This window comes from Peribacillus sp. NJ11 (assembly GCF_030348405.1).
In the GTDB taxonomy this organism is placed as follows: Bacteria; Bacillota; Bacilli; order Bacillales; family DSM-1321; genus Peribacillus.
The window spans coordinates 1,152,652-1,210,322 of the sequence record NZ_JAUCFO010000001.1; the positions used below are offsets into that span (position 1 = coordinate 1,152,652).

Annotated in this window: 52 protein-coding genes (2 of these 52 only partly in view); 36 read left to right on the forward strand and 16 right to left on the reverse strand. The window is 41.0% G+C overall.

The window, feature by feature from the left end; all coding sequences use genetic code 11:
- Positions 1–60: the 3' portion of a 23S rRNA (pseudouridine(1915)-N(3))-methyltransferase RlmH gene (gene rlmH, locus QUF86_RS05690; protein WP_289333769.1), read on the forward strand. Its footprint begins 420 nt before the window's first position; the window shows 60 of its 480 coding nt (coding positions 421–480); its start codon lies off the left edge, out of view; it ends in the stop codon at positions 58–60.
- A gap of 73 nt (positions 61–133) precedes the next feature.
- A complete protein-coding gene (rlmN, locus tag QUF86_RS05695) occupies positions 134–1,201 on the forward strand; it encodes a dual-specificity RNA methyltransferase RlmN (RefSeq protein ID WP_289314159.1) in 1,068 nt (355 codons plus the stop codon).
- Between the two features lie 78 nt (positions 1,202–1,279).
- Here rlmN and QUF86_RS05700 read toward each other — a convergent pair whose 3' ends face one another.
- On the reverse strand, positions 1,280–1,612 hold the full coding sequence (locus QUF86_RS05700) for a heme oxygenase (protein ID WP_289314160.1): 333 nt from the start codon (positions 1,610–1,612) through the stop codon (positions 1,280–1,282).
- Between the two features lie 286 nt (positions 1,613–1,898).
- Between QUF86_RS05700 and QUF86_RS05705 the strand changes: the two genes are divergently transcribed.
- On the forward strand, positions 1,899–3,347 hold the full coding sequence (locus QUF86_RS05705; RefSeq protein ID WP_289314161.1) for a DEAD/DEAH box helicase: 1,449 nt from the start codon (positions 1,899–1,901) through the stop codon (positions 3,345–3,347).
- A gap of 315 nt (positions 3,348–3,662) precedes the next feature.
- Here QUF86_RS05705 and QUF86_RS05710 read toward each other — a convergent pair whose 3' ends face one another.
- Positions 3,663–3,977 carry a hypothetical protein gene (locus QUF86_RS05710; protein WP_289333770.1) on the reverse strand — a complete coding sequence of 105 codons (315 nt, stop codon included), beginning with the start codon at positions 3,975–3,977 and terminating at the stop codon, positions 3,663–3,665.
- On the opposite strand from QUF86_RS05710, the gene QUF86_RS05715 reads away from it, so the two are divergent.
- Positions 3,972–4,262: a type 1 glutamine amidotransferase family protein gene (locus QUF86_RS05715; RefSeq protein WP_289336189.1), complete on the forward strand. Its 291-nt coding sequence runs from the start codon at positions 3,972–3,974 to the stop codon at positions 4,260–4,262. The genes QUF86_RS05710 and QUF86_RS05715 overlap by 6 nt on opposite strands.
- 65 nt (positions 4,263–4,327) lie before the next feature.
- On the opposite strand, the gene pepT is transcribed toward QUF86_RS05715, so the two are convergent.
- The 5 genes from pepT to QUF86_RS05740 form a co-directional block, all read right to left on the reverse strand.
- Positions 4,328–5,563 (reverse strand): peptidase T, encoded by a 1,236-nt coding sequence (gene pepT / locus QUF86_RS05720; RefSeq protein WP_289314164.1) that lies wholly within the window; start codon positions 5,561–5,563, stop codon positions 4,328–4,330.
- A 151-nt stretch (positions 5,564–5,714) separates the two neighbouring features.
- Positions 5,715–7,196, reverse strand: a complete 1,482-nt coding sequence (locus QUF86_RS05725) for an alpha-amylase (protein ID WP_289314165.1) — start codon at positions 7,194–7,196, stop codon at positions 5,715–5,717.
- A 373-nt stretch (positions 7,197–7,569) separates the two neighbouring features.
- Positions 7,570–9,276, reverse strand: coding sequence for a CotH kinase family protein (locus tag QUF86_RS05730; protein WP_289333772.1), 1,707 nt, complete (start codon positions 9,274–9,276; stop codon positions 7,570–7,572).
- A gap of 66 nt (positions 9,277–9,342) precedes the next feature.
- A complete protein-coding gene (locus QUF86_RS05735; protein WP_289314167.1) occupies positions 9,343–10,035 on the reverse strand; it encodes a DUF4956 domain-containing protein in 693 nt (230 codons plus the stop codon).
- Between the two features lie 37 nt (positions 10,036–10,072).
- Positions 10,073–10,756 (reverse strand): polyphosphate polymerase domain-containing protein, encoded by a 684-nt coding sequence (locus tag QUF86_RS05740; RefSeq protein WP_289314168.1) that lies wholly within the window; start codon positions 10,754–10,756, stop codon positions 10,073–10,075.
- Positions 10,757–11,011: 255 nt separating this feature from the next.
- Here QUF86_RS05740 and QUF86_RS05745 point away from each other — a divergent pair, with 255 nt between their 5' ends.
- From QUF86_RS05745 to rbsB, 12 genes are all read left to right on the forward strand, one after another.
- On the forward strand, positions 11,012–12,364 hold the full coding sequence (locus tag QUF86_RS05745; RefSeq protein ID WP_289314169.1) for an aspartate aminotransferase family protein: 1,353 nt from the start codon (positions 11,012–11,014) through the stop codon (positions 12,362–12,364).
- A gap of 7 nt (positions 12,365–12,371) precedes the next feature.
- A complete protein-coding gene (locus QUF86_RS05750) occupies positions 12,372–13,880 on the forward strand; it encodes a pyridoxal phosphate-dependent decarboxylase family protein (protein ID WP_289333773.1) in 1,509 nt (502 codons plus the stop codon).
- Between the two features lie 2 nt (positions 13,881–13,882).
- Positions 13,883–15,685, forward strand: coding sequence for an IucA/IucC family protein (locus QUF86_RS05755; RefSeq protein ID WP_289333774.1), 1,803 nt, complete (start codon positions 13,883–13,885; stop codon positions 15,683–15,685).
- Positions 15,675–16,259 carry a GNAT family N-acetyltransferase gene (locus QUF86_RS05760; protein WP_289314172.1) on the forward strand — a complete coding sequence of 195 codons (585 nt, stop codon included), beginning with the start codon at positions 15,675–15,677 and terminating at the stop codon, positions 16,257–16,259. Before QUF86_RS05755 ends, QUF86_RS05760 begins: the two co-directional genes overlap by 11 nt.
- Positions 16,234–17,562 (forward strand): lysine N(6)-hydroxylase/L-ornithine N(5)-oxygenase family protein, encoded by a 1,329-nt coding sequence (locus QUF86_RS05765; RefSeq protein WP_289314173.1) that lies wholly within the window; start codon positions 16,234–16,236, stop codon positions 17,560–17,562. The genes QUF86_RS05760 and QUF86_RS05765 overlap by 26 nt, the downstream gene beginning before the upstream one ends.
- Before the next feature lie 22 nt (positions 17,563–17,584).
- On the forward strand, positions 17,585–19,396 hold the full coding sequence (locus QUF86_RS05770; protein ID WP_289333775.1) for an IucA/IucC family protein: 1,812 nt from the start codon (positions 17,585–17,587) through the stop codon (positions 19,394–19,396).
- A 482-nt stretch (positions 19,397–19,878) separates the two neighbouring features.
- On the forward strand, positions 19,879–20,865 hold the full coding sequence (locus QUF86_RS05775) for a LacI family DNA-binding transcriptional regulator (RefSeq protein ID WP_289314175.1): 987 nt from the start codon (positions 19,879–19,881) through the stop codon (positions 20,863–20,865).
- Complete coding sequence (gene rbsK, locus QUF86_RS05780; RefSeq protein WP_289327169.1) at positions 20,862–21,746, forward strand: ribokinase; 885 nt, start codon at positions 20,862–20,864, stop codon at positions 21,744–21,746. Before QUF86_RS05775 ends, rbsK begins: the two co-directional genes overlap by 4 nt.
- Entirely contained in the window at positions 21,743–22,135 is a 393-nt protein-coding gene (gene rbsD / locus QUF86_RS05785) for a D-ribose pyranase (RefSeq protein WP_289314177.1), read from the forward strand. The genes rbsK and rbsD overlap by 4 nt, the downstream gene beginning before the upstream one ends.
- Positions 22,136–22,153: 18 nt before the next feature.
- Positions 22,154–23,635, forward strand: coding sequence for a sugar ABC transporter ATP-binding protein (locus tag QUF86_RS05790; RefSeq protein WP_289333776.1), 1,482 nt, complete (start codon positions 22,154–22,156; stop codon positions 23,633–23,635).
- Position 23,636: 1 nt separating this feature from the next.
- Positions 23,637–24,581, forward strand: a complete 945-nt coding sequence (locus QUF86_RS05795) for an ABC transporter permease (protein WP_289314179.1) — start codon at positions 23,637–23,639, stop codon at positions 24,579–24,581.
- Positions 24,582–24,596: 15 nt separating this feature from the next.
- Positions 24,597–25,517 carry a ribose ABC transporter substrate-binding protein RbsB gene (rbsB, locus tag QUF86_RS05800; RefSeq protein WP_289314180.1) on the forward strand — a complete coding sequence of 307 codons (921 nt, stop codon included), beginning with the start codon at positions 24,597–24,599 and terminating at the stop codon, positions 25,515–25,517.
- 205 nt (positions 25,518–25,722) lie between these two features.
- Here rbsB and gdhA read toward each other — a convergent pair whose 3' ends face one another.
- The gene (gdhA, locus tag QUF86_RS05805) at positions 25,723–27,105 is read right to left on the reverse strand and encodes an NADP-specific glutamate dehydrogenase (protein WP_289333777.1); all 1,383 of its coding nucleotides are present in this window, start codon (positions 27,103–27,105) and stop codon (positions 25,723–25,725) included.
- A gap of 153 nt (positions 27,106–27,258) precedes the next feature.
- On the opposite strand from gdhA, the gene gltC reads away from it, so the two are divergent.
- The 3 genes from gltC (at position 27,259) to QUF86_RS05820 (ending at position 30,860) form a co-directional block, all read left to right on the forward strand.
- Positions 27,259–28,164 (forward strand): glutamate biosynthesis transcriptional regulator GltC, encoded by a 906-nt coding sequence (gene gltC / locus QUF86_RS05810; RefSeq protein WP_289333778.1) that lies wholly within the window; start codon positions 27,259–27,261, stop codon positions 28,162–28,164.
- Between the two features lie 395 nt (positions 28,165–28,559).
- A complete protein-coding gene (locus QUF86_RS05815) occupies positions 28,560–29,552 on the forward strand; it encodes a PTS sugar transporter subunit IIC (RefSeq protein WP_289327418.1) in 993 nt (330 codons plus the stop codon).
- A 108-nt stretch (positions 29,553–29,660) separates the two neighbouring features.
- Entirely contained in the window at positions 29,661–30,860 is a 1,200-nt protein-coding gene (locus tag QUF86_RS05820) for a class I SAM-dependent rRNA methyltransferase (protein ID WP_289333779.1), read from the forward strand.
- 83 nt (positions 30,861–30,943) lie between these two features.
- Here the strand turns inward: QUF86_RS05820 and QUF86_RS05825 are convergent, their stop codons facing one another.
- Positions 30,944–31,615 carry a lysoplasmalogenase gene (locus tag QUF86_RS05825; RefSeq protein WP_289333780.1) on the reverse strand — a complete coding sequence of 224 codons (672 nt, stop codon included), beginning with the start codon at positions 31,613–31,615 and terminating at the stop codon, positions 30,944–30,946.
- A gap of 135 nt (positions 31,616–31,750) precedes the next feature.
- The gene (locus QUF86_RS05830; protein WP_289314186.1) at positions 31,751–33,013 is read right to left on the reverse strand and encodes a dicarboxylate/amino acid:cation symporter; all 1,263 of its coding nucleotides are present in this window, start codon (positions 33,011–33,013) and stop codon (positions 31,751–31,753) included.
- A gap of 166 nt (positions 33,014–33,179) precedes the next feature.
- Here QUF86_RS05830 and QUF86_RS05835 point away from each other — a divergent pair, with 166 nt between their 5' ends.
- The 8 genes from QUF86_RS05835 to QUF86_RS05870 all read left to right on the forward strand — a co-directional run bounded on the left by QUF86_RS05835 (position 33,180) and on the right by QUF86_RS05870 (position 42,996).
- The gene (locus QUF86_RS05835) at positions 33,180–33,989 is read left to right on the forward strand and encodes an alpha/beta fold hydrolase (RefSeq protein ID WP_289333781.1); all 810 of its coding nucleotides are present in this window, start codon (positions 33,180–33,182) and stop codon (positions 33,987–33,989) included.
- A gap of 246 nt (positions 33,990–34,235) precedes the next feature.
- Complete coding sequence (gene uxaC, locus QUF86_RS05840) at positions 34,236–35,648, forward strand: glucuronate isomerase (RefSeq protein ID WP_289333782.1); 1,413 nt, start codon at positions 34,236–34,238, stop codon at positions 35,646–35,648.
- A 120-nt stretch (positions 35,649–35,768) separates the two neighbouring features.
- The gene (locus QUF86_RS05845; RefSeq protein WP_289333783.1) at positions 35,769–37,148 is read left to right on the forward strand and encodes a glycoside-pentoside-hexuronide (GPH):cation symporter; all 1,380 of its coding nucleotides are present in this window, start codon (positions 35,769–35,771) and stop codon (positions 37,146–37,148) included.
- 166 nt (positions 37,149–37,314) lie between these two features.
- On the forward strand, positions 37,315–38,316 hold the full coding sequence (locus QUF86_RS05850; protein WP_289333784.1) for a LacI family DNA-binding transcriptional regulator: 1,002 nt from the start codon (positions 37,315–37,317) through the stop codon (positions 38,314–38,316).
- Between the two features lie 110 nt (positions 38,317–38,426).
- Positions 38,427–39,896 carry a tagaturonate reductase gene (locus QUF86_RS05855; protein WP_289333785.1) on the forward strand — a complete coding sequence of 490 codons (1,470 nt, stop codon included), beginning with the start codon at positions 38,427–38,429 and terminating at the stop codon, positions 39,894–39,896.
- Positions 39,897–39,910: 14 nt separating this feature from the next.
- Positions 39,911–41,404 carry a UxaA family hydrolase gene (locus QUF86_RS05860; protein WP_289333786.1) on the forward strand — a complete coding sequence of 498 codons (1,494 nt, stop codon included), beginning with the start codon at positions 39,911–39,913 and terminating at the stop codon, positions 41,402–41,404.
- A gap of 370 nt (positions 41,405–41,774) precedes the next feature.
- Positions 41,775–42,530: a threonine/serine exporter family protein gene (locus QUF86_RS05865; protein ID WP_289333787.1), complete on the forward strand. Its 756-nt coding sequence runs from the start codon at positions 41,775–41,777 to the stop codon at positions 42,528–42,530.
- Positions 42,531–42,546: 16 nt separating this feature from the next.
- Complete coding sequence (locus QUF86_RS05870) at positions 42,547–42,996, forward strand: threonine/serine exporter family protein (protein WP_289333788.1); 450 nt, start codon at positions 42,547–42,549, stop codon at positions 42,994–42,996.
- A 120-nt stretch (positions 42,997–43,116) separates the two neighbouring features.
- On the opposite strand, the gene QUF86_RS05875 is transcribed toward QUF86_RS05870, so the two are convergent.
- Positions 43,117–44,655, reverse strand: coding sequence for a solute symporter family protein (locus QUF86_RS05875; protein ID WP_289333789.1), 1,539 nt, complete (start codon positions 44,653–44,655; stop codon positions 43,117–43,119).
- Positions 44,656–44,667: 12 nt separating this feature from the next.
- Complete coding sequence (locus tag QUF86_RS05880; RefSeq protein ID WP_370017128.1) at positions 44,668–44,988, reverse strand: DUF485 domain-containing protein; 321 nt, start codon at positions 44,986–44,988, stop codon at positions 44,668–44,670.
- 288 nt (positions 44,989–45,276) lie between these two features.
- Here QUF86_RS05880 and QUF86_RS05885 point away from each other — a divergent pair, with 288 nt between their 5' ends.
- The 9 genes from QUF86_RS05885 (at position 45,277) to QUF86_RS05925 (ending at position 54,137) form a co-directional block, all read left to right on the forward strand.
- Positions 45,277–46,245 carry an efflux RND transporter periplasmic adaptor subunit gene (locus QUF86_RS05885; protein ID WP_289333790.1) on the forward strand — a complete coding sequence of 323 codons (969 nt, stop codon included), beginning with the start codon at positions 45,277–45,279 and terminating at the stop codon, positions 46,243–46,245.
- Between the two features lies 1 nt (position 46,246).
- Entirely contained in the window at positions 46,247–46,987 is a 741-nt protein-coding gene (locus QUF86_RS05890; RefSeq protein WP_289314193.1) for an ABC transporter ATP-binding protein, read from the forward strand.
- Positions 46,914–48,104 (forward strand): ABC transporter permease, encoded by a 1,191-nt coding sequence (locus QUF86_RS05895; protein WP_353957647.1) that lies wholly within the window; start codon positions 46,914–46,916, stop codon positions 48,102–48,104. Before QUF86_RS05890 ends, QUF86_RS05895 begins: the two co-directional genes overlap by 74 nt.
- Positions 48,105–48,212: 108 nt before the next feature.
- Complete coding sequence (locus QUF86_RS05900; protein WP_289327150.1) at positions 48,213–48,884, forward strand: response regulator transcription factor; 672 nt, start codon at positions 48,213–48,215, stop codon at positions 48,882–48,884.
- A 10-nt stretch (positions 48,885–48,894) separates the two neighbouring features.
- On the forward strand, positions 48,895–50,133 hold the full coding sequence (locus tag QUF86_RS05905; RefSeq protein WP_289314195.1) for a sensor histidine kinase: 1,239 nt from the start codon (positions 48,895–48,897) through the stop codon (positions 50,131–50,133).
- 103 nt (positions 50,134–50,236) lie between these two features.
- The gene (locus QUF86_RS05910) at positions 50,237–50,692 is read left to right on the forward strand and encodes a hypothetical protein (protein WP_289333791.1); all 456 of its coding nucleotides are present in this window, start codon (positions 50,237–50,239) and stop codon (positions 50,690–50,692) included.
- Positions 50,693–50,956: 264 nt separating this feature from the next.
- A complete protein-coding gene (locus QUF86_RS05915) occupies positions 50,957–52,141 on the forward strand; it encodes a NupC/NupG family nucleoside CNT transporter (protein WP_289314197.1) in 1,185 nt (394 codons plus the stop codon).
- A gap of 159 nt (positions 52,142–52,300) precedes the next feature.
- Positions 52,301–53,260: a peptide-methionine (R)-S-oxide reductase MsrB gene (gene msrB, locus QUF86_RS05920; RefSeq protein WP_289333792.1), complete on the forward strand. Its 960-nt coding sequence runs from the start codon at positions 52,301–52,303 to the stop codon at positions 53,258–53,260.
- A gap of 19 nt (positions 53,261–53,279) precedes the next feature.
- Positions 53,280–54,137: an STAS domain-containing protein gene (locus QUF86_RS05925; protein ID WP_289333793.1), complete on the forward strand. Its 858-nt coding sequence runs from the start codon at positions 53,280–53,282 to the stop codon at positions 54,135–54,137.
- Positions 54,138–54,200: 63 nt separating this feature from the next.
- Here QUF86_RS05925 and QUF86_RS05930 read toward each other — a convergent pair whose 3' ends face one another.
- The 4 genes from QUF86_RS05930 to QUF86_RS05945 all read right to left on the reverse strand — a co-directional run.
- Positions 54,201–55,853: a glutamine--tRNA ligase/YqeY domain fusion protein gene (locus QUF86_RS05930; protein ID WP_289333794.1), complete on the reverse strand. Its 1,653-nt coding sequence runs from the start codon at positions 55,851–55,853 to the stop codon at positions 54,201–54,203.
- 356 nt (positions 55,854–56,209) lie between these two features.
- Positions 56,210–56,950, reverse strand: a complete 741-nt coding sequence (locus tag QUF86_RS05935) for an amino acid ABC transporter ATP-binding protein (protein ID WP_289314201.1) — start codon at positions 56,948–56,950, stop codon at positions 56,210–56,212.
- A gap of 11 nt (positions 56,951–56,961) precedes the next feature.
- Positions 56,962–57,627 (reverse strand): amino acid ABC transporter permease, encoded by a 666-nt coding sequence (locus QUF86_RS05940; RefSeq protein WP_048685680.1) that lies wholly within the window; start codon positions 57,625–57,627, stop codon positions 56,962–56,964.
- 26 nt (positions 57,628–57,653) lie between these two features.
- On the reverse strand, positions 57,654–57,671 hold the 3' end of the coding sequence (locus QUF86_RS05945) for a transporter substrate-binding domain-containing protein (RefSeq protein WP_289314202.1). 762 nt of this gene lie beyond the right edge of the window; the window shows 18 of its 780 coding nt (coding positions 763–780); its start codon lies off the right edge, out of view; the stop codon is at positions 57,654–57,656.

The window sequence follows — 57,671 nt, forward strand, 5'->3', positions numbered from 1 at the left end:
CTAGTGGAGCAAATATATCGGGCTTTTCGGATAAATAGAAATGAACCATATCATAAATAAAAGAACTGATTCCGGGGAAATTCCCTGTAAGGTTAACATATTAAATCTTAATGTAATGAAAAGAGGGTAACGAATGAGTAAAGAGTCCATTTATGGTTTAACATTCGAACAATTGACAGCATGGCTTTTGGACCATGGCCATAAAAAATTCAGAGCTTCACAAGTCTGGGAGTGGCTGTATAGGACACGTGTGACGAGTTTCTCTGAAATGACGGATGTTAATAAAGAGTGCCTACAACTACTTGAAGATCACTTTGTCATCCAGACTTTGACTGAGCACGTTAAGCAAGAATCGGCTGATGGTACGATTAAGTTCTTGTTTAAATTACAGGATGGAAACCTTATCGAAACGGTTATGATGAGGCATAAATACGGGATTTCGGTTTGTGTCACCACCCAAGTGGGCTGCAATATTGGCTGCAGTTTCTGTGCAAGTGGATTATTGGCCAAAAGCCGTGATTTATCCAGCGGGGAAATAGTGGAACAAATCATGAACGTACAACTGCATCTGGATAAATTGGAACAAGAAGATGCTGTAAGCCATGTTGTTGTAATGGGGATTGGCGAACCGTTCGATAACTTTGAAAATATGATAGACTTTTTGAAGGTGATCATGGACCATAAGGGTCTTGCTATCGCTGCAAGGCGTATTACTGTCTCGACGAGCGGTCTTGCGAATAAGATTTATGAATTCACCGATACTCAATTACAGGTGAATCTGGCAATCTCATTACATGCTCCGAATAATGAGCTCAGGACACGGATCATGAAAATAAACCGAGGTATTCCAATTGAAAAACTTATGAAATCACTCGATTATTATTTAGAGAAAACGAATAGGAGAATTACGATTGAATATATCCTATTGAAAGATGTTAATGATCATCAAGAAGAAGCCGAGCAACTTGCCGAGCTCCTTGATGACAAAAAACATCGCCTCTATGTCAACCTGATTCCATATAATCCTGTAGATGAACATAGTCAGTACCAAAGAAGTGAAAAAGAGTCCGTTCTCTCGTTCTATGATACGCTGAAAAAGAGAGGCGTAAATTGCAAAATCCGCCAAGAACATGGAACGGATATTGATGCTGCTTGCGGCCAGCTTAGAAGCAAACAAATCAAGAAAGCTGAAGCCCAATAATTTACTAAGAGAGACCCAAGCCATAAACCCCATCAAAAAGAGGCCGCATATTTTGCGGCCTCTTTTGGTGTGATTTTATTATTTAGCTATTTCTTTTACTGAGGCGACTTCATACGTAGTAAGCTCGCTGCCTAGAATTGGAGATTCTTTTTTAGCTTCACCGGAACTAGGTTCAGGCCGTTTATGTGCAGCTTTGAATGCATCGCTATTTCTCCAAGCAGTAAAGTTATCAAGGTTTTCCCAATACATATTAACGCTCAATTCATCGTGATCCGATAAGTTCTGCGTTAATAATACTTCAACTTTTACGAAGCCTTCCGTTGTATCAAGTGGACCTGGTGCAGTAAATCCTGGGGCCATGACTGCCCCCATCCCTTTTTTGACTCTGATTCTATTCGTTACGATTATCATAAATCAGCACTCCTTTTGGACATCGGTTTTTAATCTACACCCTGTTTCCCGCTTTAATCTCATACATATTTTAGCATATTGAAAGAAGCATGGTCCATTTTGATTAATCAAGATCATTAGCATCCTTTTTAATGATAATGAAGTTTCATTATATTGAAATAAGGCAATTGAATTTGGTTATTACAAGGTTTATCGATGTATATCGCGTATAATAGAACCTTGTATAAGGAAATTACGATTATGGAAACAATAAAGCAACATACTAAACAACAAAAGAGGCTGTTATATGAATGAATTAAGTTTTACTGATTATACATTAAGCGATGAAATTGTAAGGGCATTAGAAAGCTTGGGATATCAACATCCAACCGAAGTACAGCGTGAAGTGATTCCAGTGGCGCTGAAAAAGCGGGATCTTGTCGTTAAATCCCAAACGGGAAGTGGCAAGACCGCTTCATTCGGCATACCGATATGCGAAATGGTCGATTGGGAGGAGAATAAGCCTCAAGCGCTTATTTTAACACCGACACGTGAGCTTGCTGTACAGGTAAAAGAGGATATCACGAATATAGGAAGATTCAAACGGATAAAGGCTACTGCGGTTTATGGAAAACATCCATTCGCACTGCAAAAAGCGGAATTGAAACAAAAAAGCCATGTAGTCGTTGGAACACCGGGGCGTGTTCTGGATCATATCGAGAAAGGGACATTCGCCTTGGAACGCTTAACTCATTTAGTTATTGATGAAGCGGATGAAATGCTGAATATGGGCTTCATTGAACAAGTGGAAGCCATTATTAAAGAGCTTCCGAAAGATAGGGTAACCATGCTGTTCTCTGCCACATTACCTGAGAGTATAAAAAAGCTTTGTAAGCAATATATGAAAGATCCTTTGGATATTGAAATCAAAGCAAAGGGTTTAACGACGGAGAAAATAGAACATGCACTTATTGAAGTGAAAGAGGATGATAAGTTTTCCCTGCTTAGAGACGTCACCATCACGGAAAACCCCGATAGCTGCATCATTTTCTGTCGGACGAAGGATCGGGTGGACCAAGTATGCGAACAGCTAATGGATCTGGAATATCCTTGTGATATGATTCACGGCGGCATGCTTCAGGAAGATCGCCTTGCAGTGATGAATGAATTCAGAAGAGGAGAATTCCGCTATTTGGTTGCGACGGATGTTGCTGCACGTGGAATTGACATCGATAATATAACCCACGTGATTAACTATGACCTGCCATTGGAAAAGGAAAGTTACGTACATCGAACTGGAAGAACGGGCCGTGCCGGGAAAAAAGGAAAAGCCATTACTTTTGTGACGCCGTACGAAGACAAATTCCTTACTGAGATTCAAGGCTATATCGGCTTTGAAATCCCTAAGATGCCTGTTCCGACAAAAGAGGATGTCTCCAATAAAAAAATGGATTTCGAAGCGAAACTGGAAGCTCGTCCAAAGATAAAAAAAGATAAAAGTGAAAAATTGAATAAACAAATCATGAAGCTGTATTTCAATGGCGGAAAGAAAAAGAAAATCAGGGCTGTTGATTTTGTCGGAACTATCGCAAAAATTGATGGTGTGAATGCTGAGGACATCGGGATCATTACAATTCAGGATAATGTTTCTTATGTGGAAATATTGAATGAAAAGGGACCGCTTGTCTTGAAAGTGATGAAAAATACGAAAGTAAAAGGCAAACTTTTGAAGGTTTCAGAGGCCTTTAAGAACTAAAAGTGTTGAATGGAAAAGAAGCGAGAGCTTATCTAACCAAGGTTAACCAATTAAAATTGGTTAACTTTTTTATTGCTAACTTATATTTCATTTCAAAAAAAGCTTCTTTTATTTTTTTTGAAACTTTATAAATTCTAAATACATCATTGGGAAAACAATTATAAACATTATTATAAAACCTATTATTATTCCTACCAAACTTTTATCCTTAGTTATGGACATAGATACATAATAGAACGCTACACTCGTAATAATTAAATATAATAAATACTTCATTTTGTTATATCAATCCACCCATTATTTTTATACCAATCCTTAGAATCTAAAAATTTTGCTATTGCTACACCAACATCTGCATAGTCCAAAGCAAAACTGACAGCACCACCAATTACCGTTGCTATAGCCACTCCTCTCACCGTTTGAATTCCAAGCTTCTTTGCTTGAGCTGTAGCTACCCTGATAGTTTTCTTCTAATTGCTCTTGAGCAGCCTTTAAGTCATTAAATGTTTCTGAATTTCCATCAAAAATACCCATAAGTGCTTCTTCTAATAGCTCTACTTCCTCAGTACCAGGAATTGCTGCTGCTTCTTCAATTGTTTTTATAAATTCCTTTTTTTCAACTTTATTCATTCATTCCAGACAGCCGATTCGGTACTTTTCAATGCTGTATATGTGGCAGGAGGCCAGGAGAGTGTCGATACGCTAAAGGCATCCAAGGAACCAATTTACTTTGTTGATGAAGCTTACAATCATTTCAAGGCGATTGGTGTAGGAAAAGAAGGAGCCGAAATCTTAACGAAGGCAGGCATAGGTTCCATTGAGCCAGCCGGTGGCATTGTAGCTGTTTCGGAGAAAAATGGTGTAGCTGCCTTTATCGAGGCAATTGCCAAACACCGTCACTGGACACGCGCTTAATTTTGGATAAAAAACCCCAGACTTGGAGTCTGGGGTTTTTTTCAATAAAGACAGTTCGTATCAAGCTACTTCGCTTTTTCTTCAAGAAGCGATGCAATGCCAACAATCACCTTTGTGGCCAGGACCATATTATCGACGGAAATAAATTCATATTTGCCATGAAAGTTCTCGCCGCCCGTAAAGATGTTGGGTGTTGGCAGTCCCATATACGATAATTGAGATCCGTCAGTACCACCGCGTATTGGAGAGATTTTTGGTTTTATACCGAGTTTCTCCATTGCTTCATGGGCAATATCCACGATTTCCTTCACGGGTTCAATTTTTTCCTTCATGTTGAAATATTGGTCCTGTAATTCAAGTTGGATACGATTCTGCCCGTATTTTTCTTTTAAATCTTCGATGACTTTCGTTATATATTCCTTACGTTCATTAAATTTTTGGCGGTCGAAATCCCTGATGATGTAAGAGAGCTTGGTCTCTTCCACATCGCCGTGAAAAGAAAGAAGATGATAAAATCCTTCGTAACCCTCCGTATATTCCGGTGCTTCTGCCACTGGGAGCTTATTATGGAATTCCATGGCGATTTTAGCTGAGTTCACCATTTTTCCTTTAGCCGTACCAGGGTGAATATTCGTACCTTTGATCAGGATCTTGGCCGATGCGGCATTGAAGCTCTCATACTCAAGTTCTCCAAGTGGGCCGCCGTCCACGGTGTAGGCAAATTGGGCATCAAAAGCATCTACATCAAACTTATGTGGTCCCCTGCCGATTTCCTCATCGGGAGTGAAGGCAACACGAATTTTTCCATGCTTGATTTCCGGATGCTGTATCAAATAATCCATGGCAGTCATGATTTCGGCAATGCCAGCCTTATTATCTGCTCCCAACAGGGTTGTTCCATCCGTTGTAATCAAGGTATGCCCTTTGTAGTTCTTGAGCGAAGGGAAATCATTAGGTGAGAGGATGACATCCAATTTTTCATGTAAAGTAAGATCTTTGCCATCATAGTTGTCAACGATCTGTGGTTTTACATCTTTTCCGGTGAAATCCGTTGCTGTATCGACATGAGCCAAAAATCCAACTGTCGGGATATCCTTTTTTGAATTGGCTGGCAAGGTTGCCATGACATAGCCATTCTGATCAATTGTCACTTCCTTCATCCCAATGGATTGAAGTTCCTGGACCAATGTATTTGCCAAGGTCAACTGTCCGGGTGTAGAGGGGCATGATGGATTTGCCTCATTCGATTGGGTATCCACTTTCACATAAGAAGTGAATCTTTCAATGATTTCATTTTTCACTTTCCTTCAACTCCTTTTTCCCTTATCTTACCATGATTGGTCGTGATGGAAAAATTATCTTTCACTAGGATGGTGGAGGAATTTCAGATCTTTGTCACCAGCAAAGAACAGCATATCTCCAATCGACATGCTGTTCCGGTGCTATCTCATTTTAAAGTGGTGTTGCTTTAAGCGGTGCATCATTCAAGGCCCATACGGATACGCTTTTCCCATGAACGGGAAAGGTCGCGTAACCATCTTCTTCAATGGTAATGTGGTCATCTCGATGACAGGTTAAATCACTCCAGATTTCACCAGCCCGATGTTTACCGACGAACATCCTTTTTTCACTGTTGTGATCACCATTGGAGATAACGACGGCACACCCCGAGCCTGCTAGCTCTTCAACCCCGAGCCGGACCCAGCCAATCGTATTATGATCATCAAAATAGTCCGTCTGTTCCCCGTAAGCTTTTTCATACCTTGCATATAAGAGGCGATCGAGAATATCCTGTTTACCAGGTACCGGAGAAGGCCCGCCGATTCCATAATAGTCCCCGTAAAAGACACAGGGATAACCGCAAAGCCTAAGCAGGATAAGGGCATATGCCGATGGTTTAAACCAGTCCTTTACCCAGGATTCCAGTGATTCATGAGGTTGGGAGTCATGGTTGTCGACAAAAGTGACGGCCTGCGCCGGATTGGTTTGGACGAGGGTATCATCAAAGATGGTTGAGAGGTCGAAGTCAGTTCCTGCTTTTGAAGCCTCATGAAATTTATAATGCAGGGAAACATCGAACAAGTTGAGGTCATGATTGGTTTGCTCTAAGTAAGTTTGACAAGCTTTAACATCCGCCTTCCAAAATTCGCCGACCATGAAGAAATGTTCCTTTGTATAAGGAATGAGTTCTTGTAGAAACTCATTGATGAATTCATAATCAATATGTTTAACGGCGTCCAAACGAAAACCATCACACTTTAACGTATCAACCATCCATTTTCCCCAGTTAATCATTTCCCGACGAACTTCCGGCAGACTGTAATCGATGTTGGCAAACATTAAATAATCATAGTTTCCGAATTCATCGATGACATGCTTACTCCAGTGCTTATTTTCGCCTGTGATTCGATATACACCCATTTTGTCGTTTTCGGCATCGTAGTCAGTCCCATTAAAATGAGTATGGTTCCACTTAAAATCAGAGTATTTATTTTTACGGCCTGGAAAATCGAATGTTGTCCAGCCTTCAATTTCAAAAGGTTCTGAAATATCTTCCATACGATTGTCTGGATTGACTTCAATGACTTCTATTTTTTCGGTTCCATCTGCTCCTGCCTTGTGATTCATGACTAAATCGATATAAACGCAAAGTCCGTAGTTATGACAGGTGGCTATTGCTTGAAGCAATTCATCTTTGGTTCCGTATTTGGTACGAACGGTTCCTTTTTGGTCAAATTCCCCCAAATCGTATCCATCATATATTCCATACCCGTTATCCCCAATGGATTGCCCTTTGGTAACCGGCGGAAGCCAGACGCAATCAATTCCTAAATCCTTCAACTTGGAGGCTGCATATTTCAATCTTTCCCAATGAGAACCATCTGCCTCAAGATGCCACTCGAAAAATTGCATCATCGTATGATTTCTTTTCATCCGTTCCCCCCCTGACACCGACACGTTTTGATAAAATTGAAGCAGAACGATCGGATAAAGTAATAGTGGAAATCTTTACCCTCTAATTTCAAATGATAAACAAGTAAACAAATCCCTCTGAATAGAGTTTCATTTACCTCTCTATTTTACTATTTTATACCAAATAAGGGTATTTTATATTGATTAGCAATTAAAAATTATTAAAAGGTGGAGGAATAACCCGGTTAAAGTATTAGGAAGGCGGAAAAACGATATAGTTTAAAGTTCTTGGTCTAAAGTCATCGACGAAAATAATGGATGGCTTTACGCCAAAGCAATAAAAAAGGTATCCCGAATATTTTGGGATACCTTTTTCGTATTGGAAGGGCATGGTCTATCCTTTTTTACCTCTCCGTTTAAAGAAGTGGGCAAAGACCATTGCACCAAATAATAAGAGTAGGAGCACGGAAGATAGAATGATCGTATTTTTGGATGAGCTGCTGTTATCTGTCCCTTGTTGCCCCATGTTCCCGTTCATACCAGGAGGTGCTCCATTCTCGTCATTCACCATGTTAGGGGACTGCAAGGCAGCCCCATTCTCGCCGCCGCCCATGTTTGGTGGTGGCTGGCCTGCATTTGCGTTATCGCCCCTATTAGGAGCTCTGCCGCCCATACTGCTTTCTGTTTCAGCCTCCACAACCAGATCTCCAGAAAGCTGTGCTAAGATAGACTCAGCTCGTTGGGCAGCGAAATCAACCAGGGTTTCCTCGCCTGACGTCGCTTCTGTATACTCGTCCATTGTATAGAATTTAGTCGGGTCCTTTTTCACATATGGTGTGATTAATGTAGAAATATCAGTTGTCATTGCTTTCATATTTTCTTCAGAGAAAAAATCTGTGGCAATGCCGTCTAGATAATCATAATATTTTTCACGGTACCCATCGTTGGAAAGCAGGGCATTCAATAAAGGACGATCTTCAAGGGTTGTACCTGATACAGGTTCGGTAATGCTGAAGTTGATATTACTTTCATTCATGAAATTTGAACTCATATCCATCATTCCGCCACCGTTCTTATTCGGTGCTTCTCCAAGGGGCTCCGTGTCATCCTTGTTAGCAGTATCGTTACTCTCAGCTGCCACTTCATTTTCTTTATCGGATGCGCCTTCCTGGCGTCCCCCGCCTCCGGAAAAGCCTCCAAATGACATATTATAGTCCCAGGGCAGCATGGAAAAGACGCCATTTTCCTCATATAAATAGTAGTTATGCTTTAATGTGCCTTGATAATGATCGAGGTTGACGAGGGCTGTATTGGCTGCAAAGTAGCGCAATGTTTCATCTACATCCAAAACTTCTTCTAAATCCCCGCCATTATTGATGGCATCAAGCATCTTGATCATCGCAGATTGATCAGAACTTTCATTTGTTTTTAAATTCAACCCTGTATAATCATCAATATCTTCACTAATCCATTTTAAATCACTTCCGGTGCCATCAGGATAATAAAGGTCACCGTTGCCAGATGGAAAGTTATTATTCAAAAATGTTTCATTAATAGATTCAACGCCTAAATATAAGCCCCATTCTTTTCCATTGATGGTCACGTACATATAGGAATGTCCGGGAGTTGCTATGCCCATCTTTTCCATTAGCTCATATGAAAGGTACTCCCTCATATACGTGGGATCACTATAATTATTATTTAAATCAAATTCTTTCAGGCCATGTAAATTTTGATCTGACTGATAGTAATTAAAATCTATATTCCAGCTGTAGCGTTCCGAATCTTCCATTTGGACAACAGAGTTTAAGGAAAGGTTCCCTTTGGTTCGAAACCCTACATTTTCAACTTTTTCCCCATTAATGGTCACATCTGATGCAACAACTTCCTTTTCAGAGGGGTTATCCAGGATTGAATCCAAATCATCATCAGCCAATGTTATATCAACGGTTGTCACCTTGCTTTGGTCAAACACGGACCCCGTATATGTATTTCCTTTAGTGGCCTTTTCAATTGTCAGATTGGGAAGGAAAGACATCACTGCTATAAAGATGGCGATAAGTAACCCAATCGATGCTACGACGTATCTTGTCTTTAACATGCCAGGCTCCTTTCTTCTGCATTCTTATATAGCGGACAAGCCATGGAATCTTATGTCCGCCATCTCTTAAGCAGTGAAGTTGCCATCATAACTCAACATGATGGCAGAATGAACGCTATTCATGTCCTTGACTTGATTAATGAATTCCGCATTATTATCTTTTAATCGAATTTCATATGTCACTTCAAGATTATTATCCGGCATGACCGACTTTGATTTGATGGAATGCTTTTTCACTTTATTGGATATCATTTCGTCTAACGTTTTTTCAATTGAGGCATCTGTATATTTAACGATAAATAAATAAGGATTTTCTACAGTGATCCGGTTCGCAAATATGAGCATGACAATACCTATTAAAATAGCACCGATGATAACCAGTGGAATTAGTCCTGCCCCGCATAAAATCCCGGAAGCGGCTGCCCAGAATAGGAAGATCAAGTCCATGGGATCTTTAATTGGCGTTCTGAATCGTACGATGGAGAGGGCACCGACCATACCAAGGGAGATAACGATATTAGTTGAGATACCCATGATGATCAAAGCCGTTGCCATTGTCATGATGATGAGGGAAATATTGAAATTGTGTGAGTACATCACACCGGAAAAGGTCTTCTTATAAATGACGTAAATAAACAAACCGATGGCAAATGCCAACAGTAACCCAATTAGGGAGTCAATAATTGAAAAGCTCTCTGTCTTGTCTAAAAAACTTGATTTGAAAATATCATTAAAAGTGCTAGTTGTCGTCGTATCCATTTTGCCATTCCTCCAAATATTATGTGTTTAGCTGAAATCAGCCGTATCTTCTGCTTAGTTGATATTTTGAAAAAGCCGTTTTTCTAGTATCGATGATGGATAACAATTGTTTGATGATATCCGGAAGAAACTCGTCAAACTTTATTTCCAGGATGACCCAATCCGGGTCTAGTGCATCGACGACGATTAATTCTGGATTCAGGAAGTCCGTATCCCGATAGCTGGTTTTCACATTGCTGTCGAAGGTGACCCGCACATTTCCATACTCATAGATAAATACCTCCCTTTCATAGTCGACGACTGTTGTCGGCTTGATTTGGAAAAGGGTCATTTGAATGTATAAGTCCCTAAGGATATCCCTTGAATCTTCGGACATCCAATTTATATCCCCTGAACGAATTCGTTCGTATTCTTCGGCAGACAACCCGCACTTCTGTTTATAGGTAAGGTTATCCCGCTTACTCTTTTTTTCTAGATTGATGAAATCAGTATTATGATCATAAAGTCTAGCCCTGAACTTATCCCTGTGATAGAACCCCTCCGTTTTTTGCCGCAGGATTTTATTGTCAAAGTTATCGAAATAGACACTTCGAATTAAATACTTCCCATCCAGCCCATGGGGATCAAGCCTCATGAAGTTTTTCAGATTATTTCTTAATAAATAACAATCTGCTCTGGTGATTGCATGCTTGAGTTCCCGCCTGCCCTTTAAATCATTCATTGTTGCTCCTCCTTTTTCATGTTTTTTACTGGGTTCAGCTTATAAACACAATCTTAATAAAACCTTAAGAACAATTTTCTGTTTAATGGATAAATAGAGAATAGGCACCAGTTTTAACCTTTTCTTAATTTTATTGGAATTTATTAGAAGAAAAATGAGTGGATTTACTCATTGAGAATAATTATCATTATCAGTAAAATGAATCTCATGATAATGATAATTATTCTCAATTAATTCAATACATGGAGGCTCACTATGGTAACGAATACTCTTACAAAAAATGATCAATTACTGGAACAACAAAATACAAGGGAATCAAATGCCCGATCTTATCCTAGAAGATTACCGATAGCCATCGATCAAGCGGAGGGAATTTACCTAACAGACATGGATGGAAAACGATATATTGATTTTCTTGCCGGGGCTGGAACATTAGCGCTCGGTCACAATCATCCGGCTGTGCTTGAAGCAATGGAAAAAGTTCTTAAGGATAAACGGCCGTTACATACATTGGACTTTACGACACCAATCAAAGAGCAGTTCGTTGATGAAATTTTTGAAAGCCTGCCTGAAGAATTCAGGAAAAATGCAAAAATTCAATTCTGTGGTCCTACTGGCGGGGATGCCATTGAGGCAGCACTTAAATTAGTAAAAACAGCCACAGGAAACAGAAGCATTTTATCCTTCCAAGGAGCTTATCACGGGGCAACCCATGCAACCATGTCAATCAGCGGCAATACAAAACCAAAGGAAAAGATACAAGGGTTAATGCCAGACGTACACTTCCTTCCGTATCCCTATCAATATCGCTGTCCTTTTGGAATAGGCGGAGAAGAAAGTCATAAAATCAGTAGCCAGTATATCGAAAATCTACTGAACGATCCTGAATCTGGATTATTGGCACCTGCAGGAATGATTTTAGAGGCAGTACAAGGTGAAGGAGGTTCCATTCCCGCTCCAATTCCTTGGCTTAAGGAAATCAGAAGAATTACAAAAGAGAAGGGCATTCCGCTAATTATCGATGAAGTTCAATCCGGTATCGGCCGTACAGGAAAAATGTTTGCCTTCGAACATGCAGGAATCATTCCGGATGTTCTTGTCTTATCTAAAGCAATTGGCGGAAGTCTTCCATTATCGGTGGTGATTTATAACAAAGAGTTGGACCTATGGTCTCCAGGTGCACATATCGGTACGTTCCGGGGAAATCAATTGGCGATGGCAGCAGGGACAGCGACTTTAAAGTATATGAAAGAGACGAATCTTGTGGAGCATTCCGCTAAAATGGGTGAAATCTTAAAGGATATTCTTAAAGATTTGCAAAAAGATATTCAGCAGATCGGGGATGTTAGAGGCCGTGGATTGATGGTCGGTGTCGAAATGGTCAAGCATGAAGAACCTCAAAATCCGAATGGAAGCTATCCAGCTGATTCGGAACTTGCCAGTACCATTCAACAGGAATGTTTTCAAAGAGGATTGATTCTGGAAGTGGGCGGCAGACATGGAAGTGTAGTGAGGTTCCTGCCACCATTGATCGTTACGGAATCCCAGCTTCGCGAAGCCACTGCCATTTTTGAACAGGCTGTTCGTGCAGCTGTAGCTAGAGGGTGAATTATCAATGATTGAAATGGTAAATAAAACGGATTTTGCTTATTCTCCATTGTTCTTGAATAACGAAGAAGGTTTCAATAACTACAGCCAGTCATTAAAAATCATGGAAAAGAAGCTGATGGCCTTTTTAAAAGGGAACAATTCACCATACTCTGGGAAAAATCCGTATGAAATAGAAGCAAGATTAAACGAACTGACCCTCGCTTCTCTAAAAGGGGAGACGATTGAAGCAGTTGCGGCTGAGCTGGCGGAGTTTGTTATTGATGACAGCATCAATGTACACAGTCCTACTTGTATCGGGCATTTGCATTGCCCGACACTAATTCCAGCCGTGGCAGCCGAAATGATTATCGGTACGTTGAATCAATCCATGGATTCATGGGACCAAAGCTCGACGGCAACTTTCGTTGAAGAGCGTTTAATAGATTGGCTGTGCAGTCAGGTAGGGTTACCGGAACAAGCGGATGGGATTTTCACAAGCGGTGGTACCCAATCTAATTACATGGGACTGCTATTGGCAAGGGACGCCTATTGTAAGCGTTTCTGGGATGTGGACGTTCAACAGCACGGCTTGCCAGTCGAGGCGAAAAAATTGCGGATCCTATGCTCCGAGGCTGCCCACTTTACGGTTCGTAAATCAGCGGCACAGCTGGGGATTGGTGAACAGGCAGTGATCACGATTAAAACGGATTCAAATCATCGTCTGTCCATGGATGATTTGAATCATCAGTTGCTGCTTTTAGAGGAACAGGATTTACTTCCATTTGCTATCGTTGCAACTTGTGGAACGACGGATTTTGGTTCAATCGATCCATTACATGAATTGTCCGAAGCTGCTAGGAAGAATGGGATATGGCTGCATGTGGACGCTGCATATGGCGGTGCGATGATTTTAAGCAAGGATTACAAAGAGTTAATCAGCGGAATTGAACGGGCCGACTCGATTACGGTTGATTTTCACAAATTATTCTATCAACCGATCAGTTGTGGTGCTTTTCTTGTCTCGGACAGCAACTCATTTCAATATATCCAGCATCACGCCGATTACTTGAATCCACAGGAAGATGAAGCGGAGGGTATGGTTCATTTAGTCAATAAATCGGTTCAAACGACGAGAAGGTTCGATGCACTGAAACTCTGGATGTCATTGAAGGTCGTTGGACTGGACACCTTTGCTGAAATGATCGACTATACTTGTCATCTTGCACGTGAAGTGGCTGTGAAGATCGATAAAGAGGATGGATTCACAGTATTAAATAAAGATCCTGAATTGAATGCAGTTGTATTCCGTTATAATCCCTCGGGAGAAAGTGATCAGCTAGTAAATCTATTAAATAAACAGATTCAGCAGGAATTACTGAAAAGCGGACGGGCATTTTTAGCAAAAACGCGTTTTGACGGACAGGTATATTTAAAAATGACACTATTGAATCCAATGACAAGGCTTGAACACATAGAGGAAATTTTAGACGAAATTCGAGTTTTAGGTGAAATGTTCAAGATGATGGAGGAATGAAGATGAATGGTAAGCAAATAGCTGAAAGGGCAACGATGCAAAGCTTTCTGAACTGTTATTTCCGGGAAACCGGGAATTGCAGTTTAGAAGAAACGAGAAACTGGCCAGATTTGGAGGGTTCCATTCCGGATTCATTATTAGTCAGTAATCTCAGATCCCAAGATATTGCATTGCTTGTTCCACTTAAATATTGGTCGGTAACGGGGCGTCATATTTTCACCTTCCCGATTTACTACCAAACAGCATCCAAACAAGTACGTGAATTAGATTATGTGACACTGGTCTCGATTGTTTCTAAGGAGTTATTGAATGAGCAGGGCCGGACGGATAGTGAAGATGAATTGATGCTGCGTGTCATCCTTAGCAGCCAAAATATTCAACGTTATGTGGAAGCGAGGACAGAAGACGCTGATGCACTTCAAAGTCCTGATTTTACATACATCGAAGCAGAGCAGTCGCTTTTATTCGGGCACCTGTTCCACCCGACACCGAAAAGTAAGCAGGGCATTTCAGAAAAAGATGAATGGATCTATTCACCCGAATTAAAAGGGGAGTTTCAGCTGCACTATTTCCTGGCAGAGCCTTCGATCGTCATCCAGGATTCTAGTGAAGTCCGATCGGCAAGTGAGATCATTAAACAGGAATTAGCTGGTGACTTGGAGATTTCCAGTGAATTTCGTGACACGTATTGCCAAAAGGAAAGCCGATACAGCATTATCCCGGCACATCCGCTCCAGGCAAAAGTGCTTATCGAAAAAGAAGAGGTTAAGAAGCTAATCGAGCAAGGAACACTAGTTTATGCAGGACCTCTTGGAAAAAAATTCACGGCTACCTCTTCATTTAGAACGGTATATAGCGCCACATCGAGATATATGTACAAATTTTCCGTTCCGGTTAAGATCACGAATTCATTACGTGCGAATTTGCAAAAAGAACTAGATCGTGGTGTGGAAATTGCTAAATTAATAGATTCAAAAGTGGGCGATGATCTAAAAGAACAGCATCCCGCCTTCCGTGTTATTAAGGACCCTGCTTATCTAACGATCAAAACAACTGAACAAGAATCAGGTTTCGATGTTGATATTCGGGAAAACCCTTTTTATGAAAACGATGAACAAGCTAGCCTGATTGCAGGCTTATGTCAGGATAATGCCTATGGTGCACCATCAAGGCTTGGAGCGATCATCCGCAAATTGGCAGCTGATGAAAACCGCAGTACCGAAGAAGTAAGTAAGGAATGGTTCAAAACTTATCTTTCAATGACATTAAAACCGATGCTTTGGCTATTTGAAGAGTATGGAATTGTTTTAGAAGCCCATCAGCAAAATTCAATCATTCAACTTCAAGATGGCTATCCATCCACTTTTTATTATCGTGATAATCAAGGGTATTACTATTGCGAGTCCAAAGTAGACAGGTTGTTGAATATCCTGCCTGAACTAAGTGAAAAAAGCTTCACGACTTGTTCTGATGAAGTCGCTGAAGAAAGACTTCAATACTACTTCTTTTTTAATCACTTATTAGGCTTAATCAATAATTTTGGTACGGAAGGATTAGTATCAGAGAAAACCCTGTTACAGCTCGTTCAGGAACAATTGGAAACAAGCAGTAGGGAAAGCGATGATGAAGGGTTGAATCGAGTTGTTTCAAGGCTGCTTCATGCCCGGGAATTATCTTGTAAGGCTAATTTACTGACGCGATTTCATGATATGGATGAGCTTGTCGGCTCACTTGAGACACAATCCGTTTATACAACGATTGATAATCCATTCGCGCAGGGGGTTTTAACCGCCTATGAAAAATAGTTATGAAGAAAATCTGAAGGACTGTAATCAACAGCTTTCATTTGTCAAAGTTGAATTTGAGAGGGATGTAGATACACTGCATAAATGGATGCATGAAGAACATGTGATACCCTACTGGAATTTAAATTTCACAAAAGAAAAGTTTGCTGTTCATTTGCAAAAGGCGTTGGCTGATACACACCAAACACTCTATCTAGGCTGCCTTGATGCAACCCCCATGAGCTATTGGGAATCGTATTGGGTAAAAGGCGATATCATCGAAGATTATTATGAGTCCGAAGAGGGAGATCAAGGCATTCATTTACTCATTGGTGATCCAGATTACCTTGGAAAAGGACTGGCTTTGCCGTTTTTACGTGCAATGGTGAAATACCAACTGCTTTCTTCTAGAACAAAAAAGGTGATGGCGGAACCGGACATTCGAAATGCAAAGATGATTTACTTATTTGAAAAGTGCGGTTTCACCCCAATTAAAGAAATTGAGCTCCCTGACAAAACGGCATTGCTAATGTCATGTACACGGGAGAATTTCGAGAGGAAGTGGAAGTATGGAGAAGCAACAATCTATCTATGACCTGGTAGGGATAGGGATAGGCCCCTTTAACCTTGGACTTGCGGCCCTTTTGGAGAAAACCCCGGAGTTGAATGCCGTCTTTTTTGAGAAAAAGCAGGAATTTAATTGGCATGAAGGGATGCTGCTGGAAGGGACAACACTGCAGGTACCGTTCTTTGCCGATCTAGTTAGCATGGCTGATGTGACTAGCCCATATAGTTACTTGAGTTATTTACAGCAGCATGATCGTCTCTATCATTTCTACTTTCTTGAAAAATTCTTGATTCCACGAAAAGAATATAACGACTATTGCCGCTGGACTGCCAATCAACTTGAAAGCTGCTGTTTTGGAAAGGCAGTGGAGACGGTGGAGTATATAGGTGATCAAGATGAACCCTTCTATCAAATCAGTGTAAGGGATGCACAAACACAAAAGATCGAAGTCTATTATAGCCGTCATGTAGTCATGGGAATTGGCACCGCCCCGACTGTCCCGTCGGCATTTCATCCATATATGGGGGAGAGCATCCTGCATTCGGCCGATTATTTACGGAACAAAGAAAATGTCTTAAAGAAAAAATCCGTAACGGTTGTCGGATCTGGACAGAGTGCAGCCGAGGTCTTTCTGGATCTACTGAATGAGCAGGAGCAATATGGCTATCAGCTAAACTGGTATACAAGATCCAAGGGGTTTTTCCCTATGGAATATTCAAAACTTGGGTTGGAATACTTCACTCCGGATTACCTTGATTTCTTTTATCGGCTGCCACAGGAAAAGAAGGATGAAATTCTGCCGAAACAGGATCTATTGTATAAAGGGATCAGCGCCACGACAATTGCAGCAATTTTTGACAAGATGTATGAAAAATCGATTGGAAATGCCGAACTTTCCATTGAACTTCGGGCCATGACGGAAGTTTCGGCGGTAACCCCCACCGAAAATGGCTGGGGATTGAAATGCCGACAGTGGGTAGAAGATAGAGAATTTGATGTGGACACAGAGGCGATTGTTTTTGGAACGGGCTATAAATCAACCCTTCCGGCATTCCTTGACACCATGGAAGACCTTTTAGTCCGCGATGATTTGGGGCGGCTTACAATAACGAAAGATTATAGGGTAGGAACGGCCATCACTACGCAGAATCACCTTTTTATTCAAAATGGCGAGATACATACACATGGTGTGGGTGCTCCGGATCTAGGCTTAGGCGCGTTCCGAAACTCCATCATTATCAATCAATTGGCAGGTAAAGAGATTTATCCATCAGAGCCAAAGGGTGCTTTTCAGTCATTCCGTGTAAAATCACCAGTCATGGCTTACTAAGAGAAGGGAAGGGAAGCATTGTATGCAGTTCATAAATGAAGTGGAACAGGCGGTTTCAGAAAAAAATTGGTCGATAGTAAACCAAAACCTGCTGGCCAAGATGATTTCTGAGTATATGTATGAAGATATGATCAAACCAGCTGTCTTGAACGAAAATGCAGCAGGAAACCTATATGAGTTAAAGATAAATGAGGGGAGATCTTATCAATTTTTGGCTTCACCCCGTCTTTTTGACAGCTATGAAGTACAGGCTGAATCGATCCAGGTATATGAAACGGAAGGTTTTACACAGGCCAATGATGCTATTCAATTCATTTTGGACATCCAGCCGGTAATTGGGATGACTGCAGAAACAACAGGACATTTAATCAAGGAATTCCATCATACGCTGCTTGCGGACCTCCAATTGCTATCCAAACCTGAACAAGACGCGGATGATTTGGTCGAACTGGACTATGCTTTACTTGAAGGGGAAATGAGCGGTCACCCTTGGATTGCTTATAACAAGGGAAGAATCGGTTTCGGTTTTGATGATTATTTGAAGTTTGCTCCAGAAAACCAGAAGGAAGTTCAGTTATCATGGATTGCGGTCCATAAAACAAGGGGTGAGTTCAATTCCATTGAAACGTTGTCTTATAAGCAATTGATGGAGAATGAACTGGATGAGGAAACCCAAAAATCATTTGCAAAAAGATTGACAGAGAAAGGCCTGAAGTCAGAAAACTATTTCTACCTCCCAGTCCATGAATGGCAGTGGAAGAATGTAATCATCCAGAATTTTACCGATGACTTGGCTAAAGGGTTGATTGTAGCTTTGGGAAATGGTCCTGATGAGTATCTTCCGCAACAATCAATTCGGACATTTGTTAATGTATCGAATAAGAATAAACACCACGTCAAGCTGCCGATGAGCATTTTAAATACGCTAGTCTACCGTGGATTACCAGCGGAGCGAACAGTCATTGCTCCAAAAATCACAGCGTATATTAAGAACATTTATGAAAATGATTCATTCTTGAGGGAAGAATGCAAAGTAGTGCTTCCAGGTGAAGTGGCCAGTTTAAACGTTGACCACCCGTATTTTTCCAAGCTGGAGAATGTACCCTATCAATATTTGGAGATGCTAGGCGGTATTTGGAGAGAAAGCATATACAGTTATATGGAAGAAGGCGAAAATCCCATTACACTTGCGTCCCTTTTACATGTGGACTACAAAGGGAAGCCATATGTGGAGAGCCTTATTGAAAAATCCGGATTGACTGCGGAAGCCTGGACAGCTCAATTATTCGATGTCATTCTATCACCACTATTACATTTTATCTATCAATATGGATTGGTCTTCTCGCCGCATGGTCAAAATACCATTTTAGTTTTGAAGGATTACAAGCCTCATCGTTTGGCCATCAAGGATTTTGTGGATGATGTAAACGTCAGTGATCAGCCGCTTCCTGAATTGAGTAAACTTCCTGATGATTTAAGAAAAGTACTAAGAAGTGAAACCCCTGAAGGACTGGTTCAATTCATTTTCACGGGACTATTCATCTGTCATTTCCGTTACTTGTCAACACTCCTGATGAAGAGGTCCCTTTTGGATGAGAATGTTTTTTGGGAAGGCGTCGCTCAAACAATCCTTACACATCAGAAAAAATTCCCTATGTTACAGGATCGTTTCGATATATTCAATTTCTTTGCGCCAAAATTAACAAAACTTTGCCTGAATAGAAATCGGATGCTTCAATATGGATATAGCGATGGTGATGACCGTCCGCATGCATCTGAGTTTGGGCATGTGAATAATGCCCTTTATGAAAAGTTACCTGCAAAAACGCAATAAAGTTAAACTGGCTCAGACTTTTGAGCCAATTTCAGACTGTAGACGAACTCGATAAGAATTGAGTACGTCTACAGTTTTTTTGGATTTTTAAATTTTGACCGTTGATTTCCGCTTCAGGCACTCGCTTTCCGCGGGCGGTCCGCCCTCGGTGCACTTTGCGCCTGCGGGGGTCTCCCTTGGACGCGTATTCCCGCAGGGGCCTCGTACCTTCCGTTTCAACAGTTAGGTAGAACTCCTATTGCCTACCAAATAGAAGTATTAAATAAATCTAGAGGTAATGAGGATGTAAAACCTATATATGCGAAACGGAAAGAGACGATAGAGTCCGATAATTATTAAAAATGTACGCATTAAAAAGGATTGTGTTATCCGGCTTGATTCAAACTACCTAAAATTTTTCTTTGGAATAGGGCTTGCCGTTCATATAAATTGGTGATAAGCTATTGTGTAAACGGTTACACAAAATTATTGAGGTGGATATATTGGCAACTATTCGGGATGTTGCAAAGGAAGCTGGGGTTTCTGTGGCAACGGTTTCCAGAGTTATGAATGGCAGTGGTTATGCACATGAGGACACAAAAAAGGTGGTCATGGCAGCTGTTGAAAAATTAAATTATAAACCGAATGAAGTGGCAAGATCCCTTTATAAACGTAAATCCAAATTGGTTGGTTTGATTTTGCCTGACATTACGAATCCCTTCTTCCCTGAAATGGCAAGAGGTGTCGAGGATTATCTGCAGCAATTCGGGTATCGATTAATCTTTGGGAATAGCGATGAAAAGAGAGATAAAGAAATAGAATATATTGACACTTTTCTTCAGAATAATGTAGTGGGCATGATTGCTTCAACCAGTGAAGAAGCCAATGAAAATTTTGATAACCTGGAAATTCCAGTTGTCCTTCTTGACCGTACAGCAGAAAAATTACCAGCTGTTTATTCCGATCAAAAGACAGGCGGTAAGCTTGCAGCACGCGTATTGCTTGATAGAGGCAGTACAAATATCGTCCTCATCAGGGGGCCAGTCGAAATAAAACCTGTATATGAACGGTACATGGCAGCATTGGAAGAATTGAAACAAGCCGAAGTGAATGTGCAAGTCATGGATTCATCCCTCACTCTTCAGGGCGGCCAAATTTGCGTGAGACAGCTGTTCGAGCAATATCCGGAAACGGATGGAATTATTGCTTGCAATGATATTGTTGCAGCTGCCGCACTTCAAGAGATTTTAAAACGGGGAATACGGATTCCGGAAGACATACAATTAATAGGCTATGATGATATCGCCTTCACTGCGTTATTGCACCCACCGTTATCGACAATTCGGCAGCCAGCCTACGAGATGGGGGCACAAGCCGCGGAAATGCTAATTAAAAAGATCAATCAGGAAAAATTGGAAGTGACGCACAAAAAGCTCCCTGTTTCTTTTGTGGAGAGACAAACAACGAGAAGAAAGGCGGAGAAGGCATGATTAGAATTACAGTAGTGGGAAGTTCCTCAATGGACTTAGTGGTGACATCAGCTAAGCGGCCAATAGCAGGGGAAACGGTTTTAGGAGAGTCTTTCATCACGGTTCCTGGAGGAAAAGGAGCCAATCAGGCTGTGGCTGCTGCCCGACTTGGTGCTGAAGTATCCATGGTTGGATGTGTAGGTGATGATGTCTATGGTGAGATCATTTTAGAAAACCTGAAAAAAAATCATATAAATACGGAGTATGTGGAACCGGTTACAGGTACAGCCTCCGGTACAGCACACATTACCCTTTCAGAAGGTGATAACAGTATTATTGTCGTAAAAGGTGCAAATGATTTCATTACTCCTGAATATGTACAAAAGGCGAAAAAGGTCATTGAGGAGTCGGATATCGTGATGGTTCAGCAGGAAATTCCTGAGGAAACGGTGGAATTTCTGGCTGAATTGTGCAACACGCTTCAAAAGAAATTACTTTTGAACCCAGCTCCAGCCCGCAAGCTAAGTGAGGCTGTCATTCAACAGGCATCATTCCTTACGCCGAATGAACATGAGTTCGAAATACTTTTTAATGGCCGGGATCGAACGAAAGTCTTGACTGAGTATCCAAATAAATTATTCATTACCGAAGGGAAAAATGGCGTCCGTTATTTTGACGGGCATGAAGAAAAGGTCGTTCCAAGCTTTGTAGTGGAAGCAGTGGATACAACAGGGGCAGGCGATACATTCAATGCTGCCTTTGCGGTGGCTGTTGCAGAAGGAAAAAGTTTTGACGAATGCTTGTTATTCGCGAACCGGGCAGCCTCCATTTCCGTGACGAAGTTAGGCGCTCAAGGCGGCATGCCGCAAAGGAAAGAAGTCGAAAGGGGCCTTGAAGCATGAAACGTCAAGGAATCATCAATAGTTCAATAGCCAAGGTCCTGGTTGACCTTGGTCATACGGATTATATTGTCGTAGGTGATGCCGGGCTGCCGGTCCCATCGGGAGTTTGCAAGATAGATTTAGCTTTGACGCCTGGAACACCATCTTTTCAAGATGTCGTTCGAGCCGTTCACGAAGATATGGTTGTTGAAAAAGTTATCGCTGCCACTGAAGTGAAGGATAAAAACCCAGAACAGCATCAATATTTGGAGCAGCAATTCGGAGAAGGGATTGAATATGTTTCCCATGAGGATTTTAAAAGGCTGACAAGTAACGCGAAAGCAATAATCCGGACTGGGGAGACGACGCCGTATTCTAATTGCATATTGCAGTCTGGAGTATTCTTTTAAAGAAAAGAGATGATGAGCATGCAAATCGAAATGCACAATATTTATAAAGCATTTGGTCAAAACAAGGTATTGGAAGGTGTTCATTTTTCTTTAGAGGCAGGAGAAGTACATGCACTAATGGGGGAGAATGGAGCGGGGAAGTCAACCTTGATGAACATTTTGACCGGGCTGCATAAACAAGACCAAGGAACGATCGAGATTAACGGTAAAGAAACCTCATTCAAGGATTCAAAGGAAGCGGAAGAGGCGGGAATGGCCTTTATCCGTCAGGAATTGAATATTTGGCCAGAGATGACCGTGCTGGAGAATCTATTTATCGGCAGGGAAATGGTAAATACCTTCGGTGTCCTAAAGACGAAACAAATGAAAGCGCGTGCAAACGAGATTTTTAAAACACTTAATATTTCCCTTCCTTTTGATAAGGAAGCCGGCCTTTGTTCTGTCGGGGAACAGCAAATGATTGAAATTGCCAAGGCGCTTATGACGGATGCCGAAGTCATCATCATGGACGAGCCCACAGCAGCTCTGACCGATAGAGAAATAGAGAAGCTCTTTGAAGTGATGAAGGGACTTACTAAAAAGGGTGTATCACTAGTTTATATCTCTCACCGAATGGAAGAAATTTTTGCCATTTGTGACAGGATCACCGTAATGCGTGACGGAAAAACTGTCGATACGAAAAAAATTGCAGATACAAATTTCGATGAAGTCGTTCAAAAAATGGTCGGGCGGGAGTTGGAGGATCGTTTTCCTCATCGTGAAGCGCACCCTGGCGACGTAGTCCTCGATGTAAAAGGATTAACTAAAAAAGGGCTTTTTGAAGATATCCATTTCGCAGTACGGCAAGGCGAGATTGTGGGTGTAGCCGGATTGATGGGAGCTGGCAGAACAGAAATAATGCGCGCCCTTTTTGGTGTCGACCAAATAGACAGCGGTGAAATTACCATTGAAGGCAAGAAAGTTTCCATACGAAAACCAACGGATGCAGTTCGACACGGCCTGGCCTTCATTACGGAAAATCGTAAAGAAGAGGGGCTGATACTGGACTTTTCAGTAAGGGAAAATATCGGCTTGCCGAATCTGAAAAGCTTTGCTCCTAATGGACTCGTAAAAACGGAGGATGAGAAAAACTTTGCCGAAATGATGATTAAGCGACTTCACGTAAAGACATCTTCAGCTGAAACGATCATCGGCAATCTTTCCGGAGGAAATCAACAAAAGGTGGTAATAGCCAAATGGATCGGCACTTCCCCTAAAGTTTTAATTATGGATGAGCCAACCCGAGGCATAGATGTTGGTGCAAAACGTGAAATTTACGAATTGATGAATGAATTGACGGAGCGAGGCATCGCCATCATCATGGTTTCGTCAGAACTTCCAGAAATCATTGGAATGAGTGATAGAATCCTTGTGGTTCACGAAGGTGAGATTGCTGGGGAATTGTTAAAGCAGGAAGCGACGCAAGAAAAAATTATGGCATTGGCGACAGGAGGGAACTAGGATGAAACTTGAGGCTACAGGGAAAAGCGGGATTTGGCAGAAATTTGGTCCGTTACTTGCTCTGGTACTTTTATTTATCGTAATAACCGTTTTAAATCCATCATTCATGGAACCGAATAATATTTTGAATTTATTGCGTCAAACCTCCATCAATGCACTTATTGCATTTGGAATGACCTTTATCATATTGACAGGTGGCATCGACTTGTCCGTCGGTTCCATTTTAGCTCTATCCAGCGCACTTATGGCTGGCATGATGGTCTCGGGAATGGATCCGATTTTAGCAATATTAGTAGGTATTCTGCTAGGTGCAATAATGGGTGTAATCAATGGGATTCTCGTTTCAAAAGGAAAAATGGCCCCTTTCATCGTGACATTGGCCACCATGACGATATTCCGGGGATTAACGCTTGTGTATACGGATGGAAAGCCGATTACTGGAATTGGCGATTCTGAAATGTTCCAGATGCTTGGGAGAGGATACTTCCTGGGACTGCCAGTACCGGCTGTTGTGATGGTCATCGCTTTCTTAATCCTATGGTTCCTGCTTCATAAAACATCCTTTGGCCGTAAAACATATGCAATTGGCGGAAATGAAAGGGCTTCCCGCATTTCAGGGATTAAAGTTGACCGAGTCAAGGTGGCCATATATGGTCTGGCCGGTACGATGGCAGCAATTGCCGGTGCCATTTTAACATCTCGTCTGAATTCGGCACAGCCGACGGCAGGCCAATCCTATGAAATGGATGCCATCGCAGCCGTGGTGCTAGGTGGAACGAGCCTTTCAGGCGGTAAAGGGCGGTTGTTCGGTACGCTGGTGGGTGTCCTGATCATCGGTACTTTGAATAACGGCATGAATTTACTTGGTGTATCCTCTTTTTACCAGCAAGTGGTAAAAGGTGCAGTTATATTAATCGCGGTCTTACTTGACCGTAAAAAATCATAAGAAGAGGTGTAATCAATGAAAAAAATAGTATCGATAATCATGGTTCTTTCTTTAATGGTCTTAGCTGCCTGTTCAATGGATTCTGGTCTAAAAGATGATAAAAAAGAAAAGAAAGACTCCATGAAAGACGTGAAAGTCGGAGTCAGCATCTCAACTTTAAACAATCCATTCTTCGTTTCCTTAAAAGATGGTATTGAAAAAGAAGCAAAAGAAAAAGGCATGAAAGTTACAGTTGTTGACGCCCAGGATGATACAGCAAAACAGATTAGCGGAATTGAAGATTTAATTCTTCAAGAGGTTGATGTCCTTCTTGTGAATCCAACTGACTCTGCGGCAATAACTTCAGCCGTTAAAGATGCAAATGATGCGGGCATTCCCGTTATCACGATTGACCGTTCTTCAGACGAAGGTGACATTGAAACGTTCATCGCTTCCGACAATGTGGCTGGCGGTGAAATGGCTGCAGAATATCTAGTTAAAGAGCTTGGCGAAAAAGCGAAAGTAGTGGAACTTGAAGGGGTATCCGGAGCATCTGCAACTCGTGAACGCGGGAAAGGTTTCCACAATATTGCGGACAAGCAGTTAGATGTCCTGACAAGCCAAACGGCGGAATTCGACCGGACAAAAGGGCTTAACGTCATGGAAAATATCCTCCAAGGCAATAATGACATCCAAGCGGTATTCGCCCATAATGATGAAATGGCACTTGGGGCCATTGAAGCAATCAAGGCAGCAGGAAAAGACATCATCGTGGTTGGTTTTGACGGAAATGATGATGCATTGAAAGCAGTTGAAAACGGTGAACTAAAAGCTACAATCGCCCAACAACCGGCACTTATCGGTGAAGAAGCGGTTAATGCGGCTGAGAAAATCTTAAAAGGCGATAAAGTGGATGACACAATATCCGTTCCATTGAAATTGGTCACCAAAGAATAATTGTCTGCAAACCATGAGAGTGCCAGAACTTTTCCGGCACTCTTTTTTTTATAGTAAGAAAGAAATGTTTTAATCTCATTGATGTTATCTGAGTGTGGATATTCAGCTTGAATTGAGATGAATAAGAGGGTAAAAAAAAGTGAGATCACTCTTTTACAAAAGTAAGGCGGCCCCTGTCGGAACCGCCTCCTAAATCAACCGATTGCTAGAGTATACCTTGAGTAAGCATTGCATCCGCCACTTTAAGGAATCCGGCAATATTGGCCCCAATAACTAAGTTGCCAGGCTCGCCATATGCTTCTGCAGCTTCTACACTGTTTTTATAGATGTTTTTCATGATTTGATGCAGCTTGGCATCGACATCTTCAAAAGTCCAAGGCATTCTTGCGCTGTTTTGGGCCATTTCGAGTGCAGACACGGCTACGCCGCCTGCATTGGCCGCTTTTGCTGGTCCAAAAAGGATGCCATTATTAATGAATACTTCAATGGCCTCAAGGGTTGAAGGCATATTAGCACCCTCACCGACTGCCTTCACATTATTTTTGATCAGTAATTTTGCTGCTTCTTCATCGATTTCATTTTGTGTGGCACAAGGAAGTGCGATGTCGCAGGGTACAGACCAAATGCCGTAGCTTCCTTCATGGTATACAGCTTCCGGGTGTGCATCGACATATTCGCTCAATCGTTTTCGTTCCACTTCTTTTAAACGTCTGACTGTATCCAGGTTCAGACCGTTTTCATCATATATGTAGCCATTGGAGTCGCTGCAAGCAACAACTTTAGCTCCCAATTGTGTAGCTTTCTCAATGGCATGAATCGATACATTGCCAGATCCGGAAATAACGACAGTGCTGCCACGGAATTGTAACCCTTTGTCATTAAGCATCTCCTCGACGAAGTAAACCGTTCCATATCCAGTTGCTTCTGTACGGGCCAAGCTTCCACCATAACTTATTCCTTTACCAGTTAAAACACCGGCATGGTAGCTGCCTTGAATCTTTTTATATTGACCGAACAGGTAACCGATCTCCCTTGCACCGACTCCGATATCACCAGCTGGTACGTCTGTATCAGGGCCGATATAGCGAGATAGTTCCGACATGAAGCTTTGGCAAAAACGCATGATTTCCGCGTCCGATTTTCCTTTTGGATCGAAGTCTGAACCGCCTTTTCCCCCACCAATCGGCTGTCCTGTAAGAGAATTTTTAAAGATTTGCTCGAAACCAAGAAACTTTATGATGCTGGAATTGACAGTGGGATGGAATCGAAGACCGCCTTTGAATGGCCCGATTGCGCTATTGAATTGTACACGAAAACCACGGTTGACTTGAACATTTCCCAGGTCATCAACCCAAGAGACTCGGAAGGTGATCATTCTTTCGGGCTCAACCAGCCTTTCCAATATCCCGCTTTTCATATAATTTGGATGTTTTGCAAAAACGGGGACCAATGAAAGGAGTATCTCCTTTACGGCTTGATGGAACTCACTTTCGTGAGGATTACGCTCCTTTACCTGTGCGTATACTTGACTTACGAACTCTCTAGCAACTTGTAAATCCTCATGCTCGACTTCTTGTGAAGTGGTCATTGTTCTCTCTCCTTTAGTAAAGTCAAAAAATATTAATTAGGGTAAGCTTATCGATTTTATATAATACTTTCATGATATAATTTAAAAGTGAAATAAACAATCTGAATATTAGATAAATAACATGCTGTTTTGATATGAAAGAGGGAGCTTAGATTGGAATTAAGGCAAATCGAATATTTCATTGAAGTGGCAAAGCGTGAACATATGACGGAAGCAGCAGTGGACTTGCATGTTGCCCAGTCTGCTGTCAGTCGCCAAATTTATAATTTAGAAGAAGAATTGGGCGTGCCCCTATTTATCCGGGAAGGCCGAAAGATTAGGCTGACGCCTATTGGACATACATTTTTAGCCCATATGGAACAAGCTATGGATATAATCAATCGTGCTAAGCGTGAGATGGCTGAAAGTCTGGATCCAGAAAAAGGGACAATCTGCATTGGCTTTCCCAGCAGTTTAGCTTCTTATATATTGCCAAGGGCCATTTCCGATTTTAGGGAAAGTTATCCGCTGGCGAAATTCACATTGAAACAAGGTTCATATCGCTACCTGATAGATTCGGTGATAAAAGGTAACATAAACATGGCCTTGATTGGCCCCCTGCCGGTGAATGAAAAGAAAATCAAAGGAGAAACGCTATTTATTGAGAACTTAGTTGCCCTTTTACCAGAAAGCCATCCTTTGGCCTTGAAGAAGTCATTATCATTAAATGAGCTTCAAGGAAACCCGTTCATCGTATATCCAAAGGGCTATGTTTTAAGGGATCTCGTTATGAAAGCATGCAAACTGCATGGTTTCGAACCGGAAGTGGCATTTGAAGGAAAAGATACTGATGCTATAAAAGGCCTGGTGGCAGCAGGTCTGGGTATAGCCTTGATTCCTGAGATTTCCTTGATTGATAGCTTGCCTCGCTTTACGGTTAAATTGCCGCTGGAGGATCCATCTGTAACCAGGGCTGTAGGGGTCATCGTTCCGACTGATAGGGAACTGATGCCAACGGAGAAATTGTTTTACCAATATTTGAAGGACACTTTTGCAAAATTGGAAGGATTTCAAAAATAGGATGGGTATCTATTAGAATAGTCATAAATCCAGCTAGTGAGAGAATCCTTAATCGGGTTCTTTTTTTGTCGAAAATGTATCGAAATATCTCCATGTAGCACCTCCTTAAAAGGGATATTTTATTTTGAAATAATACAATCCTAGTTTTTATTGGATGAAAATGCGTTAAACTCATATTTATGAAAACGCTTTTATTTTACTAGTATAAAAATACTACTTACATTATCAGAAAATTCATGTTATTATACAGGCAGACATAATACGTAGCGGTGATATAGTTAATAGGCTTTTAAATTAAAGATATTTATTTTTTTTTCGTTTTTTGAAACTGAATATTCTGATAATTAACAAGGAGTGGAGATAAAGTGAGCAGGAAAGAATACATCAGTAATAGAATGTACAAAGCATCAACAGGGATAGCCAACGCAGTTTTGGTTACATTAGGGATCGGGTTATTGTTTGAATCCATAGGAGGATATTTAGGTTGGGAGGTCTTCCTGGCAATAGGCGGGGCCGCAAAGGTCTTGCTAGCCCCAGCTTTAGGAGCAGGAATCGCTTATCAGCTAGGAGGAAATTCATTAATTATCTTTAGCGCCATGGCTTCAAGTGCAGTTGGCGGTGCCGCTATTAACAGAACTGCTGAGGGTGCCTTCACGATTGTTACAGGACAGCCACTAAGTGCTGTATTGGCAGCTGTAATTGCAACATATGTAGGTAAGCGTATAATTGGCAAAACAAAGTTGGACATCATGGCCATCCCAATGGGAGCAGTTCTTGTCGGTGGAGTTTCAGGATATGGCCTGGCTCTTGTCACCACTCCGCTCCTAACATGGATAAGCAGTCAAACCACTGCTGCGGTCGAGGGTTCTCCCTTAATCGGTTCCATGGTCATCGCCTTGGTATGGAGCATTTTATTGATGACACCAGCGTCTTCCGCTGCATTGGCAATCGCCTTGCAATTAGATCCCGTTTCCAGTGCGGCAGCCCTGATCGGATGTACCGTTCAGTTTGTTGGGTTCACTGTCATGTCTTATAAAGATAATGATATGGGTGGGTTCCTTGCCCAGATGGTCGTTACGCCAAAAGTTCAATTTCCTAACTTAATCAAAAAACCATTATATGTCGTTCCGCCTTTTGTAGCGGCAATCATTTGTGCCCCTATCGCTACCTTGGCATTCGATTTTCAAGTACCGTATGAACTTGGAGGCATGGGGTTAAGTTCAATGATTGCCCCGATAGCCATCATAACTGGTCAAGGGCTGTACACGTTCTTGGTTTATGTGGCAGTGGGTATGGTATTGCCAGCTGTGATCACACTTGCCTTACATCGGGTATTGAAGATGATGGGCAAAGTTAAGCCAGGCGATCTCCATTTAGAAGTATCATGATCAAGTTTTCGGGAAACCAGCCTGGTTAAGGAACCAGGCTGGTTTTTATTTATAAAGGGATTAGGGTAAAATGGGAAGGTAAGCATTTGCATAGATAGGATGATATATATGGGAAATGAAATAGATATAAAAGTGAAAGCTAAGTTCGTGAGTAAAATCGGCAAGGGTTTTCCCTTGATTGTTAAAGAGTCGATAGCCAACCTTAATGACCTTCAGGAAGAGGGATCTTTAGTGCGGTTGGTGGATGAAAACAACCGTTTTCTAGCAAAAGGATATTATGGTAAACAGAACAAGGGCTATGGCTGGGTATTGACCCGAAGAGAAAATGAAAAGATCGATCAAATCTTCATTAACGGCAAAATCCAGGCAGCATATGAATTCCGAAAGTCTTTTTTTGAAGATACAGAGACTACGGCTTTCCGCTTGTTTAATGGGGAAGGTGATGGAATTGGCGGTTTAATCATTGATCATTATGATGGTCACTATGTGATTAGCTGGTATAGCAAAGGGATATATTCCTTTAAAGACTACATCATTAAGGCATTGCAGGATACGGTTGAAGTCAAATCGATTTATCAGAAGAAACGCTTTGATACAAAGGGGCAATACGTGGAAGAAGACGATTTTGTCATGGGTGAACAACCGGAATTTCCGCTTCTTGTAAAGGAGAATGGAGTAAATTTCGCTGTTTACCTGAATGATGGGGCAATGGTCGGTGTCTTCCTTGATCAACGCGATGTCAGAAGGAAAATCCGGGATGAATACGCAAAAGGGAAAACCGTCTTGAATATGTTCTCCTACACTGGGGCATTTTCCGTGTTTGCCGCTTTAGGCGGTGCTGTTAAAACAACTAGTGTCGACCTGGCGAATCGCAGCTTACCAAAGACGATCGAACAGTTCAGTGTAAATGGAATAGATCCTGAAGCTCAAAATATCGTGGTGATGGACGTATTTAAGTATTTTAAATATGCAGTGAAGAAGGCTTTGAAATTTGAAATGGTCATCCTCGATCCACCCAGCTTTGCCAAATCGAAGAAGTTTACCTTCAGCGCTGGAAAAGACTATACGAATCTATTGAAGGATACCATATCCATTACGGAAGACAATGGGGTCATTATCGCATCAACTAATTGCAGTACGTTCGACATGAAAAAATTCAAGAGCTTCATTGATATTGCCTTCAAGGAAATGAACGGAAAATACGAGCTCATGGAAGAATTCTCATTGCCGGCTGATTTTAAAACAAGTACGGAATATAAGGAAGGGAACTATTTAAAAGTAGTCTTCATTAAGAAAATTAAAGGATAAAAAAAGGCGTCCACAGTTCAAGTAGAGCTGTGAATGCCTTTTTTTATGAAATTGTTTCATGTGGAACGTACGATTATTCGGATTCACTGGATAGGCAGTTCTCTTTTCGAACCTTTCGATAAATGGAAAGAAGGACTCATGCGAATGCTTCTAGCCATGCAAAACTGAGCTGTATAGTAGGTAAGCATGATCAGTGGATCAGAAAAGGCAACATCTTCGATAAATTTGTTCCAAGATAAAATGGAGTCGGAAATCACGAACAGAACCCCGCCGATGATTGCGGCTGCATTTCCGGTCATAAAAGCCGCCCAACCCATGAGGGAGATGACCGTTACATAACAGATTACAGGGATGATGAGGCTATTTTCACCTTTTTCAATTAAAGAAAGTACAATTTCACGACCAATCCAAGTGGAGTAAATACTGATTGGAAGAATCGTCGCAAATCGCAGCCAAGAAAAGGTCCATAGCTTAAAGAACGCTGAAATATAGAAAAGGTGGCCGATCAAGAAGGCGGAAAGCCCGATGACGAACCAGATTAACAAACCATCACCAAGCATGCAAAAGAATAAACCAAGAAGTATTAAGGATTGGTAACGATCCCGCGTTCCCCCTGTTGTGCATGCATAAAGCAAAATCAATAACATGGGAATGACCTTGAACATGATTTTTATGGTTATAGGCTCTTCCGGTATAAAAAAAATATATAATAGTCCCGTGAAAAGGATGGCAGCGGGTAAGCATTTCATTAGCATTTAATTCCCTCCTTCAATCTTTAATTCTATGTAAGGGGAAGGAACCCCTTGTCAATTAAAGAACTGTTTGAAAGAAAGATGTGAAAATTAAAAAACTGACTCCCGGTAACCAGGAGTCAGTTTGATGTTATAGAATCATACGGCTTCTTTAACGAATGCTTGTTTTAGCCAGTTTTTACCCTCAACAAGCCTTGTGACAAGCATGGCACAAACCGTGTTTCCTGTTGAGTTAAGCAGTGTAGCGGGAGCATCGATGATCGTGGATATAACGGCAATGATCGGCAGGACTTCAACAGGAAAGCCGAATACACTAAGGATGAGCATTTCCCCAATCATACCGCCCCCAGGAATGGCACCCATAACAGCTCCAACCAAAAAGGCAACGGCAAGTATACTTAAAATGCTTGAAATGCTTGTCATATCCTTTCCAAATAAGCTGAATAGGAAAACGATTTTCAATACCCCGCCGAATACAGAACCATCTTTATGAGTGTTGGCTCCGAGTGGGATGACAGTCTCCGCTATATCCTTTGGCACGCCCATTTTCTTGACCGATTCCAGATTGACTGGAATTGACGCGGCACTGGAACAAGTGGCGATGGCTGTAATGGATGGTGTCAGCGCATTTTTCCAAAATAGTTTAACTCCATCTTTCCCACCTGCGATAAAGGCATACAAAGTGAAGAAGCCGAAATAATAAATTAAGGCTAAGACTAGATAAAGAATGAAAGTGCGAGCATACCCTTCTAAAATCTGCGGCCCAAGCTGGCCGATAATCGCCGCAAAATAAGCACCAAGTCCAATTGGAGCATAGTACATGACGATTTTGACGACTTTCATCATGACAGCTGTACCCGCTGTCAAAAACTCGGTAATCGGTTTTGCTTTCTCACCGACCAGTGCAGTGGAAAGCCCGATTAGAACAGAGAAAACGATAAGTTGAAGCATATTGCTTCTGGAGAACAGTTCTGGAAAATCGGACACGGTTACTGTGTTGACCAGTTGACTGAAGAAAGGAACTTCCTCAATGGTCTCTTCAGAGGAACTGTTTTCCATCAGTTCTTTAATGGCTGTCGTATCTGTGCCTTCCAATGGATTGATGATGGTTGTCCCAATAAATCCAATGACGGCAGCTAAAGCGGCTGTTGTCAGGAAAACGACGACGATACTGCCCATGATTTTCCCGAGACGCTTCATTCCGCTCATATTGGCAATCGCTGAAGCAATGCTGAAAAATACCAATGGCACGATGATCGTGAACATCAGATTTAGGAATAAGTCCCCTAGCGGCTGTATGACCGAGGTTTTCTCCCCGAAAACGACGCCCGCTATCCCACCGATAATAATGGCAGTGAGTAGTATTAAAGAGGATCGATAGTTTTTGATAAAGCTCTTCATGAAAATTCCGTCCTTTCAGGATGAATATATCAATAAAAATATACTTCATTATCAACTCTAAAATGAGGTTTGACAATATTTTTTTATAGGAAGGAATGTTAAACGATGAAACGCAATAAATAATAATAGGGAATGGATTGTGAAAATACCGTGAAGGAGGGATGGAATGGCATATATTGAGGTGGAAGAAGGCGTTCGGTTGTTTTATGAAGAAAAGGGACAGGGAAGACCAATTATTTTTATCCATGGTGTATGGATGAGCAGCCGGTTCTTTAGAAGGCAGCTTCCGTCCTTTTCAGAAAATTATAGAACGATCTTACTTGATTTAAGAAGCCATGGCCAGTCAAATCATGTTCATTACGGAAATACGGTCTCCGTTTATGCAAAAGATCTTCATGCGTTCATTGCTAAACTGGGATTAAAGGATGTCATACTCGTAGGCTGGTCCATGGGGGCTTTTGTCGTCTGGGATTATCTGAAGCAATTCGGTGAAGGAAATATTCATTCAACAGTGATTGTGGATGAATTGGCCTCTGATTTTAAGTGGCCCGATTTTAATATTGGTGCATTTGATATGGACACATTGATTGCCTTCATGACTGAAATTCAAACGAATCGTACCCCATTTTTACAAAGCTTCCTTGCCTCCATGTTTAAAAATGAATTATCTGTAGCGGATGCAAGCTGGATGCTTAAGGAAGTGACCAAAATGCCGGAATCCATTGCCAGTGCCATTCTATTTGACCAATCAATTGTTGACTATCGTGAATTCTTGCCAAAAATTAACATTCCCACACTTCTCTGTTTTGGAAGGCATGAAAAAGTGATTCCTGTAGCTGCAGGGGAGCATTTGCATAAAAACATTCCGCATTCCCAACTAGTAATTTTTGAAGATAGTTGCCATTGTCCATTTATGGAAGAAAGCGATTTGTTTAATGAAACCGTTGATTGCTTTATTCGAAAATTAAAAGGGTAAATAGGGAAAATAAAAAAGGACATGGCAGTAATGCATGTCTTTTTTTGTTTTACAACAACTTTGTTCTGAAATAAAAAAATATTGTAATTTTAGTGAATAGTCAGTAAAATGAATCTATTATTGTTAACGTTAACATAAAACAAATTAAACTTTTATAAACTATTCATGTATAAAAATGTTAACGATAACATTATTGAATTTATGACGTTTTATAGCAAATACAAACGAAAAGAAAGTGGTGAAATGATGAAAAAATTTATGGGAGAAGACTTTTTATTAACAAATGAAACTGCGGTGCATATTTACCAAAATTACGCAAAGGATATGCCGATTATTGACTATCATTGCCATTTAAGTCCGCAAGAAATTTATGAAAATAAGACATTCAAAAATATTACTGAAGCATGGTTATATGGGGACCATTATAAATGGCGGGTAATGCGGGCAAATGGCATCTCAGAGGATTATATTACAGGGCAGGCTGATGATTATGACAAGTTTGTAGCATGGGCGAAAACGGTACCAATGACAATTGGAAATCCCTTGTATAATTGGACTCACTTAGAATTACAACGTTTTTTCGATGTATATGATATTTTAAATGAAGATACGGCCTCTACCATTTGGGAAAAAGTTAATAATTTGTTAAATGGCAGGGGTTTTGGTGCGAGGGATTTAATCTTGAAGTCGAATGTAAAAGTGATCTGTACGACGGATGATCCAGTCGATTCGCTTAAGTACCACAAGCTGCTGATGGAAGATCATGATTTTAATGTAAGCGTTTTACCGAGCTTCCGGCCAGATAAAGCTTTAGAAATTAATAGTAATGGTTATCTCGAGTGGGTAAGTAAATTGGAGCAGGCAGCAGATAAAAAAATTGTAGACTACGATGACTTCCTTAATGCCTTGGAGTCAAGAATCCACTTTTTCCATTCAATTGGAGGCAGGGTATCCGATCATGCTTTGGATGTAATGGTTTACGAAGAAGCGACTAAAGAAGAGATTGCCGAAATATTCTCGAAAAGAATGCAAGGCGTCGAAGTCTCTCAAGAAGATGAGAAGAAATACAAAACATATACACTTAACTTTTTTGGAGGCATATATGCCAAGTTAGGTTGGACGATGCAATTCCATATAAATGCCCTGCGCAATAATAATTCAAAAATGTATAATCGGCTAGGTCCGGACACCGGTTATGATTCAATGAATGATGATGGAATAGCTAAGCCGCTTGTGAAAATATTGGATGCAATGGACAAAGAAGATGCTCTACCAAAGACGATTCTATATTCATTAAATCCAAATGATAATCATGTCATTGCCAGCATTATTAATAGTTTTCAAGATGGAAAGAAACCAGGGAAAATTCAGTTTGGAACCGCATGGTGGTTCAATGATAATAAGGATGGCATGCTAGAACAAATGAAAGCATTAGCGAATGTAGGACTCTTTAGTCGATTTCTTGGTATGCTGACGGATTCAAGAAGCTTTCTCTCATATACAAGGCATGAGTACTTCAGAAGGCTTGTATGCCAACTAGTAGGAGAATGGGTTGAAAATGGAGAGATTCCAAATGATATGGATTTATTAGGAAATATTGTGCAAGGGATCTCATATTATAATGCGAAAAATTACTTTGAATTTGATATAAAAGAATAAATTTAGCTCTCTATTCTTCCTTCTCCATAGGTAGAATGGAGGGTTCTGTTGAAAGGTATATCAGTATAAGTATAACTTAGTTTAACTTCGGAACAAAATGTAGATTATCAGGAGGATAATATGAGTACAGTCCTTGCTCCAGAAAAAGATCCGATAGAAGTGAAAAAAGAGAAATTGAGTTTGAAAGAGAAGATATCTTATGGTTTTGGTGATTTTGGAAACGGTTTCATGTTCGATCTCGGTCAACTTTACCTGCTTAAGTTTCTTACTGATATTGCTGGTATACCTGCAGCAGCGGCAGGTACAATTTTCTTGGTCAGTAAACTTTTTGCAGCCATTATGGATCCGATTGTTGGCTCTTCAATAGATTATCGTAAGAACATTGGTAAGCGCGGTAAGTTCAAACCATATTTAATTATTGGAAGTTTAGTATTAGCTATATTTACTGTGCTACTGTTTATTTCACCTGAGATATCAATTACAGGAAAACTTATATATGCCTATGCTTTATATATGATTTGGGGCATTGCTTATTCCTTTACCAATATTCCTTATGGTTCACTTGGAGCCGCAATGACACAAAATGCTGAAGACCGGACTTCCCTTGCCACTTTCAGGCAAATAGGTTCATTGGGAGCTTTGTTGATCACTAGCGTCATTGTTATGCCATTGATTGTGAAATTTGAAAATCCTAAAGTAGGTTACCCAGTTGTAATGGGAATAATGTGTATTGTCGGAATCATTGGTTTCTATATTTGTTATCGAAATACAAAAGAAAGAGTTTTGGTTAAAGAGGCACCAAGAGAAAAATTATCTTTTAAATCTATTGTTAAAACTTTTGTAACAAATAAGCCCTTATTAACACTGGTACTGATGACGATTTTTTCAATCTCAGCTTATAATATCAAGTCAGCATTATTAATCTATTTTGCACAATATAATTTAGGTAACGTAACCCTAGTGGCTAATATGAGTTTTGTCATTATCGGTTCCTCTTTCATAGGGGTTATCCTAATGCCTAAACTTGTCAAGAAATTCGGAAAAAAGCATACGGCGATGCTAGGATTCGCTATTTGCATTGTTGCTGATTTAATTAATTTCTTTATTCCAACCAATATCTATTCATTTACAATTTTATCTGCAATTGCTTTCATCGGTATCAGTATTCCAAATGGCATAACATGGGCACTTGTATCCGATATCATTGATTATGGTGAGTGGGTTACAGGAGAGCGTAAAGAGGCAACGACATATTCACTGTTCAATTTTTCAAGGAAATTAGCTCAGTCTTTAGCCGGCTTTCTTTCAGGACTTGGGTTAAGTTTAATTGGTTATGTACCCAATGTGGCTCAAACAGCAGGGACCCTGCTTGGGATCAAGGGCCTACTAACCCTTTACCCTGCAATTGCGCTGACAATAGCCATGCTGATAATTGGAATTTTGTATAAATTAACAGACGAGAAACATGCAGAAATCATTCAAAAACTTGAAACCAGGTAATAGGGATATAAAATGAAAGGTGTAGTTTTGGCAAAGAACCATTTTGCAGATTGCAGGTCCTTACAGTCTCATGGATTTTCTATTAGGGGGATTGCAATCTGGAATTGCCAGATAAACATGGTATGCTAGTAGAAAGTATACTTTGTGATTTTAAAGGATGAGTGGAATGGTGACGATAAAAGATATTGCTAAGATAGCGAATGTATCTCATACGACAGTATCAAGGGCCTTGAATAATAGTCCTTTGATTAAAGAGGATACAAGGAAGAAAATACTGGATCTAGCCTCTCAGCTAAATTATACCCCAAATTATAATGCTAAAAGCTTGGTAATGAAGAAATCACACACAATCGGATTGTTTTTTACAAGCATCTCAAATGGTACATCACCCAGCTTCTTTACAGATACAATCAAGGGAGTCAACAGTGTCATTAATGAGAATTTCAATTTATTTGTACGTGGTATAGATGATTATGAGGATTTTTCAGCTATTAATAGTGGTAGGTTCGATGGTATTATTTTGATGAGCCAAAGTGATGTGGATAATGTTTTTATCTATTATGTATTGGAAAAAAAGATACCTCTTGTCGTGTTAAATAGACAAGTTGATGAAAAGAAACTGATTAATATTTTATCAAACGATTCAGAGGGATCCTATCAAGCGATTGAACATTTGATTCAAAATGGTCATCAGAATATCGCGATTATTGAAGGTAAAGAAGGATTTAAATCGACTAAAAAGCGGAAAGATGGCTTTATAAAGGCATTGATTGATTACGAAATCCCAATCAAAAGTGAATATGCTGTCAAAGGGAATTATGATATGCATAGTGGGTACCAGGCTATGGAAAAATTGCTTACCGTTAAGACGCCACCGACTGCCGTCTTCTGTTCCAATGACGATATGGCCATAGGGGCGATGAATGCTGTTTTCGCATATGGTTTGAAGGTTCCAGAGGATATATCCATTATTGGATTTGACGATATTGGATTTGCCCAATATACAACTCCGCGGTTAACAACTGTAAAAAGACCGATCGAGCAGATAAGTATAAAGGGGGCAGAGAACTTATTATCTCTAATTGGAAACCCTGGGAAACACGGGAAGCGAATTTTTGTGAATACAGAATTAAAGGTGCGAGATTCTGTGAAAAAAATGAAGTCATAAAAAATATGCCCATTTATTTTGAATATAACTAATAAATGGGCAGTAAAAAATGAGTCTTATTTTTTTTAAAATGAAATGTTCACGTGTGCATTTGAGAGGAGGAATATTTGATGGAAAAAATAAGTAAGAAAATCAGTGGGGAGCATCCCTTATACCAGGAAAAAATCCTTCAATTTGGAGAGGGGAATTTCTTAAGGGCATTTGTTGATTGGCAAATTGATGTACTGAATAAAAAAACCGATTTCAAAGGCAGTGTAGTGGTTGTCCAGCCAAGAGGTTCTGAAAAAATTGAGCGTTTGAACGAACAAGATGGATTATTCACTTTATATTTACAAGGGATTAAAGAGGGAAAAGCTGTTAATGAGCATATGATTGTCAATTCGATAAGCAGAGGCATTGATCTAGTTAAGGACTATGATAAATATGTGGATTTAGCAGGTAGTGAAGAGCTAAGGTTTATTATTTCAAATGCCACGGAAGCAGGAGTTTACTTAGAAACGACTGACAGATTGGAAGACCGTCCTCAAAAAAGTTTTCCAGGTAAATTAACCGCTTTTTTATTTCACCGCTTCCAAGCATTTAAGGGGGATTACCAAAAAGGCTGTATTATCATCCCGTGTGAATTAATAGAAGAGAATGGAGCTAAGCTTAGAGACATTGTTCTTCAGTTTGCTAGTATTTGGAATCTTGGGGAAGCGTTTGTCGAGTGGATTCTCCACGCCAATACATTCTGCAACAGTTTAGTTGATCGAATCGTACCTGGTTTTCCAAAAGATACGATAGATGAAATCACAGCAGAGTTAGGGTATCAAGATGATTTATTAGTAGTAGGTGAACAATACCATCAGTGGGTCATCGAGGGTCCTCAGTGGATCAAAACTGAATTTCCAATCGATCAAGTGGGTCTAAATACCTTTTTTGTCGATGACTTAACACCATATCGTGTACAGAAAGTGCGAATTCTGAATGGTGTCCATACAGCGATGACCCCTGTTGCCTATTTATCAGGGGTGGAAACAGTGGGAGAGGCGATGGAAGATGATACTACTGGACAATTTATAAAAGAATTGACTTTTGAAGAAATCATACCGACGCTTAACATGCCGACTAAAGAATTGAGAGCTTTTGCAAATGATGTTCTTAACCGTTTTAAAAACCCTTATATTAAGCATTATTTATTGAGTATTAGCTTGAATTCCTTATCAAAATTTAAAACAAGGAATCTCCCGGCATTACTCGATTATGTGGAAAAGAAACAAGAGTTGCCCCGTCGAATGGTTTTTTCCTTGAGTGCTTTACTTATTTTTTATAAAGGTAAAATGGGAGAAGAAATGATTCCACTTGAGGATGATTCAAGTGTTCTTGAATTATTTAAGGCGTCGTGGAAATCGGTGGCTGAGGATACCATGAAAATCGAGGAGCTTGTCGAGACGATTCTTGGGAACCAAGATATTTGGGGGATGGATTTGAATGGAATAAGCGGACTTACGAAATTGGTTGCAGAATATGTACATCAAATTGAAGAGTCAGGTATTAAACCTTCGTTGGAAGCAATGATTAGGGAACAATCCGTAAAATAGGGAGGTCCTTTATCATGAAGGATATTTTTCAAATACATGAAAATGACAATATAGCATTAGCCTTAAGAAAATTATCAAAAGATGAACGCTTCATTATAAATGGAACAGAATTAGTGATAAAGGAAGAAGTTGAAAGAGGACATAAAGTGGCATTAAAAAATCTTCAAAAAGATGATCATGTAATTAAGTACGGTTTTCCAATTGGTCATGTTTTGCAAGAGGTGGAAATTGGCGAGTGGGTCCATACGCATAATACAATAACCAATTTATCAGGTACTCAGGATTATAGCTATGAACGGAAGCTTATAGATAATCCTTTCCATGATGAAAATTTAACATTTAAAGGATATAAAAGGGAAAATGGATCCGTGGGAATCAGAAATGAGCTCTGGATTGTTCCCACGGTAGGATGTGTTAATGGCATTGCCGAGAAAATAATCAAAAGATTTGAAAAAGAGGTAGGGAATATTACACCTTTTGATAATATGCTTGTCTTTAAACACAATTATGGCTGCTCGCAATTAGGGGATGACCATGAAAATACAAAGCAAATCCTGTTGAATGCAGTGAACCATCCAAATGCGTCAGGCGTTCTCGTACTGGGGCTGGGATGTGAAAATAATGAAATGGTCAAATTCAAAGAAGATCTGGGAAATGTGGATGAAAACCGAATTAAATTTCTTGTATCACAAGACGTGACGGACGAAATAGAGGCTGGAGTAAAGTTAATTAAAGAAATCCATGCCTATGTTCAGGGTGATAAAAGGGAAGACGTTCCATTATCGGAATTGAAAATAGGCTTAAAATGTGGGGGTTCGGATGGATTCTCAGGAATAACGGCTAACCCCCTTTTAGGTAGGTTTTCAGATTTTCTGATAGCACAAGGTGGAACGACCGTCTTAACAGAAGTACCTGAAATGTTCGGGGCGGAAACCATCTTAATGGAACGAGCGAAGAACGAGGATATCTTCCATAAAATCGTTGCCGTAATCAATGATTTTAAAGAGTACTTTTTAAAGTTCGACCAGCCAGTCTATGAAAATCCTTCCCCTGGAAATAAAAAAGGGGGTATTACAACGCTTGAAGATAAATCTTTGGGGTGCACACAAAAGGCGGGATCATCTCCAATTGTCGATGTATTGAAGTATGGGGAAGTACTGAAAGCGAAGGGCTTAAACCTACTGAGTGCCCCAGGAAATGACTTGATTGCTTCTTCAGCACTCGCTGCCACTGGCTGTCAGATGGTATTATTCACCACTGGAAGAGGAACACCGTTTGGGACATTCGTTCCTACGATGAAGGTGTCCACCAATACATCATTATATAAATCTAAACCACATTGGATTGATTTTAATGCAGGTATCTTGTTGGATGATGACATTTCCTCTGAAGCCATTTTACGGAAATTTATTAATTATATCATTCAAATAGCTAATGGCGAATTTGTAAACAATGAGAAAAATGACTTTAGGGAGCTCGCTATTTTTAAAACAGGTGTTACCCTTTAGTATATATTTCAGTTCGTTAAAAATCTGGTGAAATGGATAAAGGATGATAAAGTAAGCAAAACACTAACGAGATGATGAAGAAAGGATGCGGGCGGGTAGTGCCCCGCATTCTTTTTTTATTGTAGTAACAACACTCATTAATAGTTTCCCACTGGTTTTTTTCTGCTTTCTAAGAGGTTTCAGCAAGAAATAAAGGGAATACTGGTACTAAGGACGTCAGCCCTGCAATAAGATGGTGTTAATAATTTAAACAGGTAATATTTTTATATCCTTTTCACAGGAATTGGGCTATTATGAGGTGGATTTAAACTGGTAAGATCGTTATCTGTTATTGAGAGAAACTCATGCAGAAAGTGATGGAGAGGATAAAATGGAAGATCAGTTACCATACAATGAAATTATAGATGTATGTTTGCTTGCAGGAAAAATCATGCTTCAGAACGGAGCGGAAACTTCGCGGGTGGAAGATACGATGGTGAGAATTGCTGCAGCTTTTGGATGCGGTGACTCACATAGTTTTTCAACCCCTACAGGAATCATTTTTTCGCTGGATGGTATGCACCCAGCTTCAAAATTGATTAGAGTTTCCCAACGATCTACAGATTTACATAAGGTAACGCTTGTTAACAGTATATCCCGAAGCATTTCCAGCAAGGAAATGACACCGGAGGAAGCTTATTTACGATTAAAACAAATCGAAAAGGCTGGGATGGGGTATCCCATGTGGGGTCAGATTTTTGCAGCTTTTATAGCGAGCGGCTGTTTTTTAATCATGTTCCAAGGACAGTGGAATGATTTCATCTGGTCCTGTATAGCTGGGGGAATGGGATTCTCTTGCCTGCTTTATTTGCACAGGTTACTGGAAGTTCGTTTTTTTGCTGAATTTATTGCCTCTTTGGTTGTGGGTTTAGTAGCTATGTTCTTTGTCCGGATTGGTGTTGGAAGTCATTTGGATACGATAATCATTGGAGCGGTGATGCCCCTTGTGCCAGGTCTGTTAATTACGAATGCAGCCAGGGATTTAATTGCAGGCCATTTAGTTTCGGGTCTATCCAAGGGTGCAGATGCAGGTTTGACTGCTTTAGCCATTGGGGCAGGAATATCTGCAGCGTTTGTTTTCTTATGATTTTAGGGGAGGAAGAATGATGTTTGCACAGCTTATTACAAGTTTCATTGCCTCAGCCGCCTTTGGAGTCATCTTCAATGTACCGAAAAATTCATTGTTTCAATGTGGTTTCGTGGGGATGTTAGGGTGGCTTCTATATTTTTCTTTGGTTGAAAATGAGATAAACAGCATCATTGCAACATTAGCGTCTGCATTCATCGTTGCGGTCATCAGCCAGTATTTTGCTAAAAGGTATAAAACGCCAATCACGATTTTCAATGTATCGGGAATCATCCCCCTCGTGCCTGGAGGTTTGTCGTATGATGCGATGAAGCATTTTGTCGGAAATGATTTTTATGTCGCCGTTCAATTGGCCGCCAAGGTCTTCATGCTGGCTGGTGCGATTGCGATGGGGCTGATCTTTGCAGAAGTCATGAACCAGTTAGTAACTAAATACAATAGAAGGAAGTTAAGGTTGAGAAGTTAGGGTAAAGGAATCCAATTAATATTCCTGATAATATGTTTCTAAATAAAGAGAAAGGAGAGCAGGCGGAATACCTGGATCTCCTTTCTCTTTTTTATATTACAAAATAATAAGTAATCTAGCTTATATAGGATCTTTCATTCCAGTGTTAGCTGTAACCAATATTTCATCGAATTTTTTGGCATCAGCTTTCTTGCTTGACAGCAGAGTTCCGACGATGGCTGCGATAAAGCCAATCGGGATCGAGATGATGCCTGGATTGGCAAGCGGGAATAATGGTTCCCCAACGAATATTGCCGCTCCCTCTACCGGTGACCAGACATTGGGACTTAGGAACACAAGCAATAAAGAACTGACCAGTCCAACTATCATGCCCGTAACAGCCCCGGCTGTGTTAAAACGTTTCCAGAATACCGTGAAGATGATGATGGGCAGATTGGCACTTGCAGCGACGGCAAAGGCAAGTGAAACAAGGAAGGCGACATTCATGTTTTGGGCAAATAAAGCAAGGATGATGGAGAGAATGGATACTCCGATGGATGCCCAACGGGCTGCAACGACTTGTTCTTTGTCAGTGGCCTGACCTTTACGGATGATGTGGCCATAAAAGTCATGGGCAAAGGCAGAAGCCGCCGATAGAACGAGACCTGCTACAACCGCTAAAATGGTTGCGAAAGCAACTGCAGAAACAAAGGCGAACAGGAAGTCACCTCCAATGGCTTCGGCAAGCAGCGGAGCGGCCATATTGCCGGCAGCATTCGCGGCTATGATTTTGTCATATCCAACAAAAGCTGCCGCTCCAAAGCCCAGGAAAATGGTCATTATATAAAAGATGCCAATGATCCAAGTGGCATATACTACGGACTTGCGGGCTGTGATGGCGTCTTTTACCGTAAAGAAACGGATGAGAATGTGAGGAAGTCCAGCTGTACCGAGTACCAGCGCCAAATTAAGGGATAAAGTATCCAAAGGATCCTTGAATTTGTTACCTGGGTTGAGGAAATCCCCGCCTAAAGGGGTGGCTGTTTTCATCTGCTTGAACATCTCGATCACGCTAAAGTCGAATTTCGCCAACACGATAATGGAGATGATGAATGTACCTGCCATCAATAAAACGGCTTTTACGATTTGGACCCAACTGGTGGCCGTCATACCGCCAAATACGACATAGACGGTCATTAAAATACCAACAATGATGACGGAGTATAGATAATCAATTCCAAGTAAGAGTTTTATAAGGGCACCTGCACCGACCAATTGGGCAATCATATAAAAGGTTGAAATGGAAATGGTGTTAAGGGCAGCGACCCCGCGTACCTTCTTTTCATTGAAACGGGCAGCGATCATGTCCGCCAGTGTATATTTACCAAGGTTACGGAGCGGTTCGGCCACGATATAGAGAACGACCAGATATGCAACCAGAAAACCTATGCTATAGAAAAAACCATCAAATCCAGAGAGTGCGACCATGCCGGCTATCCCCAAAAATGAGGCTGCGGACATATAATCACCCGCAATGGCCCAGCCATTCTGCCAGCCAGTCAGGCTGCTATCCGCCGTATAAAAGTCCGCGGTCGTTTTAGTGCGCCGTGAAGCAAAATAGGTAATGACCAATGTTAGCCCGACAATGATTAGAAATAATATGAAAGCAAGTATATTCATGGTAAATCACCTTTATCCTTTCGCTTCTTTAACGATTTTTTCTACTAATTGGTCAAACTTCGCAGCTTTTTTGGAATAGAGGATGCATAATGTCCAGGTCATGATAAATTGAGCGAAGGCAAAAACCCAGGCCCAACTGATTGCTCCGAAAGCATAGGAGTTAAGGACTTTAGAATAGGAAGTTAGTATGGGTAAGGTGAAATAAAAGACCATGAAAAAGATGGATAGTGGGACGATGAAATTGCGTTTTTTCCTTAGGAGTTCTTGAAATGATTGTGATTGGACAATCTTGGTGTAGTCAGTGGAAGCGCTTACCTCGGTTTCCTTTGCGATTGAATCGTTTGATGCCAAGTTGGTTCCCCCTTCATTCTATTAATTTGGTTTTCATTACCAATTTTTCTGATAACAGTATCAGTATATATTTTTCAGAATATATTGTAAATTTAAATGCTAAAATTAACTCTTTTTTCGTTCGACATAGTTTTAATTTTTAAGTAAAAGCAAAAGAAGTGTGCTGTATAAACGAAAGATCATGGAAATCAAACACATGACCATTAAGGAAAAGTTAAGCTTCTTTCACGATACTGGTTTCAACGAAGGAAATCTGAAAGGAGAAAAATGATGAAAAAGTTGATAATGATAGGTACGGTTTTAGTGCTGGCGATTGGGGGATGCGTTTGGTTTTTCATGAAGGACAATGCTGAGCCTGTAATTGCAAAGTCGGTGACGGCTACGGTTGAAAAGGGAGATCTTGAAGTTCAAATAAGCGGTTCCGGATCGGTCGCCGCAATCAATAGTGAGGACATCACCTCCTCGGTAACGGATGAAGTGGATGAAGTCCTTGTAGCGAAGAATGAATTGGTTGAGAAAGGTGATGAACTTATTACCTTCACGGATGGAAGTGACCCGATAACAGCCCCATTCGATGGTACAGTGACCACATTGGATGTAGAAGAAGGGGATCGTGTATCAAGCAGTGATGTGTTGGCACATGTTACGGATTATAAAAAATTGAAAACCACGATCAGTGTTGATGAATTGGATGTTCCAAGTGTTAAAAAAGGACAAACAGTTGAAATAAAAGCCAGTGCTTTTGAAGATGAAACGTTCACGGGTGAAGTGACGAGTGTAGCAAAGGAAGGTACATATGAGAATGGTGTTTCTTCATTCGATGTCACTATCAAGATTGACAAACCTGGAGATATAAAAATTGGGATGTCTACTGAAGTGAGCATTGTGACGAATAGTGTAAAAAATGTTTTATATGTTCCGATTGAAGCAGTCCAAATGGACGGTGAAGAGAAATACGTGAATATACAACAATCCGGTGCAACTGAAGGGGCTACCAGTACAAAGGCAACGGTTGAGACTGGGATCAGTAATGATAGGTATATTGAAATAACTTCAGGCCTTGAAGAGGGTCAGTATGTTTCCTTGCCCATTACTATCAATGAAAGTTCCACTGGCAGTGGCGGTGATGGAATGAGGGGAGTCCAAGGTGGCGAAATACGAATGCAGAGTGGCAGCGGAATGCCGAGCGGCGGGATGCTAAACGGTGGCGGAATGCCAAGTGGCAAGGGAGGTCAGTAATATGGCGAACCCCATCATAAAAATAAACAACATGTCCAAATCGTATGAATTAGGCGGTGAAACGGTTAAGGCTCTTCAAGATGTCTGTCTTACAATCGATAAAGGTGATTTCATTTCCATCATCGGACCTTCCGGATCAGGGAAATCGACCTTCATGAACATGATTGGCTGCCTTGACAAGCCTGACATAGGTGAATATCTTCTTGATGGAAAAGAAGTGGAAAAGATGAAGGATAATGAGTTGGCTGCCATTCGAAACATCAAAATAGGATTCATCTTTCAAAATTTCAACCTATTGGCAAAACTGACAGCGTTAGAGAATGTCGAACTTCCCCTGGTTTATAGAGGGGCAAGTTTGAAGGAAAGAAGAGAAGTGGCCAATGCGTGCCTTGATATGGTAGGACTGAGTGACCGGAAGAATCATTTGCCGACCCAACTTTCGGGTGGACAGCAGCAAAGGGTTGCGGTTGCAAGGGCACTTGCCGGTAATCCTCCCGTCTTATTGGCGGATGAGCCGACGGGTGCTCTTGATAGCAAAACGAGTAAAGAAGTGTTGCAAATGCTGAAAGAGTTGAATGAAAAGGGACAAACAATCATTCTTATAACCCATGACTTGGAAGTGGCAAAAGAAGCAACTCGTGTCGTTCGGATACAGGATGGTCAGCTATTTGAAAACGGAGGTGATTGGATTGAACCTGAGCGAATCAATGAAGATGGCTATACGCAGTATCAAAACCAATAAAGTCCGAGCATTTTTAACCATGCTTGGGATCATAATTGGAGTTGCCTCCGTAATCGTTCTGGTTTCGATTGGTCAGGGTTCCTCACAGTCCGTTCAGGATGAGATCAATAGCCTGGGAACGAACCTGATAACGGTAAGTGTCACGGATACCGACTCCGTGGAGCTGACGGATGACACAATTGAACAGTTTAAAGATCTGGGCGGGATATCGGAAGTTGCACCCGTGGTCACTGGCCGCGTTTATGCTAAAAACGGAGAAGCTTCGGCACAGGTTTCAATGACCGGTGCAACTTCATCCTATTTATCAGTTAGGGATCTAGAGCTCAGTCAAGGCCGGTTTTTGACGGATATGGAAACGGAATTACGCTCTAAGGTCGTTGTCCTGGGATCAGATACAGCCAACACGCTTTTTGAAAATCAAAAAGCTGTGGACCAGAACGTTCTTATCGGCGGCGTTTCCTATCGAGTGATCGGTGTGCTGAAATCGGTAGGCACCTCAATGGGGTCGAGCGGGGATGATGTAATCATTGCACCGATCACCACTGCCGAAAGGGCTACAGGCAGCACGACAATCGGAACGGTATATTTAAAAGCGGATAACGAGAATATCATTGATAGGGCGATGTACCAGGTACAAGGTACGATGACCACATCATTCCCAGAACAGAGTGATAACTATTCTGTGTCCAATCAAGAAGATCTGATGGATACAATGAGCTCTGTGTCGGATACGTTCACACTCATGCTTGGCGGTATTGCCAGTATTTCGTTACTAGTAGGCGGAATTGGAATCATGAATATCATGTTGGTTTCCGTCTCAGAGAGGACGAAGGAAATCGGGATCAGAAAAGCAATTGGGGCAAATCGGAAATCGATTCTTCTCCAGTTTTTAATTGAAGCGATGGTCTTGAGCTGCTTAGGGGGATTGCTGGGAGTTGGAATTGGATTGGGAATTGCAAAATTGATTTCAGTTTTTTCAAGTTTAACGATTAGTTATTCATGGTCGGTGACATTGTTTGCCTTCTTATTCTCCATTTTAATCGGGATAATCTTTGGCGTATTTCCTGCCAATAAGGCATCCAGGTTAAATCCAATCCAAGCACTGCGTCACGAATGAACATTCAATTTGAAAGAAAGCAGGCGATTAAAAGCCCGCTTTCTTTTGCATATGAAAAAGGATAAAATCAACATATATCACAATTGAGGCGGTTGGGAGGTACCCTGCATGAAGGTTTTGGTGGTAGAAGATAATGTTTCATTATTAGAATCGATCCGACAAATTTTGACGGATGAATATGAAGTGGATACAGCGGATAATGGGGAAGATGGGCTATTCATGGCTCAGCAAAGTATATACGATATCATCATTTTGGATGTAATGCTTCCGGGAATCGATGGATTTGAAATCGTCCGGAAAATCAGGGAAGCAAGAATAGATACAAGTGTCTTGTTTTTGACGGCAAAAGATGCACTTGAGGATCGTGTCAGAGGATTGGAAATGGGTGGCGATGATTATTTAGTCAAGCCGTTCCAGGCACCGGAACTTAAGGCCAGGATTCGTGCCCTGCTTCGAAGGAGTGGCATTATATCGCTTGAGCAGCATGTGAAATACCGTGATATTGAACTGTTGGAAAAAGAAAAGGATATTTTGGTTGATGGAAAGGTCATTAAAATGACCTTGAAACAGTTTGAGTTACTGGAGTATTTAATTCAAAATAATGGAAAAATATTGACGCGTGAGCAGATTTTCGACCGCATTTGGGGGTTTGATTCAGATACGACGATTGCCATTGTGGAAGTGTTCATCCATCACCTTAGAAAAAAATTGGAACCTTTCAATTATCATAAAGATATTCAAACCGTTCGGGGTATTGGTTATATGCTAAAACAACCATAAGGGGATCATTATGTTCCAAAAAACACGGCTTCAACTAACATTATTGAATTCTATCGTCTTTATTGTCTTAATAGCCATCTTAAGCAGAACGATTTATTTCTATACAGAAAATCAGATCTATATGGATGTCAATGATTCACTTGAACAGGATTACAGGGATTTCAATAATGGAGGCATGCGAGGCGGACGCCCGCAAGGTGAGTTTCTCTTAGGACCGGGACCGAGTGTCATCGTTTGGGGACCGGATGATACGATCATTGAGCCAAGACTGAGTGTAGACAATTTTATTAAGGTTAATGAATCGGAATTTTACCCTGAAAGATTTGATGAGATTGAAGAAATATCGGTGAATGGGCCGACGTATCGTGCACTTTCCACCAAGGTCGATACGGAGTATGGCGAGATGACCGTACAATTCATCAGGAATGTGGATACAGAAAAAGAAATGCTCGATCGCTTGCTGCTCATATTGTTTGTTGGTGGAGGAATTGGAAGTCTAGTGGCGGTAGGGGCAGGCTATCTTCTAGCAGGACGGGCCCTTATACCAGTCAAGAAATCCTGGGATCAGCAGCAGCAGTTTGTCTCGGATGCTTCGCATGAAATTCGAACGCCGCTTGCTGTCATTCAATCGCGGGCTGATTTGCTATTTCAATCACCGAACGCGACAATCGAGGAAAAAGCCGTTGATATATCCATCATTTCGAAAGAAGTCCGACGATTGAATAAGCTTGTTAACGGACTATTGACCTTAACCAGAACGGATTCGAATCAAATGGAGGTTAAGAAATCGAACTTTTTCCTTGATGACTTACTTATCGATATCGTGGAACAGTATACGGATATAGCTTCTTTTCAAGGAAAATCAATCATTAGCCATGCTCCCGAACAGGTGGTGTTTCATGGGGATAAAGAGAGAATTCATCAGCTATTGGTGATCTTGGTGGATAATGCCATGAAATTCACCGAGGAAGGCGGGGAGATTTCCCTATCCTGCATAAAGAATGCTTCATCCATCATTCTTACTGTAGAGGATAATGGAAAAGGCATTCCGCAGGAAGACCTCCCCTTGATTTTTAACCGTTTTTATCAAGTGGAGCAATCCCGTTCAGCAAATGAAGGCTCCGGTTTAGGTCTATCCATAGCCAAATGGATTGTAAACACACATCAAGGGAACATCAAGGTTACAAGTGAACAGAATGAACGCACCCGTTTTGAAATCACTTTTCCAAAAAATCAAAAGAAAAATTAATAATGCTAATAGACCTTTAATTTTTCCTTGTTGCTTAAGGAAAAATTAAGGGTCTTTTTAGATAATCCTTATGAGAATTAGATTTATTTTCGGAGGAGAATTCATGATGAATAGACTTGGTAAGTTACACTTATTGGTTGGAATATTGGCTTCGGTCCTTTTGATGGCTCAAGCAGTCATCGGGATCATGATGTATGTGAATGGCAGCGGCAATGAACCCATGAATGGTCAAGCGATGATGGATCGGCCTGTTGACCGCAACACAACTGAATCTGATGCAACGGGAGAATCATCGAAGAGCAGTACTGCTGCAACCGATGATTCAACTGCGGAAACAACACCAAATGATACACAGAGCAGTATGGCGGACGGGCCTAATGGTTCTGGAACTCCGGGGGAGATGCCAAGTGGTGGCGGTTTCCAAGGCAGAGATTCTTTTGCAGGTAAATTCATCAATTTTTATCAAGGGGTAGGCGGGCTTGCTGCATCCATCATCATCTTTGTAATTGGAAGCACAGGATTGGTTACATCGATGATGTCCAGAAAAACAGCAGCCTAAAAAGTCGATATTATTTTAGGAAAGCGAAGGTTCCTTTCGAAGGGGGCCTTCTTTTTTAATTCACGAAACCCATTATTGTCACTAATTGTTATTTTAAAAAGGGAAATAATAATTGCACTAAAAAAAATATTAGTTTAATATAGACTTCTGGAGAGGTACGTACATGTATTTTGGATGAAAGAGAAAACGTTTGCATAAATTTTTTGAGGGTATCCTACTATTAATGCACGAACATTAAATTCACCCTTAGTGGAGGCAGAATATATGAAATTTCTGATTGCAATTTTAGGACTGCTTATTGTTTTTGGACTAGCTATCTTAGCCAGCAGTGACAGGAAGAAAGTTAAAATTAAACCGATCATCCTCATGGTGATCATGCAGCTTATTTTAACTTATCTATTATTAAATACGAAGTTCGGTTTAGTGATCATCAATTCGATTGCCGATGGGTTCGGAAAACTTTTAGAATGGGCAAATGAAGGGATCACCTTTGTATTTGGCGGGATTGTAAACGAAGGAGCATCGCCCTTCTTTTTAAATGTCCTTCTTCCTATCGTATTCATCTCGGCATTAATCGGGATTTTACAGCACTTCAAGATTCTTCCGTTCATCATGAAGTGGATTGGATTTTTGCTAAGTAAAGTGAATGGGATGGGTAAATTGGAATCTTACAATGCGGTAGCGTCAGCAATAGTTGGCCAATCCGAGGTTTTCATAACCTTGAAAAAACAACTCGGTGCCATTCCGCCATCTCGCATGTATACGCTTTGTGCGTCAGCCATGTCAACCGTTTCGATGTCGATTGTCGGTGCTTATATGACAATGATTGAACCAAAGTACGTTGTGACGGCAATTGTTATTAACATGTTCGGTGGATTCATCATTGCATCCATTATCAATCCTTATACGGTAACGGATGAAGATGATATTCTCCCTATTGAAGAAGGGGCAGAGAAGCAGTCGTTTTTCGAAATGCTTGGGGAATATATCATGGATGGATTTAAGGTTGCTATCACTGTAGCCGCGATGTTAATTGGTTTCGTTGCATTAATTGCAGGAATCAACAGTGTATTCGACATGATCTTCGGCATCAGCTTCCAAGACATCTTGGGGTATATTTTTGCCCCGTTTGCCTTTATCATGGGGATACCAATTTCAGAAACAGTTACTGCAGGCGGAATCATGGCGACGAAGTTAGTAACAAATGAATTCGTTGCCATGCTGAGCTTAGGGGACGCATCAGCAGCCTTGAGCGATAGGACAATAGGGATCGTTTCAGTTTTCTTGGTTTCATTCGCTAATTTTTCATCTATTGGAATCATTGCAGGTGCAGTCAAAGGACTTCATGAAAAACAAGGAAATGTTGTGGCCCGTTTCGGCTTGAAGCTGCTATACGGTGCGACACTTGTCAGCATCCTATCAGCGATCATCGTAAGTGTGATACTTTAATTAACGGATCTAATATAAAAGAGGCACTTGGGTTTACTCCTAAGTGCCTCTTTTATATTTGTGTAGCAAAGATTGAAAACAATGGTTTTTGAATTTGAAGGTGTTTGGCTTACTGGTATATAATACATAAAATGACAAACGTGAAAGGGGAGTTTTAGGATGACGATGGGTGGAATAGAAACAGCTATCTTTGCAGGAGGTTGTTTTTGGTGCATGGTCGCTCCCTTTGATGAAATGGATGGAATAATTAAAGTGACATCGGGTTATACGGGCGGTAATTTTGCCGCGCCTAGTTATAAACAAGTGATTACCGGTTCGACTGATCACGTTGAAGCGGTTCAAGTGAAATTCGATCCATCGATCATTTCCTATAAAGCGTTATTGGAGATATTTTGGCAGCAAATCGATCCAACGGATGACGGAGGACAGTTCTCGGATAGGGGAAAGCAATACAAGGCAGCCATTTTCTATCTTAATGAACGTCAGAAACAGGAAGCAGAGCAATCGAAGGAAGATTTAATGATGAGTGGGCGGTTTAAGGAACCTATTGTAACGGGTATTCTACCCTCGGGGAAATTTTACGCGGCTGAGGAATACCATCAAGAATTCTATCGGAAAAATCAATTTCGCTATGCTTTGTATCGTAAAGGCTCGGGGCGGGATGCTTTCATAAAAGAAAATTGGCCTAAGGATAATACACACCTTAGAAAGACCTTAACCGAAATTCAGTTTCATGTCACCCAGGAAAATGGCACGGAGCCGCCTTTCGATAATGTCTATTGGGATCACTTTGAAGAAGGGATTTATGTGGATGTCGTTTCTGGGGAGCCCCTATTTAGTTCGCGGGATAAGTATGATAGCGGTTGTGGATGGCCGAGCTTCACGAAGCCAATCATGTCGGCAAGTGTCAATGAAAAAATGGATCTCAGTCACCGAATGACCCGGACCGAGGTGCGCAGCAGGGACGCAGATTCACACCTTGGACATGTTTTTCCTGATGGCCCCAGTCCTAAAGGCACGAGATATTGCATAAACTCTTCCGCCCTCCGGTTCATTTCTAGAAATGAAATGGAGAGAGAGGGATATGGAGACTTATTATTACTTTTTAAAATGAAATAACTAGTTGAGGGGAACGCAAATGGATAAAATAGATGAAAATTTATATCGATACATCCTTGATAATTCTTCCAAGATTACGGAAAACTGGCTAGCTTTAAGGGAAAAGCAGTTTGGTTCCATCTATTCAATGGACTCTAATGAGGAAATCGAAAAGCTTCTTAGGGAACAGAATACATTGACCATCAAAACAGTGACCAGTGCTTTACTTGAAGATAAAACTGTTTTCATCGAAACAATGGAACAGTGGGCGACACTTGTTGCGAAAAGCAGGGTTGAATCGGACACACCCATTTACGAAGTGTTGGAAGCACTTAATAAGGTGCGGGAAGCATATTGGGGCTTTATCACTGATTATATGCTAAAGGATGATACGGGAATCACGAAGGCGACAATCATCCGTTGGAGCCGGCTTATTAATCGTGCATTCGATCAATTGAACCGTGAGTTCACTGAGCAGTATTATCTTTTGACAAAAGAACGTCTCCTAGCTCAACAGGATCTGATTAATGAACTGGGCGCACCTGTCATTCCCATTATTGATGCCATTGCGGTATTGCCGTTAATCGGTGATATCGATACCTACCGGGCAAAGGGAATTTTGGATACGACTCCAAGCAAATGCATTAGCAAAAATATTTCTCACTTATTCATCGATTTATCGGGAGTCTCCCTTTTAGATACGATGGTTGCCCAGCAGATCTATCAATTGATAGGCACCCTGAACCTATTAGGCATTCAATCGACCATTTCCGGCATTCGTCCTGAAGTGGCCCAGACATCGATTCAGTTAGGTCTTGATTTTAGTCAGGTTTCGACACATAGTACTCTTAAACAAGCTCTTTCCAAGCAAGGGATCAAACTTTACGAGAGAAAATGATATAAGGTGCAGAGAGTGAAAAAGAACCAGATCCCGCTAGGAATCTGGTTCTTTTTCGTGATTCTATAACTTGAAGGAACTTTTCAAACCAACGATTTGGTTGAAAACCAAGTGATCGGCAGTAGTGAGTTTTGAATCAACATTGTAATAGCCATGCCTGAAGAATTGGAATTTATCCTGAGGCTTAACATCTTTCATGTTAGGCTCGACAAATCCTTGTAAAATGTCCATGGAATCAGGGTTTACCCGCTCCAAGAATGATTTTTCTTCTTCTTCATCATTTTCCTTATCCAAAATTAAAGGCTGGAAGTTGCGGAATTCTGCTGAAACGGCTTGTGAAGCTTCGACCCAGTGCAATGTCCCTTTTACTTTACGGCCAGTGAAACCCGATCCGCTCTTCGTTTCAATGTCATATGTGCAGCGAAGTTCAATGACGTTACCGGCTTCGTCTTTTATCACTTCTTCACATTTAATGAAATAAGCATGTTTCAAACGGACTTCATTGCCCGGGAAAAGACGGAAATACTTTTTCGGCGGGTTTTCCATGAAATCGTCCTGTTCGATATATATTTCACGTGAAAACGGAATTTGTCGTGTACCCATTTCCGGAACTTCCGGATTGACCTCAGCATCCAGCCATTCAATCTCACCTTCCGGATAGTTGGTGATGACCACTTTAAGCGGGTTTAGGATAGCCATGGTCCGCGGAGCCTTCAGCTTTAAGTCTTCCCGTACGAAATGGTCGAGCATTTGAGAGTCTACGACACCGCTTGTTTTTGCGACACCTATCTCTTGGCAGAACGCACGAATCGCTTCGGGTGTATACCCGCGTCTACGTAGGCCTGAAACGGTAGGCATCCGTGGGTCGTCCCAGCCGTCCACGAAGCCCTCATCCACAAGCTGCTTCAGTTTTCGCTTGCTCATTACTGTATTGGTCAGGTTAAGACGGCCAAATTCATATTGTTTTGGTTTGCTGTCCATTTCACAGTTTTCAACGATCCAGTCATAAAGAGGGCGTTGATCTTCGAACTCAAGCGTACAAATGGAGTGGGTGACTCCCTCGATGGCATCTTCAATTGGGTGGGCAAAGGCATACATCGGATAGATGCACCATTTGTTGCCGGTATTATGGTGCTCGGTATGGGAAATACGGTATATGACGGGATCGCGCAAATTAATGTTAGGCGAGCTCATATCGATTTTTGCCCGCAATACTTTTGTGCCGTTCCCGAATTCACCGCTGCGCATCTTTTCAAATAGTTCAAGGTTTTCCTCGACGGTTCTATTGCGGTAGGGGCTATCTTTCCCCGGCTCGGTAAGCGTTCCGCGATATTCACGAATTTGGTCGGCATTAAGGTCGTCCACATATGCCAGTCCTTTATTGATGAGCAGCACTGCTCTTTTATACATTTCATCGAAATAGTCGGAAGCGAAGAACAGGTTATCCCAGTCATAACCGAGCCATTTTACATCTTCCTTAATGGAATTGACAAACTCAATATCCTCTTTCAATGGATTCGTATCATCAAAACGAAGGTTTGTTTTCCCATTGAAATCATCAGCCACCCCAAAATTCAAAATGATTGATTTGGCGTGCCCGATATGTAAATATCCATTTGGTTCAGGAGGGAAGCGGGTGATGACATGATCATGTTTTCCGGACTCTAGATCATCTTTTATAATATTTTTAATAAAATTCGAAGAGTTATTTTCCAACTGAATTCGACCTCTTTCATTTATATACTTCTTTTAATTTTACCTGTATATATACCATAAATACAGATATTTTTCCATGTTCGAGCCGGAATCAGGGTTTTTGGGATACGTTCTGAAACAATTCATCAAGTATATAGTTTGTACAGTCAGATCGAAAATATCCCAGAAACCTTGAACATATAAATGGGCAAACTACCTAACTGGCAATTATAGAAAACAAGAACGGTTTTTATATGCAAAATAAGCAATACAGGAATCATGCCTGTATTGCTTATAATGATTGTCCACGCTCTAGGACGGATTATCCGTGAAGACGACGAATTGCTCTCGCTATTAGATAGATTTTAGAATTCAAATCAAAAGACTGTCGTTTGCAAGAATTCTTTTGTACGCTCTTCTTTTGGATTGGTGAAGAATTCTTTTGGCGGGCCGCTTTCGACAACCCTCCCATTGTGCATGAAGACAATCCAATCCCCAACATCACGTGCAAAGCTCATTTCATGTGTAACGACTACCATTGTCATCCCTTCCAAGGCAAGTTCCTTCATCGTAGCAAGAACCTCCCCGACAAGTTCGGGATCAAGAGCCGAGGTTGGCTCATCAAAGAGTAGGATATCAGGTTTCATGGCAAGGGCGCGGGCTATGGCAACACGCTGTTTCTGCCCACCTGAGAGCTTGCTTGGATAAACATCCGCTTTATCTGATAAGCCGACTTTGGCAAGCAATGCTTTTGCTTCTTCAATCGCCTGGGCCTTTGGGATCTTTTTGACGTGAGTAGGTGCTTCAATGACATTTTCAAGTACGGTCATATGAGGGAAGAGATAGAAATGCTGAAAAACCATTCCGACTTTCTCACGGATTTTATTAATATCATGGGTACCCGGATTGACTTCCGTTCCTTCAATAAGGATTTGCCCGCTGTCTTTCTTCTCCAAATAATTCAAACAGCGGAGAAGTGTGCTTTTTCCGGAACCGCTTGGTCCAATCAGACAGACAACATCGCTATCCAATACCTTCATATCAATATCTTTGAGCACATGTAGGTCTCCATACGATTTATTTAAGTTCCTAATGCGAATCATTTCTTTTTGTTCCATTTCAATTCCCCCTATCGATCACTAATGGACAGTTTCTTTTCGAATAAATTGACGATAATGGTCAGGAATGCCACAAGAATCAAGTAGTAGACCGCTACAATCAATAAATAAGTCATTTCATCGAAATTATTAGAGCCTAACGTGGTGGCAACATTAAACAGCTCATTCATGGATATGAAGGCTGCCAGTGATGAATCTTTCAGTCCGATGATGAATTGGTTGCCTAGCGGCGGCAATGCACGACGGAAGGCTTGAGGTAAGATGATTCTTCTTAATGTGAGCGAATTGCTCATGCCAAGGGAGCGTCCGGCTTCCATTTGGCCTTTGTCGATGGATTGAATCGTACCACGTAGGATTTCTGAGATATAAGCTCCATTATGGAAGGCCAGGGCAAGTGACGCCGCCCAGAAGTCAGGCAGTAAGAAGAGGTTGCTGATACCGAAATAGAGTATGAATATCTGTACGATAAGCGGAGTTCCCCGTACCAGGAATACATATGTATCTGAAATCCATGCAAGAATTTTTATATTGGATATTTTTAAAAGTGCAAATAGCAACCCGATGACGATTCCTACCAATATGGAGACTACCGTCAGTTCCAATGTGAGGAGCATGGCTCGGATGAATACGTCCGATGAGCTAAATAATGTATCAAAAAAATGTGAAAAACTTGGCAATGTAATGACTCCCTTTCTATCAATCTTTATTCAGGCTTAGTTGT

What these genes read in the sequence shown, in the direction of transcription:
- rlmN (WP_289314159.1), top strand. Translation starts at nt 134, where the DNA reads ATGAGTAAAGAGTCCATTTATGGTTTAACATTCGAACAATTGACAGCA.
- QUF86_RS05700 (WP_289314160.1), bottom strand. Translation starts at nt 1,612, where the DNA reads ATGATAATCGTAACGAATAGAATCAGAGTCAAAAAAGGGATGGGGGCA.
- QUF86_RS05705 (WP_289314161.1), top strand. Translation starts at nt 1,899, where the DNA reads ATGAATGAATTAAGTTTTACTGATTATACATTAAGCGATGAAATTGTA.
- QUF86_RS05710 (WP_289333770.1), bottom strand. Translation starts at nt 3,977, where the DNA reads ATGAATAAAGTTGAAAAAAAGGAATTTATAAAAACAATTGAAGAAGCA.
- QUF86_RS05725 (WP_289314165.1), bottom strand. Translation starts at nt 7,196, where the DNA reads ATGAAAAGAAATCATACGATGATGCAATTTTTCGAGTGGCATCTTGAG.
- QUF86_RS05730 (WP_289333772.1), bottom strand. Translation starts at nt 9,276, where the DNA reads ATGTTAAAGACAAGATACGTCGTAGCATCGATTGGGTTACTTATCGCC.
- QUF86_RS05735 (WP_289314167.1), bottom strand. Translation starts at nt 10,035, where the DNA reads ATGGATACGACGACAACTAGCACTTTTAATGATATTTTCAAATCAAGT.
- QUF86_RS05740 (WP_289314168.1), bottom strand. Translation starts at nt 10,756, where the DNA reads ATGAATGATTTAAAGGGCAGGCGGGAACTCAAGCATGCAATCACCAGA.
- QUF86_RS05745 (WP_289314169.1), top strand. Translation starts at nt 11,012, where the DNA reads ATGGTAACGAATACTCTTACAAAAAATGATCAATTACTGGAACAACAA.
- QUF86_RS05750 (WP_289333773.1), top strand. Translation starts at nt 12,372, where the DNA reads ATGATTGAAATGGTAAATAAAACGGATTTTGCTTATTCTCCATTGTTC.
- QUF86_RS05755 (WP_289333774.1), top strand. Translation starts at nt 13,883, where the DNA reads ATGAATGGTAAGCAAATAGCTGAAAGGGCAACGATGCAAAGCTTTCTG.
- QUF86_RS05760 (WP_289314172.1), top strand. Translation starts at nt 15,675, where the DNA reads ATGAAAAATAGTTATGAAGAAAATCTGAAGGACTGTAATCAACAGCTT.
- QUF86_RS05765 (WP_289314173.1), top strand. Translation starts at nt 16,234, where the DNA reads ATGGAGAAGCAACAATCTATCTATGACCTGGTAGGGATAGGGATAGGC.
- QUF86_RS05770 (WP_289333775.1), top strand. Translation starts at nt 17,585, where the DNA reads ATGCAGTTCATAAATGAAGTGGAACAGGCGGTTTCAGAAAAAAATTGG.
- rbsK (WP_289327169.1), top strand. Translation starts at nt 20,862, where the DNA reads ATGATTAGAATTACAGTAGTGGGAAGTTCCTCAATGGACTTAGTGGTG.
- rbsD (WP_289314177.1), top strand. Translation starts at nt 21,743, where the DNA reads ATGAAACGTCAAGGAATCATCAATAGTTCAATAGCCAAGGTCCTGGTT.
- QUF86_RS05790 (WP_289333776.1), top strand. Translation starts at nt 22,154, where the DNA reads ATGCAAATCGAAATGCACAATATTTATAAAGCATTTGGTCAAAACAAG.
- QUF86_RS05795 (WP_289314179.1), top strand. Translation starts at nt 23,637, where the DNA reads ATGAAACTTGAGGCTACAGGGAAAAGCGGGATTTGGCAGAAATTTGGT.
- rbsB (WP_289314180.1), top strand. Translation starts at nt 24,597, where the DNA reads ATGAAAAAAATAGTATCGATAATCATGGTTCTTTCTTTAATGGTCTTA.
- gdhA (WP_289333777.1), bottom strand. Translation starts at nt 27,105, where the DNA reads ATGACCACTTCACAAGAAGTCGAGCATGAGGATTTACAAGTTGCTAGA.
- QUF86_RS05815 (WP_289327418.1), top strand. Translation starts at nt 28,560, where the DNA reads ATGTACAAAGCATCAACAGGGATAGCCAACGCAGTTTTGGTTACATTA.
- QUF86_RS05820 (WP_289333779.1), top strand. Translation starts at nt 29,661, where the DNA reads ATGGGAAATGAAATAGATATAAAAGTGAAAGCTAAGTTCGTGAGTAAA.
- QUF86_RS05825 (WP_289333780.1), bottom strand. Translation starts at nt 31,615, where the DNA reads ATGCTAATGAAATGCTTACCCGCTGCCATCCTTTTCACGGGACTATTA.
- QUF86_RS05830 (WP_289314186.1), bottom strand. Translation starts at nt 33,013, where the DNA reads ATGAAGAGCTTTATCAAAAACTATCGATCCTCTTTAATACTACTCACT.
- QUF86_RS05835 (WP_289333781.1), top strand. Translation starts at nt 33,180, where the DNA reads ATGGCATATATTGAGGTGGAAGAAGGCGTTCGGTTGTTTTATGAAGAA.
- uxaC (WP_289333782.1), top strand. Translation starts at nt 34,236, where the DNA reads ATGAAAAAATTTATGGGAGAAGACTTTTTATTAACAAATGAAACTGCG.
- QUF86_RS05845 (WP_289333783.1), top strand. Translation starts at nt 35,769, where the DNA reads ATGAGTACAGTCCTTGCTCCAGAAAAAGATCCGATAGAAGTGAAAAAA.
- QUF86_RS05850 (WP_289333784.1), top strand. Translation starts at nt 37,315, where the DNA reads ATGGTGACGATAAAAGATATTGCTAAGATAGCGAATGTATCTCATACG.
- QUF86_RS05855 (WP_289333785.1), top strand. Translation starts at nt 38,427, where the DNA reads ATGGAAAAAATAAGTAAGAAAATCAGTGGGGAGCATCCCTTATACCAG.
- QUF86_RS05860 (WP_289333786.1), top strand. Translation starts at nt 39,911, where the DNA reads ATGAAGGATATTTTTCAAATACATGAAAATGACAATATAGCATTAGCC.
- QUF86_RS05865 (WP_289333787.1), top strand. Translation starts at nt 41,775, where the DNA reads ATGGAAGATCAGTTACCATACAATGAAATTATAGATGTATGTTTGCTT.
- QUF86_RS05870 (WP_289333788.1), top strand. Translation starts at nt 42,547, where the DNA reads ATGATGTTTGCACAGCTTATTACAAGTTTCATTGCCTCAGCCGCCTTT.
- QUF86_RS05875 (WP_289333789.1), bottom strand. Translation starts at nt 44,655, where the DNA reads ATGAATATACTTGCTTTCATATTATTTCTAATCATTGTCGGGCTAACA.
- QUF86_RS05885 (WP_289333790.1), top strand. Translation starts at nt 45,277, where the DNA reads ATGAAAAAGTTGATAATGATAGGTACGGTTTTAGTGCTGGCGATTGGG.
- QUF86_RS05890 (WP_289314193.1), top strand. Translation starts at nt 46,247, where the DNA reads ATGGCGAACCCCATCATAAAAATAAACAACATGTCCAAATCGTATGAA.
- QUF86_RS05900 (WP_289327150.1), top strand. Translation starts at nt 48,213, where the DNA reads ATGAAGGTTTTGGTGGTAGAAGATAATGTTTCATTATTAGAATCGATC.
- QUF86_RS05905 (WP_289314195.1), top strand. Translation starts at nt 48,895, where the DNA reads ATGTTCCAAAAAACACGGCTTCAACTAACATTATTGAATTCTATCGTC.
- QUF86_RS05910 (WP_289333791.1), top strand. Translation starts at nt 50,237, where the DNA reads ATGATGAATAGACTTGGTAAGTTACACTTATTGGTTGGAATATTGGCT.
- QUF86_RS05915 (WP_289314197.1), top strand. Translation starts at nt 50,957, where the DNA reads ATGAAATTTCTGATTGCAATTTTAGGACTGCTTATTGTTTTTGGACTA.
- msrB (WP_289333792.1), top strand. Translation starts at nt 52,301, where the DNA reads ATGACGATGGGTGGAATAGAAACAGCTATCTTTGCAGGAGGTTGTTTT.
- QUF86_RS05925 (WP_289333793.1), top strand. Translation starts at nt 53,280, where the DNA reads ATGGATAAAATAGATGAAAATTTATATCGATACATCCTTGATAATTCT.
- QUF86_RS05935 (WP_289314201.1), bottom strand. Translation starts at nt 56,950, where the DNA reads ATGGAACAAAAAGAAATGATTCGCATTAGGAACTTAAATAAATCGTAT.